The sequence below is a fragment of the Embleya sp. NBC_00896 genome (genome assembly GCF_045207785.1).
GTDB lineage: Bacteria > Actinomycetota > Actinomycetes > Streptomycetales > Streptomycetaceae > Embleya.
In genome coordinates, this window is record NZ_CP108776.1 from 3,726,197 (window position 1) to 3,783,867 (window position 57,671).

At 69.6% G+C, this 57,671-nt stretch carries 52 protein-coding genes (2 of these 52 running past the window's edge); 25 read left to right on the forward strand and 27 right to left on the reverse strand.

From position 1 onward, the window contains the following. The 10 genes from OG928_RS16865 to rpsF form a co-directional block, all read right to left on the reverse strand. On the reverse strand, positions 1–661 hold the beginning of the coding sequence (locus OG928_RS16865; protein WP_406284460.1) for a heavy metal translocating P-type ATPase. It extends 1,679 nt beyond the left edge of the window; the window shows 661 of its 2,340 coding nt (coding positions 1–661); the start codon lies at positions 659–661; its stop codon lies off the left edge, out of view. A gap of 113 nt (positions 662–774) precedes the next feature. Next, positions 775–984, reverse strand: coding sequence for a heavy-metal-associated domain-containing protein (locus OG928_RS16870; protein WP_406284462.1), 210 nt, complete (start codon positions 982–984; stop codon positions 775–777). A 148-nt stretch (positions 985–1,132) separates the two neighbouring features. Continuing rightward, complete coding sequence (locus OG928_RS16875) at positions 1,133–2,095, reverse strand: hypothetical protein (RefSeq protein WP_406284464.1); 963 nt, start codon at positions 2,093–2,095, stop codon at positions 1,133–1,135. Next, on the reverse strand, positions 2,092–3,204 hold the full coding sequence (locus OG928_RS16880; protein WP_406284466.1) for a hypothetical protein: 1,113 nt from the start codon (positions 3,202–3,204) through the stop codon (positions 2,092–2,094). Before OG928_RS16880 ends, OG928_RS16875 begins: the two co-directional genes overlap by 4 nt. Beyond that, a complete protein-coding gene (locus OG928_RS16885) occupies positions 3,201–3,656 on the reverse strand; it encodes a DUF4188 domain-containing protein (RefSeq protein WP_406284468.1) in 456 nt (151 codons plus the stop codon). The genes OG928_RS16880 and OG928_RS16885 overlap by 4 nt, the downstream gene beginning before the upstream one ends. Then, entirely contained in the window at positions 3,653–5,197 is a 1,545-nt protein-coding gene (locus OG928_RS16890) for a phenylacetate--CoA ligase family protein (protein ID WP_406284470.1), read from the reverse strand. The genes OG928_RS16885 and OG928_RS16890 overlap by 4 nt, the downstream gene beginning before the upstream one ends. Before the next feature lie 162 nt (positions 5,198–5,359). Further along, positions 5,360–5,806, reverse strand: a complete 447-nt coding sequence (rplI, locus tag OG928_RS16895) for a 50S ribosomal protein L9 (protein WP_406284471.1) — start codon at positions 5,804–5,806, stop codon at positions 5,360–5,362. Between the two features lie 17 nt (positions 5,807–5,823). Continuing rightward, positions 5,824–6,060 carry a 30S ribosomal protein S18 gene (gene rpsR, locus OG928_RS16900; protein ID WP_020557174.1) on the reverse strand — a complete coding sequence of 79 codons (237 nt, stop codon included), beginning with the start codon at positions 6,058–6,060 and terminating at the stop codon, positions 5,824–5,826. Between the two features lie 65 nt (positions 6,061–6,125). Next, complete coding sequence (locus tag OG928_RS16905) at positions 6,126–6,734, reverse strand: single-stranded DNA-binding protein (protein WP_406284474.1); 609 nt, start codon at positions 6,732–6,734, stop codon at positions 6,126–6,128. 76 nt (positions 6,735–6,810) lie between these two features. Continuing rightward, a complete protein-coding gene (gene rpsF, locus OG928_RS16910) occupies positions 6,811–7,101 on the reverse strand; it encodes a 30S ribosomal protein S6 (protein ID WP_020557172.1) in 291 nt (96 codons plus the stop codon). A 244-nt stretch (positions 7,102–7,345) separates the two neighbouring features. Between rpsF and OG928_RS16915 the strand changes: the two genes are divergently transcribed. After that, positions 7,346–7,672, forward strand: a complete 327-nt coding sequence (locus OG928_RS16915) for a hypothetical protein (RefSeq protein WP_406284476.1) — start codon at positions 7,346–7,348, stop codon at positions 7,670–7,672. Positions 7,673–7,696: 24 nt separating this feature from the next. Here OG928_RS16915 and urtE read toward each other — a convergent pair whose 3' ends face one another. The 5 genes from urtE to urtA form a co-directional block, all read right to left on the reverse strand. Then, the gene (urtE, locus tag OG928_RS16920) at positions 7,697–8,392 is read right to left on the reverse strand and encodes an urea ABC transporter ATP-binding subunit UrtE (RefSeq protein ID WP_406291030.1); all 696 of its coding nucleotides are present in this window, start codon (positions 8,390–8,392) and stop codon (positions 7,697–7,699) included. Positions 8,393–8,400: 8 nt separating this feature from the next. Beyond that, the gene (gene urtD, locus OG928_RS16925) at positions 8,401–9,171 is read right to left on the reverse strand and encodes an urea ABC transporter ATP-binding protein UrtD (protein WP_406284477.1); all 771 of its coding nucleotides are present in this window, start codon (positions 9,169–9,171) and stop codon (positions 8,401–8,403) included. Further along, positions 9,168–10,271 (reverse strand): urea ABC transporter permease subunit UrtC, encoded by a 1,104-nt coding sequence (gene urtC / locus OG928_RS16930; protein ID WP_406284478.1) that lies wholly within the window; start codon positions 10,269–10,271, stop codon positions 9,168–9,170. Before urtC ends, urtD begins: the two co-directional genes overlap by 4 nt. A gap of 41 nt (positions 10,272–10,312) precedes the next feature. Further along, positions 10,313–11,206 carry an urea ABC transporter permease subunit UrtB gene (gene urtB, locus OG928_RS16935; RefSeq protein WP_406284480.1) on the reverse strand — a complete coding sequence of 298 codons (894 nt, stop codon included), beginning with the start codon at positions 11,204–11,206 and terminating at the stop codon, positions 10,313–10,315. A 70-nt stretch (positions 11,207–11,276) separates the two neighbouring features. Further along, a complete protein-coding gene (gene urtA / locus OG928_RS16940; RefSeq protein WP_406291032.1) occupies positions 11,277–12,494 on the reverse strand; it encodes an urea ABC transporter substrate-binding protein in 1,218 nt (405 codons plus the stop codon). A gap of 269 nt (positions 12,495–12,763) precedes the next feature. Here urtA and OG928_RS16945 point away from each other — a divergent pair, with 269 nt between their 5' ends. Together OG928_RS16945 and OG928_RS16950 are read left to right on the forward strand one after the other, a co-directional pair. Then, a complete protein-coding gene (locus OG928_RS16945) occupies positions 12,764–13,882 on the forward strand; it encodes a lipid II:glycine glycyltransferase FemX (RefSeq protein WP_406284482.1) in 1,119 nt (372 codons plus the stop codon). A gap of 125 nt (positions 13,883–14,007) precedes the next feature. Next, on the forward strand, positions 14,008–15,039 hold the full coding sequence (locus tag OG928_RS16950) for an alanine racemase (RefSeq protein ID WP_406284484.1): 1,032 nt from the start codon (positions 14,008–14,010) through the stop codon (positions 15,037–15,039). A 96-nt stretch (positions 15,040–15,135) separates the two neighbouring features. On the opposite strand, the gene OG928_RS16955 is transcribed toward OG928_RS16950, so the two are convergent. Further along, complete coding sequence (locus OG928_RS16955) at positions 15,136–16,575, reverse strand: glycosyltransferase family 87 protein (protein WP_406284485.1); 1,440 nt, start codon at positions 16,573–16,575, stop codon at positions 15,136–15,138. 106 nt (positions 16,576–16,681) lie between these two features. Continuing rightward, on the reverse strand, positions 16,682–19,228 hold the full coding sequence (locus OG928_RS16960) for a transglycosylase domain-containing protein (protein WP_406284487.1): 2,547 nt from the start codon (positions 19,226–19,228) through the stop codon (positions 16,682–16,684). Positions 19,229–19,603: 375 nt separating this feature from the next. On the opposite strand from OG928_RS16960, the gene OG928_RS16965 reads away from it, so the two are divergent. The 5 genes from OG928_RS16965 (at position 19,604) to OG928_RS16985 (ending at position 24,296) form a co-directional block, all read left to right on the forward strand. Beyond that, complete coding sequence (locus tag OG928_RS16965; RefSeq protein WP_406284489.1) at positions 19,604–20,263, forward strand: PadR family transcriptional regulator; 660 nt, start codon at positions 19,604–19,606, stop codon at positions 20,261–20,263. 48 nt (positions 20,264–20,311) lie between these two features. Next, positions 20,312–21,391 carry an inositol-3-phosphate synthase gene (locus OG928_RS16970; RefSeq protein WP_406284491.1) on the forward strand — a complete coding sequence of 360 codons (1,080 nt, stop codon included), beginning with the start codon at positions 20,312–20,314 and terminating at the stop codon, positions 21,389–21,391. A gap of 124 nt (positions 21,392–21,515) precedes the next feature. Then, entirely contained in the window at positions 21,516–22,835 is a 1,320-nt protein-coding gene (locus tag OG928_RS16975; protein WP_406284493.1) for an MFS transporter, read from the forward strand. Between the two features lie 218 nt (positions 22,836–23,053). Further along, positions 23,054–23,461 (forward strand): hypothetical protein, encoded by a 408-nt coding sequence (locus OG928_RS16980; RefSeq protein WP_406284494.1) that lies wholly within the window; start codon positions 23,054–23,056, stop codon positions 23,459–23,461. A 145-nt stretch (positions 23,462–23,606) separates the two neighbouring features. Further along, entirely contained in the window at positions 23,607–24,296 is a 690-nt protein-coding gene (locus tag OG928_RS16985; protein ID WP_406284496.1) for a hypothetical protein, read from the forward strand. 30 nt (positions 24,297–24,326) lie between these two features. Here OG928_RS16985 and OG928_RS16990 read toward each other — a convergent pair whose 3' ends face one another. Next, positions 24,327–25,814, reverse strand: coding sequence for a CCA tRNA nucleotidyltransferase (locus tag OG928_RS16990; protein WP_406284498.1), 1,488 nt, complete (start codon positions 25,812–25,814; stop codon positions 24,327–24,329). Between the two features lie 139 nt (positions 25,815–25,953). Here OG928_RS16990 and OG928_RS16995 point away from each other — a divergent pair, with 139 nt between their 5' ends. The 9 genes from OG928_RS16995 (at position 25,954) to OG928_RS17035 (ending at position 38,622) form a co-directional block, all read left to right on the forward strand. Continuing rightward, the gene (locus OG928_RS16995; RefSeq protein ID WP_406284500.1) at positions 25,954–26,415 is read left to right on the forward strand and encodes an NUDIX hydrolase; all 462 of its coding nucleotides are present in this window, start codon (positions 25,954–25,956) and stop codon (positions 26,413–26,415) included. A 35-nt stretch (positions 26,416–26,450) separates the two neighbouring features. Further along, a complete protein-coding gene (locus tag OG928_RS17000) occupies positions 26,451–28,850 on the forward strand; it encodes a DUF6049 family protein (protein ID WP_406284502.1) in 2,400 nt (799 codons plus the stop codon). A 52-nt stretch (positions 28,851–28,902) separates the two neighbouring features. Continuing rightward, positions 28,903–31,611: a murein biosynthesis integral membrane protein MurJ gene (gene murJ, locus OG928_RS17005; protein WP_406284504.1), complete on the forward strand. Its 2,709-nt coding sequence runs from the start codon at positions 28,903–28,905 to the stop codon at positions 31,609–31,611. Positions 31,612–31,965: 354 nt separating this feature from the next. Beyond that, positions 31,966–33,942 (forward strand): protein kinase family protein, encoded by a 1,977-nt coding sequence (locus OG928_RS17010; RefSeq protein WP_406284506.1) that lies wholly within the window; start codon positions 31,966–31,968, stop codon positions 33,940–33,942. A 115-nt stretch (positions 33,943–34,057) separates the two neighbouring features. After that, positions 34,058–34,771 (forward strand): RNA polymerase sigma factor SigM, encoded by a 714-nt coding sequence (gene sigM / locus OG928_RS17015; RefSeq protein WP_406284508.1) that lies wholly within the window; start codon positions 34,058–34,060, stop codon positions 34,769–34,771. After that, positions 34,768–35,709 carry an anti-sigma factor family protein gene (locus OG928_RS17020; RefSeq protein ID WP_406284510.1) on the forward strand — a complete coding sequence of 314 codons (942 nt, stop codon included), beginning with the start codon at positions 34,768–34,770 and terminating at the stop codon, positions 35,707–35,709. The genes sigM and OG928_RS17020 overlap by 4 nt, the downstream gene beginning before the upstream one ends. 165 nt (positions 35,710–35,874) lie before the next feature. Further along, positions 35,875–36,822: a thioredoxin-disulfide reductase gene (trxB, locus tag OG928_RS17025; RefSeq protein WP_406284512.1), complete on the forward strand. Its 948-nt coding sequence runs from the start codon at positions 35,875–35,877 to the stop codon at positions 36,820–36,822. Positions 36,823–36,874: 52 nt separating this feature from the next. Continuing rightward, positions 36,875–37,201, forward strand: a complete 327-nt coding sequence (gene trxA / locus OG928_RS17030) for a thioredoxin (RefSeq protein ID WP_406284514.1) — start codon at positions 36,875–36,877, stop codon at positions 37,199–37,201. A 230-nt stretch (positions 37,202–37,431) separates the two neighbouring features. Then, positions 37,432–38,622 (forward strand): N-acetylmuramoyl-L-alanine amidase, encoded by a 1,191-nt coding sequence (locus tag OG928_RS17035; RefSeq protein ID WP_406284517.1) that lies wholly within the window; start codon positions 37,432–37,434, stop codon positions 38,620–38,622. 66 nt (positions 38,623–38,688) lie between these two features. Here OG928_RS17035 and OG928_RS17040 read toward each other — a convergent pair whose 3' ends face one another. From OG928_RS17040 to rpmH, 9 genes are all read right to left on the reverse strand, one after another. After that, positions 38,689–38,919 (reverse strand): hypothetical protein, encoded by a 231-nt coding sequence (locus OG928_RS17040; protein ID WP_406284519.1) that lies wholly within the window; start codon positions 38,917–38,919, stop codon positions 38,689–38,691. A gap of 138 nt (positions 38,920–39,057) precedes the next feature. Next, positions 39,058–40,134 (reverse strand): ParB/RepB/Spo0J family partition protein, encoded by a 1,077-nt coding sequence (locus OG928_RS17045; RefSeq protein WP_406284522.1) that lies wholly within the window; start codon positions 40,132–40,134, stop codon positions 39,058–39,060. Further along, a complete protein-coding gene (locus OG928_RS17050; protein WP_406284524.1) occupies positions 40,131–41,063 on the reverse strand; it encodes a ParA family protein in 933 nt (310 codons plus the stop codon). The genes OG928_RS17045 and OG928_RS17050 overlap by 4 nt, the downstream gene beginning before the upstream one ends. A 267-nt stretch (positions 41,064–41,330) precedes the next feature. Next, positions 41,331–42,083: a 16S rRNA (guanine(527)-N(7))-methyltransferase RsmG gene (gene rsmG, locus OG928_RS17055; protein ID WP_406291035.1), complete on the reverse strand. Its 753-nt coding sequence runs from the start codon at positions 42,081–42,083 to the stop codon at positions 41,331–41,333. A gap of 85 nt (positions 42,084–42,168) precedes the next feature. Then, complete coding sequence (locus tag OG928_RS17060; protein WP_406291038.1) at positions 42,169–42,708, reverse strand: protein jag; 540 nt, start codon at positions 42,706–42,708, stop codon at positions 42,169–42,171. 80 nt (positions 42,709–42,788) lie between these two features. Then, positions 42,789–43,961 carry a membrane protein insertase YidC gene (gene yidC, locus OG928_RS17065; protein WP_406284527.1) on the reverse strand — a complete coding sequence of 391 codons (1,173 nt, stop codon included), beginning with the start codon at positions 43,959–43,961 and terminating at the stop codon, positions 42,789–42,791. Between the two features lie 2 nt (positions 43,962–43,963). Further along, a complete protein-coding gene (gene yidD / locus OG928_RS17070) occupies positions 43,964–44,308 on the reverse strand; it encodes a membrane protein insertion efficiency factor YidD (RefSeq protein WP_406284530.1) in 345 nt (114 codons plus the stop codon). Then, on the reverse strand, positions 44,305–44,808 hold the full coding sequence (gene rnpA / locus OG928_RS17075; RefSeq protein WP_406284533.1) for a ribonuclease P protein component: 504 nt from the start codon (positions 44,806–44,808) through the stop codon (positions 44,305–44,307). Before rnpA ends, yidD begins: the two co-directional genes overlap by 4 nt. Positions 44,809–44,824: 16 nt before the next feature. After that, complete coding sequence (gene rpmH, locus OG928_RS17080; protein ID WP_010849920.1) at positions 44,825–44,962, reverse strand: 50S ribosomal protein L34; 138 nt, start codon at positions 44,960–44,962, stop codon at positions 44,825–44,827. A 351-nt stretch (positions 44,963–45,313) separates the two neighbouring features. Between rpmH and dnaA the strand changes: the two genes are divergently transcribed. From dnaA to OG928_RS17120, 8 genes are all read left to right on the forward strand, one after another. Continuing rightward, positions 45,314–47,281 (forward strand): chromosomal replication initiator protein DnaA, encoded by a 1,968-nt coding sequence (gene dnaA, locus OG928_RS17085; protein ID WP_406284536.1) that lies wholly within the window; start codon positions 45,314–45,316, stop codon positions 47,279–47,281. Between the two features lie 836 nt (positions 47,282–48,117). Then, positions 48,118–49,251 (forward strand): DNA polymerase III subunit beta, encoded by a 1,134-nt coding sequence (gene dnaN / locus OG928_RS17090; RefSeq protein WP_406284539.1) that lies wholly within the window; start codon positions 48,118–48,120, stop codon positions 49,249–49,251. 163 nt (positions 49,252–49,414) lie between these two features. After that, positions 49,415–50,356 (forward strand): phosphogluconate dehydrogenase (NAD(+)-dependent, decarboxylating), encoded by a 942-nt coding sequence (gnd, locus tag OG928_RS17095; protein ID WP_406284540.1) that lies wholly within the window; start codon positions 49,415–49,417, stop codon positions 50,354–50,356. An 18-nt stretch (positions 50,357–50,374) separates the two neighbouring features. Further along, positions 50,375–51,511 carry a DNA replication/repair protein RecF gene (recF, locus tag OG928_RS17100; RefSeq protein WP_406284543.1) on the forward strand — a complete coding sequence of 379 codons (1,137 nt, stop codon included), beginning with the start codon at positions 50,375–50,377 and terminating at the stop codon, positions 51,509–51,511. Continuing rightward, on the forward strand, positions 51,508–52,035 hold the full coding sequence (locus tag OG928_RS17105) for a DUF721 domain-containing protein (RefSeq protein ID WP_406284546.1): 528 nt from the start codon (positions 51,508–51,510) through the stop codon (positions 52,033–52,035). Before recF ends, OG928_RS17105 begins: the two co-directional genes overlap by 4 nt. A 392-nt stretch (positions 52,036–52,427) precedes the next feature. Further along, on the forward strand, positions 52,428–54,464 hold the full coding sequence (gyrB, locus tag OG928_RS17110) for a DNA topoisomerase (ATP-hydrolyzing) subunit B (RefSeq protein WP_406284548.1): 2,037 nt from the start codon (positions 52,428–52,430) through the stop codon (positions 54,462–54,464). 80 nt (positions 54,465–54,544) lie between these two features. Further along, the gene (gene gyrA, locus OG928_RS17115) at positions 54,545–57,169 is read left to right on the forward strand and encodes a DNA gyrase subunit A (RefSeq protein ID WP_406284550.1); all 2,625 of its coding nucleotides are present in this window, start codon (positions 54,545–54,547) and stop codon (positions 57,167–57,169) included. Between the two features lie 249 nt (positions 57,170–57,418). Continuing rightward, positions 57,419–57,671, forward strand: the 5' portion of a protein-coding gene (locus tag OG928_RS17120) for a DUF3566 domain-containing protein (RefSeq protein WP_406284553.1). The gene runs 323 nt beyond the window's last position; only the first 253 of its 576 coding nucleotides appear in the window; it begins with the start codon at positions 57,419–57,421; its stop codon lies beyond the right edge, outside the window.

Below are 57,671 nucleotides of genomic sequence, written 5' to 3' on the forward strand. Positions count from 1 at the left end.
CGGACGCGGCCTCGAGGTAGATCTCCGCGTGCCCGCCGGTGCCGGCGGTGAGGGAGAACTCCATCTTCATCCCGGGTTCGCCCGCACCGGCGACGAACAGCGCGTACAGCGACCAGCCGAACGCGGCGAGCGTGCCCAGCGACACCAGCGTGTCCATCGTGGCCGTGCCGTGCCGGACGTTCTTCGCGGCGACCTGGTGGAAGGGCCAACCGCCCCACACCACGACCGGGGCCGCGAGCATCAGCACGGCCCACTGCCAGAACCGGAACTGCAACGCGGGGATCATCGACAGCGCGATGACCGGGATCGCCAGCGCCGTGCTGATCACGAGCCGCTCCCGCAGCGAACGCAGCGCGCTCGCGTGTTCGTCCGGTGGCTCGTCGGCCGGATCGGCTCCGGCGGCGGGCTCGTCCCGGATCGGCTTCGCCGTGTACCCGGCGGCCTCCACCGCCGCGACCAGGTCGTCGCTGCCGACCCCGGCCCGGTAGTGCACGGTCGCCTTCTCCAGCGCGAAGTTCACCGTCGCCCGCACACCGTCGATCCGGTTGAGCTTGCGCTCGATGCGGTTGGCGCACGAGGAGCACGTCATGCCGCCGAGTTCGAGTTCGATCCGGGCCGACGGGTCGTCGGTCTCGACGATCTTCGGGGTTTCGGTGCTCATGTCCGCTCCTCGGGTCCACTATAAGTATCCCTACCGGGTAGGGGTACCTCGTCTGCAGGGATGTGCGGGGGAGGCGGCCGCCCCGTCGGGCGCGCCGACGGGACGGCGAAGGCTCACGCCCCGACGACCTCGTAGCCCGCCTCGGTGACGGCCGCGCGCACCGCGTCGGCGTCCACGGGCCGCTCCGACGTCACGGTCACCAGGCCCGAGGCCAGCTCGACCTTGACATCGGTCACGCCCGACACCTCGGAGACCTCCTCGGTGACGGACGACACGCAGTGGCCGCAGGTCATCCCGCTGACGGTGAAGGTGGCGGTGCTCATGACGGTGATCCTTTCGTCGGCATGGGGACCACTCTCGGCCCCACAACGACGACGATATACCCCCCTAGGGTATCCAGGCAACCGCCGAGCCCACGCGTTCGAGGGAATTCGAGGGAATCGGACCGTGCTCGACCGACCGTCGTGACAATCAGTCCGTGTTTCGCACGGAACGTACCGGTTCATCCACCGGCCGGCCGACCCGGAACACCGCCAGCGGCCGTGCCCCGACCATCCCCGCCAACCGCTCGGCGGTCCGCCCGCAGTCGATCAGCTGGCTCAGCGGATGCGTCGCGTAGCCGTGCCGGGCGAGGCGAAGCCAGCACCGGAACAACCTCCGCCCCTGCTCGAGCAACTCCATCGGCGTCGACCCGGCCGGCGCCGTCACCACCAGCACGCTCCCGTCGTAGCGCAGCAGCCCCCGCGAGGACGCGGCCAGCACCCGCGGCAGCCCGACCGGCCGCAACACCCCGTAGGCGATGGGCCGCAACGCCTCGTGCAACACCCGCTCCTCGACCCGGGACAGCGCCAGTGCCCGCCCCGTCAACCCGTCCAGCGCCTGCGGACGCCCGGCCGGCACCGGCCGCAGCCGCAACCAGCGCCGCAACTCGGCGACCAGCGCCCGGTCCCCGAACAACCACCGGTCCGCCTCCTCCAGCAGCGGCGCGAGCGCCCGCGTCCCACCCCGCCACAGGCCCGCCGTCCCCGCGAGCTCCGCCTCCGCCTCGGCGAGCACCGCGTCCGGCAGCACCCCCGGTATGTAGGCCCCGCGCGCACTGCGCCGCCCACGCAGATCCGCGGCCGTGAACGGGGTCGCGTAGCACTCGTCCGCGCGCACGAACCGCGCCACCCGGGTCTGCCCCGGCTCCAGGGTCCACTCCACCCGCAGCGGCACCCCCGCCGCACCGGACGCGATCAGGAACGCCTCCACGAACGCCCCGAGCGCCAGGAACAGGTCCCGCCGCGTGGGGTCGCCGACCGGCAGTTCACGATCCGGATCCCAGGACAACGCGTAGCCCAGAGCGCCGCTCGGCGACACCGTCCACGGCTGCGTGTTGTGCGCGCTCGGCGCCCGGCCGGCCAACCGCAGCAGCTCCGTCAACTCCGAACTCACGCCGCGCTCCCCACCGTTCGTGCGTAGAAGGTGTGTCCGTGCAGTTCCCGCCCACCGATCCGGCGGTACTGCGCCGACGACGCCTTGTTGTCGTCCTCGACCCACGTGCTGCGCAACGCGTCGTAGCCGCCGGCCCGCAGGGCCCGGTACTGCTCGCGCGCCAGCAGCGTGAGGTAGCCGCGCCCCTGGGCCTCCGGCACGGTCCCCTTGATGATCAGCACGGCTTCGCGCCGATACCGGCCCCGGGTCGCGAGCAGCCGCAGCTGATTGCCCGGGTGCAGATCTCCGCCGATCCGGCTCAGGAACGCGGAGATGTCCGGCACCGCCAGCGTGAACGCGACCGGCTCGCCCGCCCGTTCCAGCCACAGCAGCAGCGACTCGTCCAACAGGTACGCGAGACCGTCCGTCTGGGCGCGCAGTTCGTCGAGCGCGATCGGCGTGTAGTAGCCGAGCTGCGCGAAGCTCGCGTTCAGCATCCGGTGCAGGATCGGCAGCTGCTCGGCCAACCGCCGCCGCGACCCGCGGTGGATCACCAGGTTCTCGGCGGCGATCCGCGCGTCGTCGAAGACGTACGTCGCCCCCGGGTCGTCGGTGCGCGCCCGCAGGTCCGGACAGATCCAGGTGGCCGCCGGGAACCGCCGCCCGAACCCCGCGCGTTCGTAGCTCTCCGGGTATCGCGCGGGGTTCCAGGCCGAGTCCACGAAGCCGCGCTCGGTGAACCCGGACGTGATCACCCCGCCGGTCTGGTTCGGCAGCAACGCGACCGGCCCGAAGAGCGTCTCGCGGCCGCCCTGCCGCGCTCGACGCTCCATCAGGTCCACGAGGCCGGCGAACACCTCCGGGTCGTCGGTGAACTCGGTGAGGCCGAACAGCTGGTGCCGCCCGCCGAGCTTCGCGTCGAACCGCTCGTCGGTGTGCAGGCAGGTCCGGCCCACCGCGCGCCCGGCGCGATCACGCACGACGTACAGCTCGATCCCGGCCCGCTGCCACTGCCGGACCTGCCCGCGCAGCACCGGCACGTAGCGGTCCCTCGGGTGCAGCCGCACCGGCAGTTCACAGAAGTCGCGCAGCCCGCGCCGGGACGCCACGCGCTCCACGGTGACCGTCACGACTTCGCCTTCCGGTGCACCGGCGGACCGTCGCTCTCGCGGCCGATCGGGGTGAACTCGTCGATGTGCGCCATCGTGCCGTCCTCGGCCCGCCACGCGCCGTTGCTGTAGCCGCCGGGCTGCGCGTCGAAGAGCCGGATGAACCCGGCCGTACCGTTGCGGTCGCCTCGATCGGTCATCCAGCACATCAGGTCGCGGTGCGCCTTCGAGCGGGCGAAGCGCAGCAGCGCGTCGCGGTCCGCGAACACCGCGATCGTGCCGAGTGTGAACGGCCCCTGCAGGTACACCTTGTGCCAGCGGTAGCCCTCCATCCGCTTCATGGTCCGCACCATCCGCAGCCACGGCCGCGCGAGCGAGAACAGCGAGCGCACCCCGCTGTAGTGCGTGGCCCCGATGAACATCGCCTCGCCTTGCGCCTGTGGCGGCGCCGCCGAGAAGTCGGTGGTCCTCATCGCTGCTCACCCTCCACGAGGTAGACGTTCTTGATCTTCGTGGTGCCCCGCAGGAACGGCCCGGTCCGGAAGTCGTGCACCAGGACGCGCACATCGGCGGCGGTCGGGTCCTCCACGAGCGACTGCGCGAAGTCCCGGCTGGCCCGCGCGAGGTGCCGCACGACGCCCTCGCGGCACACCCGGGCGAGCTTCTCCCGGTCCGCCTCCGACAGCGAAGTCCCCTCGCGCAGCTGAAGGTTGACCACGGGTCGGCTCTCCAGGTCGGCGTACTCGTCCACCGTCAGGCAGAACCCTTCGAGGTCCGCCGCCATCGGGTTGTCCTGGTAGAGGCCGTACTCGACGTCCTGCGGATAGATGTGCGCGCCCATGTACGAGATCGTGCTGTCCTTGCGTCCGAACAGCAGCAGCAGCGGCAGCCGCATCCGCTCGGTGCGCGTCGCCCGCTGCCAGCCGGCCCACGCGTCCGGGTCCTGCCGGATCATGTCCTCGACCTCGGGGAAGGTCAGCAGCCGCCCCTCGTCGCCGATGTTGTAGCGCAGCTTGGGGCTCATCACCGCGGTCGAGTTGATCGTGCAGATCACCTCGTCCTCGGCGTTGGTCTCCAGGTAGGTCTCCAGCGGGTTGTACTGGAACACCATCGGCACCCGGCCCTCGGCCGGCCCGAGCACCATCGCGCGCAGCCGCTCGTCGGTCAGCAGCCGCTTGCGCAGCCACACCGTCGCGTCGCTCTCGCCGGCCATCCCGATGGTCAGGTCCGAGGCCCCGTAGCCGGAGCGCACCTTCACGAAGCGCTCCTCCAGGTAGTCGCGCAGCGCCTCGGTCATCCCCTCGCCGCCGACGAAGCCGTACATCGGGTGCCGGTCCCAGTCGAAACCCTCGGCGTCGAGCCGGTCGCGCAGGTGCTTGAGGAACGGCGGGTACGCGGTCACCAGGTAGGTGAAGCGCGGGCCGAAGTGCCGCAGCGTGTCCACGATCTTGTCGATGTCGGGGCCGGTGTTCTTGACCATCGCGACCCGGGCCATCGCGATCCCGGTGTTGGTGCCGGTGGCCCACGCGCCCATCGAGTAGGCGTTGATCACGAACAGCTTCCGGCGCGGGAACACCATGGACGTGTAGCCGGCGACGTTGCGGTGCACAGACTTGAGCTCGCGCCGCGATCGCAGCCAGTTGTGCGGGGTCCCGGAGGATCCGGACGACTCGTCCACGACCGTGCCCGCCACCTCCAGCTCGCCGAGCCAACAGCGGGTGTCCTCGGCGTACGCCTTGACGTAGTTCTCCTTGGACGTCTCCGGGTAGGACGTGAGGTCGAACCACCGGAAGCGCCAACGGTGCCGGCGCAGGAAGTCGCGGTAGGCGGGTACGTCGAGGGCCGCGAACTGGCATGTCATCCACGCGTGTCGACGCGCGAACTTCTGCATCCACGGCTGGTAGTGCGTCGCGGTCCAGCGCCAGACGGCCGGATGGACGCGGTAGAGCTGGTACAGGCCCGTCAGCATGAAGCTGACGACGCGCAGCAACCACTGTCGGATGAATCTCGCCATGACCGTCTGCCCCTTTGTCCCGCCGGACCGCCCGGCGCGTGAGTCCAGAATGCGGCCGAGGGGGTGCGCGGGACATGGGTGCCGCTACTCAATCGGGTACTCAGAAACGCCGAACGGCCCGGCACCCCACGAGGGGATGCCGGGCCGTTGTGGTGCTTCGGATCAGGCGGGCACGACGTCGAGGTCGAGCGCGGCCGAAACCTCCTGGTGGAGGCGAACCGTGATGCGGTGCGACCCGACGGTCTTGATCGGCGTGCCGATCTCGACGCGACGCTTGTCGATGTCCGGACCGCCGGCGGCCTTGATGGCCGACACGACGTCCGCGACGGTGACGGAGCCGAAGAGCCGGCCCGTGTCGCCGGCGCGCGTCTGGAGCGTCACCTTGAGACCCGCGAGCTGACCCTTGACCTCGGCGGCCTGGTCGAGCGTGCGGATCTCGCGAACCTTGCGGGCGCGCCGGATGGCCGCCACGTCCTTCTCGCCGCCGCGGCTCCAGCGAATCGCGTAGCCGCGCGGGATGAGGTAGTTCCGGCCGTAGCCGTCCTTGACCTCGATGATGTCGCCGGGCTCACCGAGACCGGTCACCTCGTGGGTGAGGATGAGCTTCATTACAAGATCACCCTTTCTCAGCGAGCAGTGCTGGTGTACGGCAGCAGCGCCATCTCGCGGCTGTTCTTGACAGCCACGGCGACGTCACGCTGGTGCTGCGTGCAGTTACCGGTCACGCGACGAGCGCGGATCTTCCCGCGGTCGGAAATGAACTTCCGCAGCAGGTTGGTGTCCTTGTAGTCCACATAGGAGATCTTCTCCTTGCAGAACACGCAGACCTTCTTCTTAGGCTTGCGCGCAGGCGCCTTCGCCATTGTGCTCTCCAGATCGTTTCAGAAGTCTTCAGCTCGGGTTGCGAACCGGACCCTCGGCCGTGGGCCTAGAAGGGGGGTTCGTCCGAGTAGCCGCCCGGCGGGGGACCCCAGCCCCCCGCGCCGCCGCCGCCCTGCTGCTGGCCGCCCCCACCGGGAGTGGCCCACGGGTCGTCGGCGGGTGCGCCACCGCCCTGCTGGGGACGGCCGCCGTAGCCACCGCCACCCTGCTGTCCGCCGCCCTGCTGTCCGCCGTAACCGCCGCCGCCCTGCTGCTGACCGCCGCCGTAACCACCCTGACCGCCGCCTCCGCGGCTGGTCTTGGTGATCTTCGCGGTGGCCCACTTCAGGGTCGGGCCGATCTCGTCGACCTCGAGCTCCACGACGGTGCGCTTCTCGCCCTCTTTGGTCTCGTAGGACCGCTGCTTCAGCCGGCCCTGGACGATGACGCCAGTGCCACGCTGGAGGGATTCCGCGACGTTCTCGGCCAGCTGCTTCCAGGCCGAACAGCGGAGGAACAGCGCTTCGCCGTCCTTCCACTCGTTCGTCTGGCGGTCGAACGTGCGCGGCGTGGAAGCCACGGTGAAGTTCGCGACGGCGGCACCGCTGGGCGTGAAGCGCAGTTCCGGGTCGGCAGTCAGGTTTCCGACAACAGTGATGATGGTCTCGCCTGCCATGCTGACCCCTTCGCTGATTTCAGCGCAGTGCTGCGTTTCGACGTGCGGTGCGTTTGGTGGTGCGCGCGAGCTCGGACTAGCGCTGGTCGGGGCGCAGGACCTTGGTCCGCAGAACCGACTCGTTGAGGTTCATCTGACGGTCGAGTTCCTTGACGGTCGCGGGCTCCGCGGCCAGGTCCACGACGGCGTAGATGCCCTCGGACTTCTTCTTGATCTCGTACGAGAGCCGGCGACGGCCCCACGTGTCGATCTTCTCGACCTTGCCACCGTCGTTGCGGATGACATTGAGGAACTGCTCGAGCAGCGGCGTGACCGCGCGCTCTTCGAGGTCCGCGTCGAGGATGACCATGAGTTCGTAGCTACGCATGTGAACACCCACCTCCTGTGGACTGATCGGCCACGGAATCTCCGTGGCAGGAGGGCTTGCGTAATGTCGCCGCGCCAAGGCGGCCCCGCGAACATGACGAACGGGGGTGCCGAGAGTGCAGCGGACGGTACAGCGTACCCGTCCTGGGACGGACTCTTGAAATCCGAGCATGACGACCGGCACCCTGGGGGATGGATATACGGACAAAAGGTTCCGTCCCGCAGTCACTCACCGGAGGTGCGTGATGGCACATACGATCCGCCGCACGGGAACCGCAGCGACCGCCGAGGGGCATCGGCCCCGCCTGACCCTGAACTCCGACGGCCGTGCCCATCCCCGCGAGAACGCGCTGGTGGCGGCGTCCGTGTTGTTCGCCCTGGTGGCGGGCATCTGCGCGATGTTCGACGAGATGCACATCCTCGGCGCGTGGACCGCGCTCGCGGGTGTGGTGACCGCTCTGGTCAGTCAGATGTTCTCCGCGACCACGGCCGAGCGGGCCGTCACGGTGCTCGCGCTGGGCGTGTCCGCCGTGTCCCTGTTCATGAACATGTTCCACGGCGGACTGTACTGACCCGCCCCACCGGATCCACCCGACTCACACGGCCAGCAGCCGCCGCACGTCCGGTTCGGCGAGGTCGCTGCCGGCGCCCTCGCGGACCACGACCCCCGCGTCCAGGACGGTGAAGCGGTCGGCGAGGCGCATCGCGAAGTCCAGATACTGCTCGACCAGCAGCACCGCGAGCCCGCGCTCGCGGTGCAGCGCCTCGATCGCGTCCTCGATCTCGGTCACGATCGACGGCTGGATGCCCTCGGTGGGCTCGTCCAGGATCAGCATCCGGGGTCGGGTGACCAGCGCCCGCGCGATCGCGAGCTGCTGCTGTTGGCCGCCGGAGAGGAATCCGGCCGGCCGACCCAGGAGGGGTCGAAGCCGCGGGAAGACGTCGAGCACCTCGTCCAGGACGCCGCGGTCACGGCCGGCGCTCGCCTCCAGGGTGACCTTCAGGTTCTCCAGCACGGTGAGCTGCCCGAACGTCTCGTGGCCCTGCGGCACGTAGCCCATCCCGAGCCCGACCCGCCGATGCGTCGCCAGGTGGGTGATGTCGCGACCCTCGAACACGACCCGTCCCCCGCGCACCGGCAGCACGCCCATCACGGCGTCGAGCAGCGTGGTCTTGCCGACGCCGTTGCGGCCCATGACGCACACCAGCGAGCCGGCGCCGACCGTGAGGTCCACGCCGAACAGCACCCTGGCCCGGCCGTACGCGACCTCCAGGCCGGTCACCTCCAGCATGGCGTCCATCAGGCCACCGCCTCCTTTTCCTGGGCCCGCGCGTCGCGCGAGCGGCCGAGGTAGACCTCCTGCACGGTCGGGTCGGCCTGGACCGAGGCCATGTCGCCCTCGGTCAGCACCCTGCCCTCGTGCAGCACCGTCACGGTGGACGCGTACCTGCGGACGAACTCCATGTCGTGCTCGACCACGATCACCGTGCGATCCCGCGCGATCTCGGTGAGCAGCTCGCCGGTGCGCTCGCGCTCCTCGCGGGACATGCCGGCGACCGGTTCGTCCAGCAGCAGCAGGCGCGGCTCCTGGGCGAGCAGCATGGCGATCTCCAGCCACTGCCGCTGTCCGTGCGACAGCACGCCGGCGGGCCGGCCGGCGAGGTCGCTCAGCCCTGCGCTCGCCAGGGCCGCGCCGACCGCGGTGGTCCGGCCGCGGCGCCGGCGCAACATGCGGTGCAGGCCCATCCGGAACGAGCCCGCGAGGTCGACGTTCTCCTCGACGGTCAGCTCCTCGAAGACCACCGCGGTCTGGAAGGTGCGGCCGATCCCGAGTCGGACCACCTGGTGCTCGCGCCGCCCCACCAACTCGGTGCCGGCGAACCGCACGCTGCCCTCGGTGGGCCTGGTCAGCCCGGTGACGATGTCGATCAGCGTGGTCTTGCCGGCGCCGTTCGGGCCGATCAGGAAGCGCAGCTCACCCTCCTCGACGCTCAGGTCGACGTCGTCGATCGCCCGGAACCCGCCGAACACCACGCCCAGGCCCCGGACGCTCAGCAGCGGCTCGTTCACGCGACACCCTCCTCGGCGGTGCGGGCGGCGACCGGCACGTTCGTGCGGGGCGCCTTGCGTCGGACCGCGATCGCGTCGCGGATCTGGCGGGTGAGGCCGAGCACGCCCCTGGGGGCGAAGGCCATCACGGCGATGAACAGGGCGCCCTGGAGATAGAGCCAGCCGTCCGCGTAGCTCTCCGAGAACGTGGTCTTGGCGTAGTTGAGCAGTACGGCGCCCAGGATCGCGCCGCCGAGCGCGTACCGGCCGCCGACCGCGACCGCGAAGACCAGTTCGAGCGAGGGCACGACGCCGAGCAGGGCGGGCGAGATGATCCCGACCACGGGCACGAACAGCGCGCCGGCGATGCCCGCCGAGATCGCGGACAGCGTGAACGCGGCGGTCTTGACGAGCGCGGGGTCGTAGCCGAGGAACCGGACCCGGTCCTCGCCGTCGCGCACCGCGACCAGGAGCCGGCCGAACCGGCTCGCGACGATCTGCCGGAAGCCGAGGTAGAGCAGGCCGAGCACGATCGCGACGACGAAGTACAGGATCCGCTGGTCCTGTTCGGCGGCCAGGTCGAGGCCGAAGAAGGTGCTGAAGTCGGTCAGCCCGTTGGAGCCCCCGGTCAGCGCCTGCTGACCCACCAGCCAGATCACGAATGCGGCGGCGAGCGCCTGGGTGAGGATCGCGAAGTAGGCGCCGCGCACGCGGCGGCCGAACACCAGCAGACCCAGCAGCGTTGCGGTGACACCGGGCAGCACGACCACCATCGACAGCGCGAACCATGGTTGGCGGAACGGCTCCCACACCATGGGCAGTTCCTCGACCCCGCTCCAGAGCATGAAGTCGGGCAGCTTGCCGGGGCCCGCCTCGGCGAGCTTGAGGTGCATCGCCATGGCGTAGCCGCCCAGGCCGAAGAACACGCCCTGGCCGAGGGTCAGCATCCCGCCCTTGCCCCATGCCAGCCCGATCCCCAGCGCCGCGATCGCGAAGCACAGGTATTTCGCGAGCAGTTCGAGCCGGAAGGGGCTCAGCGTCGCGGGGGCGACCGCGAACACGAGCACCGCCACCGCCACCAACCCGACGGCCTTGCGCCAATCCTTGGTGAGCCGGTTCATCGGACCGCCCCTCACGACGCCGCCCCGCACCTTCGGGCCGCTCATGTCAGCGCCCGCGAGCGCAGTACGAACATCCCCTGTGGACGCACCTGGAGGAAGCCGATGATCACCGCGAAGACGAGCACCTTGGCGAGCGACGCGTCCGACCAGAACTCCAGATAGCTGTTGATCAGGCCGAGCGCGAAGGCCGCGATCACCGCGCCCTTGAGCTGCCCGAGCCCACCGGCGACGACCACCAGGAACGCGTCGACGATGTAGTACGTGCCGATCGAGGGACCGACCGGGCCGACCAGGGTCAGCGCGACCCCGGCGACGCCCGCCAGCCCCGACCCGATGAAGAAGGTCCGCTGGTCCACCCGGCCGGTGTCGATCCCGCTGCACGCGGCCAGTCGGCGGTTCTGCATGACCGCCTGCATCCGGCGACCCTGGCGCATGTGGTGGAGATAGGCCCAGATCGCCACGACGCACACGATCGCCAGGGCCAGGATGAACACCCGGGCGTACTGGATCCGGATGCCGAACACCTCGTCGCCGCCCACCAGCCAACCGGGCGCCTTCACCTGCACGTTGGGGGCACCGAACAGATCCCGCGCGACCTGCTGGAGCACCAGCGACACGCCCCACGTCAGCAGCAGCGTGTCCAGGGGTCGGCCGTAGAAGCGCCGGATCAGCACGCGCTCCAGGATCAGCCCCATGGTGCCCGCGACCGCGAACGCCACCGGGAGCGCGACGAGTACGGCCTGACCCTCCAGGCCGAACGACGCGACCGGCGTCTGCAGCATGTACGCGGTGTACGCGCCGGCCATGATGAACTCGCCGTGGGCCATGTTGATCACGCCCATCTGGCCGAAGGTGAACGTCAGCCCGAGCGCGATCAGCAGCAGGACGGCACCGATCGCGAGGCCGATCGGCAGTTGGTTCACAAATGCGTTCACTGTGCGATGCCCCCTTCCCGTGTTGCCCGTCTTTCCCGTCTTTCCGCTTCCCGTCAGGTGGTGTCGCGGGTCAGGACAGGCCCGAGGCCCACGGGTAGGCCTTCAGGTAGGGGTCGGGCTTGACCGGCGCCCCGGAGTTCCAGACCTCCTTGATCAGGCCGTCCGGCTGGACCACGCCGATCCGCGCGGTCTTGTACACGTGCTGGGTCGCGCCGTCGATGGTGACCTTGCCTTCGGGCGCGTCGATCGAGACACCGTCGGAGGCCTTCCGGACCGCCTCGGGGTCGAAGCTCTGCGCCTTCTCGACGGCGGCCTTCCACAGGTAGACCGAGTTGTAGCCGGCCTCCATCGGGTCGGAGGTCACCTTGTCCGCGCCGTACTTCGCCTTGTAGGCGGCGACGAACTCGGTGTTCCTGGCGTTGTCGGTGGTCTGGTAGTAGTTCCAGGCGACCGGCTGGCCGGCGATGTTGCCCGGGCCGATGCCGCGGACCTCCTCCTCGGCGACGCTGACCGAGAGCACGGGCATGCCGGCCGCGGTGATGCCGTTGCCGCGCAGCTGCTTGAAGAAGGCCACGTTGCTGTCGCCGTTGAGGGTGTTGAACACCGCGTCGGGCTTGGCCGCCTGGACCTTGTTGATCAGCGTGCTGTACTCCGTGTGGCCCAGCGGGGTGTACTCCTCGCCGACGACTTCCATGCCGTTTTCCTTGGCGTACGCCTTGATGATCTTGTTGGCGGTGCGCGGGAAGACGTAGTCGCTGCCGACCAGGAAGATCTTCTTCTTGCCCTGGCTCTTGAGGTAGTCCAGGCCCGGCACGATCTGCTGGTTGGTGGTCGCCCCGGTGTAGAAGATGTACGGCGAACTCTCCAGGCCCTCGTACTGCACAGGGTAGAAGAGCAGCTGCTTGTTCTTCTCGAACACCGGCAGCATCGCCTTGCGACTCGCGGAGGTCCAGCCGCCGAAGGTGACCGCGACCCTGTCCTTGGAGATCAGCTTCTGCGCCTTCTCGGCGAACGTCGGCCAGTCGGAGGCGCCGTCCTCGGTGACCGGCGAGATCTTCTTGCCGAGCACTCCGCCCTTGGCGTTGATCTCGTCGATCGCGAGCAGGACCGAGTTCTTGACGGTTACCTCGGAGATGGCCATGGTCCCGCTGAGCGAGTGCAGGACGCCGACCTTGACGCCGTCGCCGCTGACATCCGGCCCGGAGGCGCCCTTCTTGGCGGTGCTTTCCTCGGCGGCGCAGGAGGTGACGAGCAGCGCGGCCAGCGACATGGCCGCTATTCGAGCCATGTGGCCGTAAGCCGTAATTTTCCGCACGATGCCGGGACTCCTTCGGTTCCGGGGGATGACGTCCCAGAGTCTGGCGAGGTGCGGTTTCCCGGCCGAGTCGTGATTGTTAAGCGCTCATTGCTGATTCCCGACACAGTCAAGCGCCCGGTTTGAGAGGTATGGTCCGTCCTATCCCCGTACAGTCCTGAGTGAGCCGCCCGGCACGATCCATAGCGCCCAAAGGCGCAGTAACCTCTGTCACGGCCGCACCGATCTCTAGGAGCTCTTACATGTCTTTGCGCCTGAGGACGCTCACCGCCGAGGAGCACCTCGCCTTCATCAAGGGCAGGCCCTCCGTGAGCTTTCTTCAGTGCCCCTCCTGGGGCGCGGTGAAGAGTGAGTGGCGATCCGAGAGCATCGGTTGGATCGACGAGTCGGGCGCCGTCGTGGGCGCGGCGCTGGTGCTCTACCGGCAGCTGCCGAAGATAAAGCGTTACCTGGCGTACATGCCGGAGGGACCGGTCATCGACTGGTTCGACGGCGACCTGCGCAAGTGGCTCGACCCGATGCTCGCGCACCTCAAGAGCCGCGGCTCGTTCTCGGTCAAGATGGGCCCGCCGGTGGTGATCGCCCGCTGGGAGGCGGACACGATCAAGAAGGCGATCGCGGCCAAGTCGGCGAACCGGCTGCGCGATCTGCCCCCCGACTGGACCGACGACCGCGGCGCGGAGTTGGAGCGGCAACTGCGCGGCCTGGGCTGGCAGCAGGACGCCACGGGCGGCGCCGGCTTCGGCGACGTGCAGCCGCGCTACGTCTTCCAGGTACCGCTCGTTCGGCGCAGTCTCGACGACGTGCACGCCGGCTTCAACCAGCTGTGGCGGCGCAACATCAAGAAGGCCACGAAGGCCGGCGTCGACGTGGTCCAGGGCGGCTACGACGACCTGCCCGTGTTCCACGAGGTGTACAAGGTCACCGCGGTGCGCGACCACTTCACGCCGCGCCCGCTGGCCTACTTCCAAGGCATGTGGAAGGCGCTCAACGCCGAGGACCCCGAGCGCATGCGGCTGTACCTGGCCAAGCACGAGGGCGAGGTGCTCGCCTCCACGACGATGGTCACCGTCGGCGACCACGTCTGGTACTCGTACGGCGCGTCGGCCAACCACAAGCGCGAGGTGCGCCCCTCGAACGCGATCCAGTGGCGGATGCTGCGGGACGCGTACGCGCTCGGCGCCTCCGCGTACGACCTGCGCGGGATCAGCGACACGCTGGACGAGAACGATCACCTGTTCGGGCTCATCCAGTTCAAGCTCGGCACCGGCGGCCAGGCCGTCGAGTACCTCGGTGAGTGGGACTTCCCGCTCAACAAGATGCTGCACAAGGCACTCGACATGTACATGTCACGCCGCTGACGCAACGCCGACGACCCCGGTCGTCGGCTGTACGTGATCGCCGCGGCGCAGCCGACGCCGCGTGTTCCGCCTCCGCCCTGCGTTCCCAAGGGCACGTCCCGCACACGGAAGGCCCCGAAACGCCCATGTCGCTCACGCTCTACGTCGACGCCGCCCGCTGGCGCAAGCACCAGGACGAGGTACGCGACACGTTCCCCGGTCTCGTGCCGGTGATGAAGGGCAACGGGTACGGGTTCACGAACCCGCGGCTGGCCGAGGAGGCCGCCCGCATGTGCGTGGACACCGTCGCCGTGGGCACCACGTACGAGGCCGCCGTGGTCAAGGACCACTTCGACGGCAAGGTCATGGTGCTCACGCCCTACCTGCGCGGCGAGGAGGCCGTCCCGCTGCCGGACCGCACCATCCGCACGGTCTCCTCGGTCCAGGCCGCGCGCGACCTCGTGGGCTGTCGGATCGTCGTCGCGTGCATGACCACGATGAAGCGGGACGGGGTCACCGAGGAGGAGCTGGTCAAGCTCCGCACCGGGATGGACGACGTGCGCCTGGAGGGCTTCTCGCTGCACCTGCCGCTGGATCACCCGGACGGGTACGACCCGGTCGCCGAGGTGGAGGCCTGGGTCGAGCGGCTGCGCGCCGCGCGGTTGCCCGTGCGGTCGATGTACGTCAGCCACCTGACCGCGGCCGAGCTCCAGGTGCTGCGCGAGCGGCACCCGAACACCGAGTTCCGGCCGCGGATCGGCACCGACCTGTGGCTCGGCGACCACGACGCGCTCGCGAGCCGCGGCACCGTGCTCGACGTGGTGCGGATCGCCCGGGGCGAGCGGTTCGGCTACCGCCAGCGCAAGGCGCCCAGCGACGGCCACCTGATCGTGGTCAGCGGCGGCACCGCACAGGGCGTGGGCCTGGAGGCCCCCAAGACCGTGCGCGGCGTCATGCCGCGGGCCAAGGGCGTCGCGCGCGCGGGCCTGGCCACGGTCAACCGCTCGCTGTCCCCGTTCACGTGGGCCGGCAAGCAGCGCTGGTTCGCCGAGCCGCCGCACATGCAGGTGAGCCTGCTCTTCCTGGCGAACGACGTGGCCCCGCCGAAGCCGGGCGACGAGCTGGAGGCCGCGCTGCGGCACACCACGACGCACTTCGACCGGATCGCGATCCGCTGACCCGATCCACCGAACCACTCCGAAGCGGCCTCGGGGCCGGCGGCACCCGCCCGCCGACCCCGAGGCCGTTCGCCGTCCCGCCGTCCCCGCGGTCCCTCAGCCGCCGACGCGGACCGGGGGCGAAGCCAACACGAGCACGTCCGGCGCCCGGTCGAGCACGCCCCCCGAGGGGTCGTCGCTCCCGTCCGCACGCACCGGGTCCCGCTCCGGCCGCAGGATGTCGCGCACCACCACGAGGCAGATGTACGCGGTGCCCAGCAGGTGCAGCAGGATCACCACGTGGTACGCGTTCTGCGACAGGCCCTTGCCGGAGAACGACGCGATGTACATCCACACGCCGATGAAGTAGGTCACCTCGCACGCCTGCCAGATCAGGAAGTCGCGCCAGCGCGGCCGGGCCAGCACCACGAGCGGGATCATCCACAGCACGTACTGCGGCGAGTAGACCTTGTTGGTCAGGATGAACGCCGCCACCACCAGGAACGCCAGCTGGGCGAAGCGCGGCCGGCGCGGCGCGCACATCGCCAGCGCGGCGATCCCCAGACAGCACAACACCAGGGTCGCGGTGACGAGTTCGTTGAGGTACTCCAGCGGTTGGCCGTCACCGCGCTGCTGGATGATCAACCAGATCGACCCGTAGTCGGCGGGGCGGTCCTGGCTGAACGTGTAGAAGAGCTTCCAGCCCTCGCGGATGTACCAGTCGCGCCGCTCGTACCAATGGCCGTCGTAGACCAGCATCACCGGCAGGTTCACCACCAGCCAGGACACGATCGCCGCCGCCGCGGTCTTGGCGAACGGGACCAGCCGGCCCGAGCGCAGACACAGCAGGAACAGCGGCGCCAGCAACAGCACCGGATACAGCTTCGCCGCCGTCGCCAGCCCGATCATCACGCCGGCCACGACCACGTGGCTCCGCGCCCACGTCCACATCGCGACCGCCGTCAACGCGACCGCGACCATGTCCCAGTTGATGATCCCGTTGAGCGCCAACGCCGGCGCGCACGCGAACATCGCGGCGTCCCAGGGCCTTCGCCCGGAGGTCCCCTTGACCGCGATCACGGTCACCACCGTGCAGGCCATCATGATCATCGCGTTGATCATCACGAACCACAGCTGCTCGTCCTGGATGTCACCGCCGATCGCCCGCGCGATCGTACCGGCGAACGCCATCACCCCGCCGGTGATGACCGGGTACTCCAGGAACTTCATGTCCTTGTCGCCGGTCTCGTCGAAGTACGGGATCTTCCCGTCCGCGAAACCGCGAGTGGTGTACAGGTGCGGCATGTCGCTGTAGCACGCGTGCGAGTACTGGGTGGTACCCGAGAACCAACCACCGTCGTAGCAGGGCTTCTTCTGCATGATCCCGAGCGCGAAGCACACCACGGCGAGCAGGATCAGCACCCGGACCGGACTCCACCACCGGTCGGCCACGAAACGGATCCGGCGCCCCGCCGGTCCGCCCACGAGCTCACTGCCCGTCCGCAGCACCGGATCGTCGTGCGTGGGCAGGACGGGTTCGGTCGATGTCGGCGTCATGGCGCCCATCCTCTCGCGCTCCCCGAGGAGGCTGCCCTCGCCGGCCGGATACGACAACGCGTGCCCCATCGCCAGTGCGATGGGGCACGCGTAAGGCTAAAGCCTCTCAGCGACCACGGCCGCCGAGAATGAACCCATTCGAACCATTCCCGCGGGTCGTACCCTGGGATCCGCCCTGGGGATCACCCCCCGGGTCCGTGGTGGACGGTGGGCGGGAAGAGCTCGGCGGTCGGGTGGTGTTTCCACCGGGACCTCCGCTGTTGCCCTGCGAACCCCCCGTGGCGGGCGCCGTCGACGAGGCCGGCGGACTGGTCGGCGGAGCCGTCGACGAAGCCGGCGGGGTGCTCGGCGTCCGGGACGTCGGCGGCGGGGACGTCGGCGGCAGGGTCGCGCTGTCCTGCTTGCCGAACTTCTCTCCGGGCGTGGCGAAGTCCGACGAAGGAGTGCCTTCCAGCGCCTTCTTCATGTAGTCGGTCCACACCAGCGTCGGCACCGCGCCACCGTGCACCGATCCGCCGCCGCCCATGCCCTCGAGCGACAAACGGACGTGAGTGTTGGGGTCCTCGCGGAACAACGCCACCGAGGTGGCGAGGTTGGGCGTGTAGCCCACGAACCACGCCGACTTGTTCTCGTCGGTGGTACCGGTCTTGCCGGCCACCGGGCGATTGAGCGCCTTGGCGGCCCGACCGGTGCCGTCGCCCTTCTCGTTGTCGACGACCTTGGTCATCACCTGGTTGACGGTGTCCGCGACGTTCTTGGGGAACAGCTGCTTGGTCTCGCGCTTGGGCAGTTCGACCTTGGATCCGTCGTGCGTGACTTCCTTGATGTAGTACGGGTCCGCGTGCAGGCCGCGGGCCGCGAACGTCGCGTACGCCTCGGCCATGTCCAGCGCGCTGGGCGGCGCGACACCGAGCGCTATCACCGGGTCCGCGGCGAAGTCGGAGAGGTTCTCCGGCAGCCCCGCGTCGATCGCGACCTTCTTGACCTTGTCCGCCCCGACGTCGGCGGCGAGTTGGAGGAAGACGGTGTTGACCGACTTCTCCATGGCCCTGGTGATGGTGACCGGACCGTAGTTCGTGCCGCCCTCGTTCGGCGCCAGGTATTCCTTGCCGGACTTGCTGTCCTTGTAGATCTGACCGTTCGGCAGCTTGATCGGGATCTTGCTGTCGCCGTTGTAGATGCTCTCCGGACCGATCGGCCCGTCCTTGCCGCCCTCGCGCAACGCCGCCGCGAGGACGAACAGCTTGAACGTCGAGCCGGCCTGGATGTCCCGTCTGACCGCGTCGTTGAACTCCTGCTGGACGAAGTCCTTGCCGCCGTACAGCGCGACCACCGCCCCGTCGCCCGGGACCACCGACGCGAGACCCGTTCGGACGTACCGGTCCGCGTCGTTCTTCTCGGGCTTGAGCGTGTCCGTCACCTGCGCCTGGACCGCGGCCACCGCCGCGTCCTGCTTGGCCTTCTCGAACGTGGTGACGATCTTGTAGCCGCCGCGCGCGAGATCGGCCTCGGGGATGACGTTGTTGCTCTTGAGGTACTGGTCGGTCACCTTCATCAGGTAACCGGCCTGACCGGCCTTGTTCGCGGCGGGCTTGGGCTTGTTCGGCATCGGGAACTGGAGGCCGTCGCGCTCCGCCTTGGGCAGCCAGCCCTCCTTGACCATGCCGTCGAGGGCGTAGGACCAGCGGCCCTTGACCTTCTCGAGCTGGCTGGGGAACTCGATGACGTCGTAGATGCCCGGCGCGTTCAGCACGGTCGCCAGATAGGCGCCCTCGGCGACGTTCAGCTCGCCGACGCTCTTGCCGTAGTACGCCTGCGCCGCGGCCTGTATGCCGTAGGCGTTGCGGCCGTAGTAGGCGGTGTTGAGGTAGCCGACCAGGATGTCGTCCTTGCGCATCTGCCGGTCGACCTTCAGCGCGATGAAGATCTCGCTGAACTTGCGCTTGAAGGTGCGCTCCTGGGTCAGGTAGGTGTTCTTGACGTACTGCTGGGTGATGGTCGAACCACCCTGCGTCGCACCACCCTTGACCATGGTGACCCCGGCCCGCAGCAGGCCCTTGGGCGAGACGCCGGAGTCGGTGTAGAACGACCGGTTCTCGGCGGCGATCACCGCGTGCTGCACGTGCTTGGGAATCTGGTCCACCGTCACGTTCTGCCGGTTGACCTGCCCCGTACGGCCGATCTCGGTCTTGCCGTCGGCGTAGTAGTAGATGTTGGACTGATAGGTCGTGTTCGCGTTCGGGTCCGGGACCTCCACCATCGCGTACGCGAGAGCCGCCAGGCCCATGAGCGACGCGAAGAAGAACAGGATCATCGCCAGGATCTGCTTGAAGGACGGCAACCAGCGGCGCACGCCGGTCTTGCCGAACCTCGGGTAGTCGATGAACCGCTTCTTCCTGCCCGGCGCGGGAGTGCCCCGGGACCGGGATCGTCCGCCGGACGCGCTGCCATTGGCCGCGCGTCGGCCGCCGCGGGCGGCCTGACGGGCCTCCACGCGCGAGAGCGGGCGCTCTTCGTCGCCCCCTCCGGACTCGGCGGGCAGCGAGGAACCACCGGGTGGCGTGCCGCCCCCGGCCCCGCTCGCACCCCCGGAATGCGAGTCACCGCGCCCCTCGGGACGCGGCTGCTGTGATCTACGGCGATGTTCACTCATGCGTTCGCTACTCCTCGGCCGTACGACGCGGAGGTCGGACGCACGGGTCGTGGCTCTCCGCTCCCCAGGACGCACACGCGAGGGGGGCGGTTCCGCAGGAAGCGGGGCTTGAGGTACCACACGGCGGAACAGACTACGCGGATCCGCATTCGCGACCCCACCGTGACCTGCCTGTGACCCGGGTCACCGGGCGCCGTCTTGCCGGCACACGGCAAGAAGACCTATCGTCTCGATGTATCGGTTCGATACATCGAGCCGGTATATCGAGCCGGGGGCGCAGGAGCCCCGGCCGGACATGAGGCCGACTGCGACCGTATCCCACGGTCTCGGGCGGACCCGCGTGCGGTCCGGTGACGCAGTGGATGGAGGAAGGCGATGAGCAGGCGCGGTGGCGTCCTCGAATTCGCGATCCTCGGTCTCCTGCACGACTCCCCCATGCACGGCTACGAGTTGCGCAAGCGGCTCAACACCGTGCTCGGCTCGTTCCGTGCCATCGCCTACGGCACCCTCTATCCGTGCCTCAAGTCCCTGTTGGAACGGGGCTGGCTCGCGGAAGAGGTTCCGGAGGCGCCGGCACTCGCCGGAAGCAAGCGATCGCGCATCGTGTACCAGCTGACGGCACAGGGCAAGGAGCACTTCCAAGAACTGCTGTCCGAGTCCGGGCCCTCGGCCTGGGAGGACGAGAACTTCGGCGTGCACTTCGCCTTCTTCGGTCGAACCGACCACGAGGTGCGCATGCGTATCCTCGAAGGTCGGCGCAGCCGGCTCGAGGAGCGCCTCGACCGGGTGCGCGGGTCGCTGACCCGGACACGGGAGAAGCTCGACGGTTACACCCTCGAGTTGCAGCGACACGGCTTGGAGTCGGTCGAGCGCGAGGTGCGCTGGCTGAACGAGCTCATCACCGCCGAGCGGCACTCCGGAGCGACTCCGGGCGCCGCAGGCACCGAAGGCACGGTCGATCCGTCCGCGGACGACGACCGACCTCGGACCCCCACCCAGGACGTGGCCTCGGACCCGTCCGCATCCAACAACTGAGGTCGCCGGTTCATGGCGACTTCGTCGAGACCACAGGGAGCAACCGGAATGGGTTCGGTTCGCGTAGCCATCGTCGGCGTAGGCAACTGCGCCGCTTCGCTGGTGCAGGGCGTCGAGTACTACAAGGACGCCGACCCGAACAGCCGCGTCCCCGGCCTGATGCACGTGCAGTTCGGCGAGTATCACGTGCGTGACGTCGAGTTCGTGGCCGCCTTCGACGTGGACGCCAAGAAGGTCGGCTTCGACCTCTCGGACGCCATCGGTGCCAGCGAGAACAACACGATCAAGATCTGCGACGTGCCGCCGTCGGGCGTCAACGTCCAGCGTGGTCACACCCTGGACGGTCTCGGCAAGTACTACCGCGAGACCATCGAGGAGTCGACCGAGGCCCCGGTCGACGTCGTCAAGGTCCTCAAGGACCAGGCCGTCGACGTCCTCGTCTGCTACCTCCCGGTGGGCTCCGAGGACGCGGCGAAGTTCTACGCCCAGTGCGCCATCGACGCCAAGGTCGCGTTCGTCAACGCTCTTCCGGTCTTCATCGCCGGTACCAAGGAGTGGGCGGACAAGTTCACCGAGGCCGGCGTGCCGATCGTCGGTGACGACATCAAGTCGCAGGTGGGCGCCACGATCACGCACCGCGTGATGGCGAAGCTCTTCGAGGACCGCGGTGTCCTCCTCGAGCGCACCATGCAGCTGAACGTCGGCGGCAACATGGACTTCAAGAACATGCTCGAGCGCGAGCGCCTGGAGTCGAAGAAGATCTCCAAGACGCAGTCCGTCACCTCGCAGGTCGACCGTGACCTCGGCGCGGACAACGTGCACATCGGTCCGTCGGACTACGTCGCCTGGCTCGACGACCGCAAGTGGGCGTACGTGCGCCTCGAGGGTCGCGCCTTCGGTGACGTCCCGCTGAACCTCGAGTACAAGCTCGAGGTCTGGGACTCGCCGAACTCGGCCGGTGTCATCATCGACGCCGTGCGTGCCGCGAAGATCGCCAAGGACCGCGGCGTCGGTGGCCCGATCCTGTCGGCGTCCTCGTACTTCATGAAGTCGCCGCCGGTGCAGTACTTCGACGACGAGGCCCGCAACTCGGTCGAGGCCTTCATCAAGGGCGACATCGAGCGCTGACCCGCTCCTCGCACGCGTAAGACCGTGTGACCGAATGCCCGGCTCCCTTCGTGGAGCCGGGCATTCGGCGTTCGCCCGGAGCCGGCCGGTTCCCCACCCGAACGGGCCGGCTACGGTGGGCGGCGTGGCCCTCATCCGTGATCTGCGCTCGCTGCTCGGGCTGCGCGACTTCCGTCGGCTGTTCGCCACCCGGCTGACCTCACAGCTGTCCGACGGCGCCTTCCAGGTCGCGATCGCGGGGCAGGCGTTCTTCTCGCCGGAGAAGCAGACCTCGGCGGCGGACATCGCGACCGCGTTCGCGGTGCTGTTGCTGCCGTATTCGCTGGTCGGGCCGTTCACCGGCGTGCTGCTCGACCGGTGGCGGCGGCGTCAGGTGCTGGTGCGCTGCAACCTGCTGCGAGCCGTACTCGTCGCGGTGACCGCGGGACTCGTCCTGGTCGGGGTGCCCGACACGGTGTTCTACGGGGCCGCGCTCGTGGTCCTGTCGGTGAACCGGTTCGTCCTCGCGGGGCTGTCCGCCTCGCTGCCGCGTGTGGTGCCCGCGGAGCGACTGGTGACCGCGAACTCGGTGTCGCCCACGGCCGGGACGGTCGCGGCGGCGATCGGCGGCGGGTCGGCGGTGCTCGTGCACGCGTTCATGTCCGAGGGGTCGGGCGCCACCGCGCTGGTGATCCTGGTGTCGGGGCTGCTGTACCTGGGTTCGGCGGCGGTCGCGGCCACCATGGCGGTGGATCTGCTCGGCCCCGATCCCGACCGGATCCTGCCCGGTGTGCGGGACGCGGTGCGCTCGGTGGCGCGCGGGCTCGCGGAGGGCGCCGTGCACGTGTGGAAACGGCGGGCCCCCGCGCACGCGCTGGCCGCGGTCACCGCGATGCGCTTTTGCTACGGCGTGCTGACCGTGATGACGGTGCTGCTGTGCCGCAACACGTTCAACGATCCGGCCGACACCGACGGCGGTCTCGCGACGTTCGGGATCACGGTGAGCGTGTCCGCGCTCGGCTTCTTCGCCGCGGCCGTGGGCACCCCGGCGGTCACCGCGCGGATCGGGGTGCCGGCCTGGATCGGCACCTGCGCGCTCGCGGCCGCGGTGTGCCAGGCGGCGCTCGGTCTGCCCTTCGCGTTTGCCCCGATGGTCGTGGGCGCCTTCCTGCTCGGGGTCACCTCGCAGGGCGCCAAGATCGGCGTGGACACCATCGTGCAGACCACCGTCGACGACGCGTACCGCGGCCGGGTCTTCTCGGTGTACGACGTCCTGTTCAACGTCGCGTTCGTCGGCGCCGCCGCCGTGGCGGCGCTCGGGCTGCCCGACGACGGTCGCTCGCCGACCGTCCTGCTCGGGGTCGCCGGGGTCTACGCGCTGACCGGTGTCCTGTACACGATGGCGTCACGTCGGCACCCTCCGTTGCCGGTCGGAGGCACTCAAGTCGACAGTCGCCGGCTGTAATATCCCTTTCGCGGGGATATTCGGCTTATTTTGTGCGTCTCCATGGCCAGGAAATTACCTCTGGGTAGTGCATTGGCGAGGCCGAAGTTCTAACCTGCACATCCAGCGACTTTCGGCTCCTCTGGAGATACTCCGTGCCCAACAATGCCGATTCGGGTGAAAACGATCCATTGCCGTACATACCGGCGTGGACCGAGAACACTCCGCCACATGGATACGTGATCCCCCCGGAGCCGGTCGGCCCGCACGTGCCGGCCGTCCGACAGGCGCCGGTCGAGGGGCGCGCGTCCCGCCGGGCGGCGGCGCCGGCCAAGCGGTCCCGGCGCGGTTCGCTGATCGTGCTGATCGTCGTGCTGCTGCTCGGCGGGGTCGCCGGCGGCGCGTGGTGGTACGTGGGCAAGGAAGCCGAGCCGAGGATCCACGAGGGCGACTGCCTGGCCGACAGCGCCGACATCGACCAGAGCCCGGTGAAGTGCGAGGACCAGGCGGCCCGGTTCATCGTCGTCGAGCGCGTGCAGGGCACGACGTTCTCCGGGGTCTGCGACTCGGTGCCCGGCAACACCGTCGCCCTGCCCTCGGATCCGACCGTGGAGAGCTACGTGCTGTGCCTGGCGGCCAGAAAGTAACGCGTTCGGAACCGGAATAGCTCCCGTATGTCCGTTATTTCGCTCACAATCGTCGCGGACAAGGGTAATCCCCGCTGCGCGTGTCCGGCTGGGCCCCTAGTGTTCGGGACTGTCTCACCAGTCCCCTGCAACGGAGATAGCCCCCATGTCCAATCCCTTCCCGCCCGGCCCCAGTGACCCCCAGCAGCCGAACCAGGGTTGGAACCAGCAGCCGCAGCAGCCGGGCCAGCCCCAGCAGGGTTGGGGTCAGCAGCCGGGCCAGCCGCAGGGCATGCCGGGTCAGCCCGGTCAGCCGCAGGGCGGGTTCCCGCCGGGCGGCTACCCCCCGCAGGGCGGCCAGCCGGGCTTCTACGGTGGCCCGCCGCCGCCCGCGCCCAAGAGCAAGGCCAAGAAGATCGTCCTGATCGTCGTCGCCGTCGTCGTCTTGGGCGTCGTCGCCCTGTTCGCGATCGGGAAGCTCGGCGGGGACACCGTCGACAAGGCGAAGGTCGGCGACTGCGTCACGGGCACCAAGAACAAGAGCCCGAAGGTCGTCAAGTGCTCCAGCAACGACGCCGCCTTCAAGGTCGTCGCGAAGTTCACGGACTCCTCCGACACCGAGAAGTGCAACGCGGACGACATCGCCCGTAAGGGCTCGGTCCTCGGTCTCTACCGCAAGGGCTCGGACAAGGGCCTGCTCTGCGTCACGGTGACCGAGCACACCACCCCCGCGGCGTTCGACGGCGTCCCCGGGGCGAGCCAGTTCACCCCCGAGGTCATCGCCAAGCTGCAGAAGGTCGTCGCCGACGGCAAGGTGACCGACGAAGAGCTCGCCTCGCTGGGCGACGAGGAGTAGCAGCCCCCTCGCCGCACCCTGGCGGTCCGCTCACGCGTCCCCGTGGGCGGACCACCACTCGCGCAGTGCCGCGACCGCCGTGTCGTGGTCCATCGGCCCGTGTTCGAGGCGCATCTCCAGCATGTGCCGGTACGCCCGGCCGACCAGCGGCCCCGGCGGTACCTCCAGCAGCTTCATGATCTCGTTGCCGTCCAGGTCGGGGCGGATCGAGTCCAGCTCCTCCTGGTCGGCGAGCTGCGCGATCCGCTCCTCCAGGGAGTCGTAGGCGCGCGCGAGCATGACCGCCTTGCGCTTGTTGCGCGTCGTGCAGTCCGACCGGGTCAGCTTGTGCAGCCGGTCCAGCAGCGGGCCCGCGTCGCGGACGTACCGGCGCACCGCCGAGTCGGTCCACTCGCCCGTGCCGTAGCCGTGGAAGCGCAGGTGCAGTTCCACCAGGCGCGTGATGTCGTCGGTGACGTCCTTCGGGTACTTCAGCGCCTTGAGCCGCTTGCGCGTCATGTGCGCGCCGACCATCTCGTGGTGGTGGAACGAGACCCGGCCGTCCGGCTCGAACCGCCGCGTGCGCGGCTTCCCGATGTCGTGCAGCAGCGCGGCCAGGCGCAGGATCAGGTCCGGCTCACCCGGCGTCTCCAGGGCCATGGCCTGTTCCAGCACGATCAGCGTGTGCTCGTACACGTCCTTGTGCCGGTGGTGCTCGTCCACCTCGAGCCGCAGCGTCGGCAGCTCCGGCAGCACGTGCCCGGCGAGCCCGGTCGAGACCAGGAGTTCCAGGCCCTTGCGCGGGTGGTCGGACACGATCAGCTTGTTGAGCTCGTCCCGGACCCGCTCGGCGGAGACGATGTCGATCCGCTCGGCCATGTCCCGCATCGCCGCGACGACCTCGGGAGCGACCTCGAAGTCCAGCTGCGCGGCGAACCGCGCGGCCCGCATCATCCGCAGCGGATCGTCGCCGAACGACGCCTCCGGCGTGCCCGGCGTACGCAGCACGCGCGCCGCGAGGTCCTCGAGCCCGCCGTGCGGGTCGACGAAGGTGATCCCCGGCAGCGCGACCGCCATCGCGTTGACCGTGAAGTCGCGGCGGACCAGGTCGTCGTCGATCGAGTCGCCGTAGGAGACCTCCGGCTTGCGCGACGTGCGGTCGTACGCCTCGGAGCGGTACGTCGTGATCTCGATCTGGTAGTCGGGCGAATCCGCGAGCTTCTTGCGGCAGCCGACCGTGCCGAACGCGATCCCCACGTCCCACACCGAGTCCGCCCACGGGCGAACGATCGCCAGCACCTGTTCGGGGCGCGCGTCGGTGGTGAAGTCGAGGTCGTTGCCGAGCCGGCCGAGCAGGGCGTCCCGCACCGAGCCGCCGACCAGCGCGAGCGCGTGTCCGGCCGCCTGGAAGCGGCGGGCGAGGTCGTCGGCGACAGGCGCGACGCGCAACAGTTCGGTGACGGCGCGGCGCTGTACGGCGCTCAGTTCGCCGGTGGCCGGCGGATCGTCCGGGAGGGGTGTGTTCTTGGCGTTCGGCACGGGAGACAAGGTTACGGGTCGTTGCCGCGCGTCTCGCGCGGTTTATCTTCGCGACGGCGTCCGCGAGCGCCCACACGCCGGGACGCGATGGGGTGATCATGGCGTTCTGGCGTGGCGTGTGGCGCACTAAGCTTGGCGGATGCCTTCCGAGACCACGCCGCCGCGCCGTCGGCTGCAGGTGGTCGAGGAGACGTCGGCGGGTGGTCTGGTGGTCGATCGACTCACGTTGCGCGCGGCGCTGATCGCGCGCCGGGATCGGCGCGGCCGACTGCTGTGGTCGCTGCCCAAGGGTCACATCGAGGACGGCGAGAGCGCGGTCGAGGCCGCGCTGCGCGAGGTCGAGGAGGAGACCGGCATCGTGGGTCGAGTCCTGGCACCGCTCGGGGTGATCGACTATTGGTTCACCGCGCCGGATCGGCGGGTGCACAAGACCGTCCACCACTACCTCATGGAGGCGGCGGGCGGGGATCTGTCGGACGACGACATCGAGGTCGAAGCGGTGGCTTGGGTTCCGCTCGGCGCGCTCTCCGCGCGCCTCGCCTACCCCGACGAGCGGCGGTTGGTGACGCTCGCCCCGGAGTTGTTGGCGGACAGCGCGTGAGAGGCCGCCGATCCCGGTCCGGGGCAAGGATGATCATGGTGCGCGGACGCGCCCTGGGGGTGCTCGTCCTGGCCCTGGTGCTCGCGGCCGGCCTGCTGGGGATGGTGCCGCCGCTGCGCGCGCACACCGCGGCGGCGGCCGACGGCCAGGCGGTCCAGATCCTGATCACCAGGATGACCCCCGTGGTGAAGGCCGGGGGCACCATCGCCATCGAGGGCCAGGTGGTCAACACCGGCACCAAGCCCGTCGACCAGGTCGAGGTCGCCGTGCGGCTGCGCACCTCGGAGCCGCTCTTCCGCAGCGGCATCGCCTCCGCGCAGGACGCCCAGTCCAGCGGCTCCCTGCTGCACGATCCCAAGCCCGTCGTCGTGCGCAACCTGGCCCCCGGGCCCGGCGCGGCACAGCCGTGGTCGTTCAGCTTCCGGGCCGACCCGCTGGGCCTGGGCGAAGCCGGCGCGTACCCGCTCGCGATCGAGGCACGGACCGGCGGCAAGACGAGCGGCTCGGCCCGTACCTTCCTGCCGTGGATCCCGAAGAACGGGCTCAAGGACGTCAAGAGCGTGCGGGTCGGGATGCTCTGGCCGCTGGTGGATCGCCCGCACCGGGACGGCACCACACTCGGCGACGAGTTCCAGACGCCGGTGTTCCGCGACGACGACCTCGCCGGACTGCTCGCCGACAAGGGGCGGCTGTCCGACCTGGTGAACATCGGCACGGGGATGAAGGTCGACTGGGCGATCGACCCCGACCTGCTCGACTCCGTCGCCGCGATGGCCGGCGGGTACCGCGTCGCGCCGCCCGGCAGTCTGGACCCGGACGAGCCGAAGAAGTCCCGCGACGGCAAGACCGCGAACGCCGAGGACGCGGCCAAGGCGACCCCGAACCAGATCGCCGACACGGTGGCCGGTGCCGGCGGTCCGCTCGCCGCCTCGTGGCTGGATCGGCTCAAGGCCGCGCTCGGCGGCGGATCCGTGCTCGGGCTGCCCTACGGCGACACCGACCTCGCCGCCGTGGCGCACGCGCTCGACGCCGGGAAGATCGACCTGCGCCCCCAGCTGACCCAGGCCCGGCAAAAGTCCACCGACGTCATGCAGCGGACCCTGAACCGGCCCGTACGCACCGACGTCGCCTGGCCCGCCGGGGGCGCGCTCGACCAGTCGATCATCAACCTCGCGGTCGGCAGCGGCGCGACCACCGTGCTCGCGTCGGGGGCGAGCCTGCCGCCGACCCGGGATCTCAACGTCACGCCCCTGGCCACGGCGACGCTGCCCGGCACCGACGGCAAGGGCACCGCGCTCGTCACCGACCCGGCGATCGACCGGATCCTGGCCGCCGACGCCAAGGCACCGGGCCAGCAGGTCCTGGCCACCCAACAACTCGTCGCCGAGCTGCTGACGATCGCGCTGCAGGAACCGACGCTCAAGGCCTCACGCAGCCTGTTGATCACGCCGCCGCGCACGATGGACGCGGCGCTCGCCACCGTGCTCAAGAACGTCATGACGGCCTCGGCCGACTGGACCGACAGCGTGACCCTGGCCGAGCTGGCCACCGAGCCCGCTCCGCTCCCCGCGCGCAAGCTCGCCGGCTACCCCAAGGACGTCAGGGCGAGCGAACCGTCCACGCCCTACCTCACCGAGACCCACAACCTCGCCCGCTCGACCGGAACCTTCGCCTCGATCCTGAGCAAGCCGGAGCGGGTGACCGGCCCGTTCGACCCGGCGGTGCTGCGCCTGCTCTCCACGCAGTGGCGCGGCGACCCCAAGGCCGCCGACCACTATCGGCTCGGCGTCACCCGCAGCCTGCGCGAGCTCGAATCGCTGGTCTACATCATCCGAAGAACCGGTGTGACGCTGTCCGGTGACGAGGGCAACATTCCGGTCACCGTGGTGAACAACCTCCAGCAGCCGATCACCCTCCGGATCGCGGTGACGTCGCACCAGCCCAACCGGCTCGAACTCGGTGAGCCGATGACCGTGACCGTGCCCGACGGGCACCGGCGGGAGTTTCGGATCCCGGCCAAGTCCGCCGCGAACGGCAAGGTCATGGTGGACGTGCGAATGCTTTCGCCGGATGGGGAACAGTTCAAGACCCCAGAGTCGTTCTTCGTGAACACCACCACCATCGACGGCCTGACCCGCTGGATCATCGGCGGGCTCGCCTTCCTCCTCGCGCTGTTCTCGCTCCGGGCGTTCCTGCGCCGGCGCCGGGAAGCGGCTCTTGCCGAGGAGTCGAACGGCGAGGATGGTGAGGACCCCGACGATCCGCCGTCGGGTCCCGACGCCTCGGGCGGTTCGCCCGCGGATCGGACATATCCGCCATCCGGGTGGCCGCCACAGCACCCCGTGGCGGCTCACGGTGGCGGAAACGGACCGTCCGATCCGGCCGACCCGCGAGGACACACACCGTCACGATCCACGACCGACCGCCCCGAATGAGAAAGTGGGCACCGGACACTCAACCTGACCGAGAAGACGAGGGCCCGCCCGCATGAGCGACCGGAGCGACGAACGTCAGCCGTACACCGGCGGCTCCGCCGAGCCGGACGACGGCGCGCACGACGATCCCTACCGGGGTCGCCCGCCCGCCGATCCCTACCTACAGCAGTACGTCGACCCGTACGGGCAGCCGGTCGATCCCTACGCCGAGCAACCCCCGGACCCGTACGCGCAGCCGGGCGATCAGGGTTATCCCGACCCGAACGCGCCGCAGCCGGGCTACGGCGCGCCGGAATACCCGCAGCCCTCGTACCCCCAGTCGGAGTACGGGCAGCAGGAGTACCAGCAGCCGGAGTACCCGCAGCAGCAGGGCGGCTACCAGGGCCAGGGCGGCTACGGATCGGGCCCCGATCAGGGGTACGTCGATCCCTACGGTTCCGGCTCGGGCGCGGGTGTCTACGACGCGTACGGTCAGCAGCAGTCCCAGCAGCAGTCCCAGCCGTCCGGGCAGGACGGCGGCGCGTGGTTCCGGGACGAGCTGAGCGACCCGCCGGCGAACGACCCGTACGTCGGCGTGGACGAGCTCTTCACACCCGAGCCGCCGCAGCAGTACGACCCGAACGCGCAATACGACCCGAACGCGCAGTACGGCGGCGGCGGATACGGCTCGGGCGACCCGTACGGCGAGCAGCAACACCAACAGCACCAACAACAACACCAACAGCCACACCAGCAGCAGCCGCCCGCGCCGCCGCAGAACTACGCGCAGCAGGCGCACCAGCAGCAGGCGTACGTCCCGCAGCAGCCGACCCCGCAGCAGGGTCAGGGCGGCTGGGGCGACTACGACCGCCCCGGTGGCTGGCTGATGGACCAGACGCTGACCGGGATCAACCTCGGCCTCGCCGGCGACATCGCGGGCATGCCCTCCTACACCGAGGCGTACCAGCGCTACGAGACCCAGCACCGAGCCGAGGCCGCCGCCGCGTCGATGTCCGCGAGCGCGGTCCTGGACGCCCCGCCGGTCCCGCTGAACCCCTCCACGTCGCCCGTCTACCGGATGCCGGGTTCCGGCGCCGAGGAGCGGATGGCCGGGATCCCGGTCGGCGGCGAGGGCAGGAAGGGCAGCAAGCTCGGCGGGATAATGCGGTCCTCCGCCGTGATGGCGGCGGGCACGATCGTGTCCCGCATGACGGGCTTCGTCCGCAACCTGGTCGCGGCCGCGGCCCTGGGCACCGCGATCCTGGCGAACACGTACAACGTCGCCAACACGATGCCGACGCTGCTCTACATCCTGGTCGGCGGCGGCGCGCTGAACGCGGTCTTCGTCCCGCAGCTCGTGCGCGCGATGCGCCAGGACGACGACGGCGGCGAGGCGTACGCGAACCGCCTGCTCACGCTGGTCATGACGGTCCTGGCGGGACTGGTGGTGATCGCCTGGCTCGGCGCCCCGCTGCTGATCCGGGCGTTCGCGAACTCGCTCGCCAAGCACCACCAGGACTACGAACTCGCGATCACGTTCGCGCGCTACTGCCTGCCCATCATCTTCTTCATGGGCCTGCACGTGCTGTTCGGCCAGATCCTCAACGCGCGCGAACGCTACGGCCCGATGATGTGGACCCCGGTCCTGAACAACATCATCATCATCGCCACGTTCGGGCTGTACATCTGGGTGGCCGGCACCGCGCAGAACACCGGTCAGAACTCGGACACCATCACGCCGGACGAGATCCGCCTGCTCGGTCTGGGCACGCTGCTCGGCATGATCGTGCAGTCGATGGCGATGATCCCGTACCTCAGGTCGGCCCGGTTCCGCTTCCGACCGCGCTTCGACTGGCGCGGGTCCGGCATGGGCAAGGCGCTCGGGCTCGCGAAGTGGACGTTCCTGTTCGTGCTCGCGAACCAGGCCGGCTACCTCGTGGTGACCCAGCTCGCGACCGCGATCGACGTCAACGCGCGGGACGAGAACATCCAGTTCGGCGTCGGCTTCACCGCGTACAGCAGCGCACTGCTGATCTGGCAGCTGCCGCAGGCCGTGATCACCGTGTCGGTGATGACCGCGATGCTGCCGAGGATGAGCCGTGCCGCGGCCGACGGCGATCTCGCGAGCGTGCGCGGGGACATCTCGTCCGGCCTGCGTCTGTCGGCGGTCGCGATGATTCCGTGCGCGGCGATCTTCGTGGCGCTCGGGCGGGACATCGGCGGCTTCATCTTCGCGCCGACGGGCGTGGAGAGCGCGCATTGGATCGGCTACATGCTGATGGCGCTCGGCCTGGGACTGATCCCATACTCGGCGCAATACGTGCTGCTGCGCGGGTTCTACGTCTACGAGGACACCCGAACACCCTTCCTCAACACGGTGTGGATCGCGGGCGCCCAGGCGGCGTTCGCGGGTCTGGCCTTCATCGCGCTGCCGACCAAGTGGGCCGGTGTCGGCATCGCCGGCGGCTACAGCCTCGCCTATCTGGTGGGCGTGGCACTGGCCGCGCAGCGGCTCAAGAAGCGGCTCGGCGATCTGGACGGCCGCCGGGTGACCCGGACCTACACCCGACTGCTGATCGCCGCGGCGTTCGGCGGAGTCGCGGCGTTCTTCGTGGCGCGCGTGTGCACGGGCCACTTCGGCTCCGGCATGGGCGGCTCGGGGATCGCGGTGGGCGCGGGCATCGTGACGATGTTCGTGGTGTTCTTCATCGCGGCCAACCGCATGCGGGTCGAGGAGATGAGCGCGATGACCGGGATGATCAAGGGCCGACTCGGCCGCTGACCGCCGGCGCCCGCGCCGGGCGCGGCTCCCGGCGCACATCCCCGGGAGCGCGCCCGCACGAGGAATTCGGCGGGCGGAACACGGTGGGATGTACCACCATGGGCGAGTGAAGGGTGTGCCATGTGGTCGATGCGGGGTAATGCTCCCGATACGCCCGGGCCGGGTCGCACTTCTTTCGCACCGCAAGGCAACCCGGGATGGGGTTGAGGAGTCTCAAGTTGCGTGCGGGTCGTCCCTGGCCGACGGCACGAGATGGCTCACCTCTACGATGAGCATGCCGACGAGGAGGATGAGGCCGAGGTGACGGACCGAACCGCAGGATCCGTCAACCTAGCGACGGGCGACCCGACTCCCGTGGCGGACAAGGCTTCTGACGCATCGTCGGACAATCCGGTCGGTTCGGGCGGCAAGGTCTCCGGCAACACCACCACGGTTCTGCCCGTCGGCACCGAGCCTGAACCCGTCGAGATCGCGCGAGTCGAGCGCGACGCCCCCGAGAGCACCGATTCCGTCGAGTCCGCACCCGAGACCGACGCCGGCTCCGCCGCGGAGACGGAGTCGGCGGACGCGTCCGAACCGGAGTTCGAAACCGAGCCCGAACCGGAGTTCGAGCCGAAACCCCGGCCCGAACGTGAGCCCGACGCCGCACGCGTCGAGGCGAAGCCGGCCGCGAAGGACGACGTCGTCGAGTCCGCTCCGGCGAAGCCGCGCGAGCCCGAAGCGGAACCGGAACCGTCGCCTCCCCGGGTCGCCGTCAGCCGCGGCACCCGCCTCGCCGAGCGCTACCGGCTCGAACACCGCCTGTCGCAGAACGGCCGCAGCGAGACCTGGCGCGCCGTCGACGAGAAGCTCCGGCGCGCCGTGGGCGTGCACATCGTCCCCGCCGGGGGTGAGCACGGCCGCGCCGTGATCGCGGCCGCGCGCGCCGCCGCGCTGATGGGCGATCCACGCTTCGTCCAAGTCCTGGACTGCGCCGAACAGGACGGCCTGATCTACGTGGTGAAGGAGTGGCTGCCCGACGCGGACAACCTCACCAAGGTCTTCGAGAGCGCGCCACTGCCACCGCACGAGGTGTACGAACTCTCGCGCGCGCTCGCGCAGGCGATGTCCGTCGCGCACCGGGCCGGCCTGTCGCACCTGCGACTGACGCCGGAGAACGTGCTGCGCATGCACACCGGCCAGTACAAGATCGTCGGCCTCGCGGTCGAGGCGGCCCTGTACGGACACGACACCACCGACGCGGCCCGCGACGACACGCGCGCGGTCGGCGCGCTGATGTACGCGGCGCTGACCCGCCGTTGGGTGAACGGGACCGAGTACGGCCTCCAGGCCGCCCCGCACACCGGCGGGAAGCTGTGCACGCCCGGCCAGATCCGGGCCGGCATCGACGACACCCTCGCGGCGCTGGCGATGCGGGCCCTCGGCCACGAGGTCAAGCACGACACGGCGTTCGAGACGCCCGGCGAACTGGCCGCGGCGATCGGGGCGATGCCGCAGGTGCTGCCGCCCGAGCCGGACCAGATCATCGGCGGCCCGGAGTCGGACGAGTACCCCGTCTACACGCCGACGCCGACCCGGACCGTCTACCCGACGGGGCACTTCTCCGGCGGCTCGAACAGCTCGGCCCGCCCGCCGATCGCACCGCCGCCGCCGCTGAGCGGACGCTTCGGCGCGACGGTCAAGAGCGTGGTCGCGGTCTTGGTGGTGCTCGCCATCGTGCTCGTGACGTGGCAGATCGCGAGCCACATGAACGACAAGGGCGAGCCGAAGGGCGGTGCCTTGGAGACGGGTTCGTCGCCGGCCAAGTCGGCCGAGCCGTCCGAGCCGCCGGTCATTCCGGATTTCCGGCCGAAGAAAGGCAAGGAGATCCCGATCGGCGGCGCGCCCACCGACGCGAACGGGGTGTCGAAAACCTACGACGGCAAGCGCGACACCTATTGGCACACGAACATGATGAAAGACGGGCCGACGATCAACTACAACGGCCGCACGGGGTACGGAATCGTCTACGACCTCGGCAAGCCGATGGACGTGCGCGGCACGAAGATCCTGCTCGGCGCGGGTGGGGACATCACCACCATCACGCTCAAGGCCGCGCCCGGCGCCGATTCGATGCCGTCGAGCCAGGAGGCGTTCGACGTCACGATCGGCTCCGCGTCGACCACCGACACCACGCTGACCGTCCAGGGTGACACGCCGGTCAAGAGTCAGTACGTGCTCGTCCTGATGACCGCGATGCCCCAGGTCCCCCAAGACGTCGACGGCTACGACATCTTCACCCCGGGCCGCCAGAACGCCTGGCGCGAAGTCACCTTCAGCGTCGCCGGCTGACCGCGAACACCGGCCGCGACCGCTCGGGGAATCGGATGCGCACGATAGAGGCGAGCCCCTCTCCACCCGGTGTGGCAGCCATGCCAGGATGGCCGGCAACAGGGGGAGGTAGGCGGTGAGTACGGAGCAGGCGGGGACGGCGTACACGGACGTGTCCGACGCCGATCTGCTCGCCCGGCACGCCGGCGGCGACCCGCACGCGTTCGGCGAACTGGTCCGCCGGCACCGCGACCGACTGTGGGCGGTGGCGCTGCGGACGCTGGGCGACCGCGAGGAAGCCGCTGACGCCCTCCAGGACGCGCTCGTTTCCGCCTACCGTGCCGCGGGTAGGTTCGAGGGCCGTTCGGCCGTCACGACGTGGCTGCACCGCATCGTGGTGAACGCCTGCCTGGACCGGGCCCGGCGCAAGGCCGCCCGGCCGGCCGTACCGCTGCCCGAGGATCTCGACCAACGGCTGCCCGCGCCCGTCCAGGAGGACCCCGCGATCCGTGGCGAGACTCGTGAGACCGTGCTCGCGGCGCTGGCCACGCTGTCCGCGGACCAGCGGGCCGCGCTGGTTCTCGTGGACATGGAGGGATACCCGGTCGACGAGGCCGCGCAGATCCTCCAGGTCGCGTCGGGCACGATCAAGAGTCGCTGCGCGCGCGGCCGGGCCAAGCTGTTGCCGCTCGTGCGGCACCTGCGGGAGCCGGGACCGGGGCGACCGCCCGGGGCGAATGGGAACCCCGAAGCGGGACGATCCGTCCCATCGACGGACGACCGCCCGCGGGCCGGGGAGCCGACCCCCGACGCCGGCGGCACGAGCATGGAGGGAGGTGGCACGCGATGAGCGAACACATCGACGTCGAGGTGCTCTCCGACCTCGTCGAAGGACTGCTCGCACCGGAGCGCGAGGCCGAACTCGCCGCGCACCTCGCCGAGTGCGACGAGTGCCGGGACACCCGGGACTCGCTGGCCGAGATCCGCGAGCTGCTCGGCGACCTCCCCGTCGAACCGATGCCCGCCGACGTCGCCGCGCGCATCGACGGCGCGCTCGCGCTCGCCGCGCTGCCGCCGCCCAGGCCCGCCGAGGCACCGTCCCCCACACCGGCCCGTCCGACCGATCCGCCGCGCTCCGCCGAGCACACCGAGCACACCGTCGTGTCGCTCGACGCCGCGCGCAAGCGCCGGCGGCGTGGCCCCCTCCTGCTCGCGGCCGCCGCCGTGGCCGCGGTGACCCTCGGCATCACCGTGATCGTCGGCTCCGACGGCGACAGCAGGCACTCGGGCGGCAGCTCCTCCGACGCCAAGGCGAACGCACCCGCCGCGGCCCCGGCGCCCAGCGCCGCGAGCCGCCCCTCCGGCTCCGGTGAGAAGCCGAACTCGGACACGAAGGAACAGACGCCCAAGCCGCCGTCCGCGGTCGACTTCCGGGTGTACACGGACGACGGCCTGCCCGAGCAGGTCTCCCGGCTCCTGAGTCGCAGCACACCGGCCCCGAAGCAGTCGCTGCCCGCGTGTGTGGCCGCCGCGGTCGGCCCGGGCGCGGACAAGCCGCTCGCCACGGACACCGGGATCTACCGGAACACGCGGGTCTGGGTCGTGGTCCTCGACGGCAAGGCCGACACCCGGGTCCGGGTGACGATCGTGGACGCGTCGTGCGGCGCACCCGCCTCCACCCGTCCGTCCACGCCTCGGTCCACCGGCCTGTCCGCGAGCCCGTCCGCGGGCGCCTCGAACGAGTTCGCCGGCGCCGTGCTCCTGAACACCGAGGTCGCTCGCGGGTGATCCCCGGCACGCCGCCGGTCCGCCGTTGTGAACCGGGAATGGTGCGCACCTAGGATCCGTTGTCGAACGAGACACCGCATCTCATCGGGGCGCGGGACTCGCAGACCCGCACAGCCGCGGCCGGCCACCGGCACGAGGCTCGACAGGAACCAGGAAAGGCTCAGCGTGAGCGACGTCCGCAACGTGATCATCATCGGATCGGGTCCGACCGGGTACACGGCCGCCGTCTACGCAGCACGCGCGGACCTGAAGCCGCTGGTCTTCGAAGGCGCCGTCACTGCGGGCGGCGCGCTGATGAACACCACCGAGGTCGAGAACTTCCCCGGCTGGCCGGACGGCATCATGGGTCCGGACCTGATGGACAACATGCGCAAGCAGGCCGAGCGCTTCGGCGCCGAACTGATCCCCGACGATGTCGTCGCCGTCGACCTCAAGGGCGACGTCAAGACCGTCACGGACAGCGCCGGCACCGTGCACAAGGCACGCACCGTGATCCTGGCGACCGGCTCGGCGTACCGCAAGCTCGACCTCCCCAACGAGGACGCGCTGTCCGGCCGCGGTGTCTCGTGGTGTGCCACCTGCGACGGCTTCTTCTTCCGCGACCAGGACATCGCCGTCGTCGGCGGCGGTGACTCCGCGATCGAGGAGGCCACCTTCCTGTCCCGCTTCGCGCGTTCGGTGACGGTCATCCACCGCCGGGACGCGCTGCGCGCCAGCAAGGCGATGCAGCACCGCGCGTTCGCCGACGAGAAGATCTCGTTCGCGTGGAACAGCGAGGTCGCCGAGATCCAGGGCGACGGCAAGCTCAGCGGCGTCAAGCTGCGGGACACCGTCACGGGCGAGCTGCGCGACCTGGCCGTCACCGGCCTGTTCATCGCGGTCGGCCACGACCCGCGCACCGAGCTGCTGCAGGACCAGATCGAGCTCGACGCCGAGGGCTACATCAAGGTCGACGCGCCGACCACGCACACCAACCTCCCCGGTGTCTTCGCGGCGGGCGACGTCGTGGACCACACCTACCGTCAGGCCATCACCGCGGCCGGCACGGGTTGCGCGGCGGCTCTCGACGCCGAGCGCTACCTCGCCTCGCTCGCCGACGGCGCGACCGCCTGATCCCGTAACTCGTCCTGCACCCCTTTTCACCCGCGCACACCGAGGAGCCACCATGGCCGGGGCCACCACCAAAGTCACCGACAAGACCTTCGACAGCGACGTCCTGATGAGCGACAAGGCGGTGCTCGTCGACTTCTGGGCCGAGTGGTGCGGCCCGTGCCGCCAGATCGCCCCGGCGCTCGAGCAGATCGCGGCGGAGAACGGCGACAAGCTCACCGTCGCCAAGCTCAACATCGACGAGAACCCGGAGATCACGACCCGCTACGGCGTGATGTCGATCCCGACCCTGCACGTCTTCAAGGGCGGCGAGATCGTCAAGACGATCGTCGGTGCGAAGCCGAAGTCGATGCTCCTCAAGGAGCTCGCCGAGTACGTCTGAGCCGACCGGCTCGACCTCGGCGTCCCGCACGAGAACGGAGGGCGCTCCCCGGAACCGGGGGGCGCCCTCCGCGCGTGTCAGGGCGTGGCAGCGGCCGCCGAGCACCTCGTGCCGCAGGCCGCCGGGTCGGGTGTGGAACCCGACCGCGAGGCCCCCCGCTCCGGTACGGGAGCGACCCGACGCGCGCGTACGATCGAGTGTTGCGTCAAATCTCGGGAGGACTTCCATCCATGACCATGCAGCGGCGGTACCGACGCGGTGACACCGGCCCCGCAGTGGCCGAGATCAGGTCCAAACTGGTACTGCTCGGCCTCCTGCCCGCCGGTGCCCAGGCGGTCGGGACCACGGCCGGCGGTACCGACGGCCTCGGCGGATACGCGGACGCGGTGTTCGACGGGTCCGTAGACCTCGCCGTCCGGCATTTCCAGCAGCAGCGCGCGATGACCGTGGACGGCATCGTCGGCCCGGAGACCTACCGCCATCTCGACGAGGCACGGTGGCGACTCGGCGACCGCATGTTGTCCTACTCGGCCGGTCACATGACGGTCGGGGACGACGTGGCGACGCTCCAGCAGCGACTGCTCGACATGGGCTTCGACTGCGGCCGCGTCGACGGCATTCTCGGCCCGGCCACCGAACTCGCACTGCGCGAATTCCAGCGCAACTACGGACTCGGCGCGGACGGCACATGCGGACCGGCCACGTTCCGAGCCCTCGACCGGCTCGCGCGCACGGTCGTCGGCGGCCAGCCGCACGCCATGCGCGAATCCGAACTGCTGCACCGCTCGGGCCCCTCGCTCGCCGGCAAGACCGTGGTGATCGACCCCGGGCACGGCGGCGCCGACCACGGCGTCGTGGCACACGGGCTGTCGGAGGCCGAGGTCGTATGGGACCTCGCCCGGCGGCTCGAAGGGCGCCTGTCCGCGCTCGGCGTGCAGGCCTACCTCACCCGCGGCGTGGACGTCGAAGGCATCGAGGGGATCAACGAGGAGGAGCGCGCGGCCTTCGCCAACGCCACCGACGCCGACCTCGTCATATCCCTGCACGTGGACCGCAACGACAGCCCCCGGGCCGGGGGCGTCTCGTCCTACTACTACGGCAGCGGAAGCGACCGGTACGGGCGACGCTCGCCGACCGGAGAGCACTTCGCGAGCCTGGTCCAGCGCGAACTCGTGGCGCGTACCGGCATGGTCGACGGCCGGACCCACGGCAAGGCGTGGACTCTGCTGCGGCGCACCCGGATGCCCGCCGTGCGGATCGAGCTCGGCTACCTCACGAACGCGGACGACGCGGCCCGACTGGCCGGCTCGGAGTTCCGCGACCACGCCGCCGAATCGGTGGTCGTGGCGCTCCAGCGGCTCTACCTGCCGCCGGACGAGGACGTCCCCACGGGGATGCTGCGGCTGCCCGTGTTCACCTGAGCGACCGATACCCGAGCAACCACTGACCGGGCGACCGGTCGCCGAGCGACCGGCACCCGACCGGCGCTATACCCGACCCGCCTGCTCCCGACCGAGCTCCGACTCGTCGAGCACGACCCGATCCTCCGGCCAGCGTGAGCCCTGCGGCAGCGCATGGACCGGGATCGCGGGTCCATCGGGCGTCCACGGCACCGGCCCCGGCACCCGGGAGCGGGGCGACCCACCGAGCAGCCCACCGACGAATCCGCCGACGGCTCCCACTCCGAGACCCGCGACGACCCAGCGCATCGATCTCATGACCCCTCCGGGGTTGATGGCACGTTGCGCGTTTCACGTGAAACGCGAGCGGTACGGCGGCACGTTTCACGTGAAACACAAGCAAGGAAGGGGCCCGCGGTCAACGACCACGGGCCCCTTCCTTGGTTCCTTTGCCGACTACGGGACAAGCGCCGAGGATTCCGCGCTGCCCGCCTGAGCCGGCACCTCGGGCTCGGTGAGCCGCTTCGCGAAATGGTCTCCCTCGCCGGGCGCCATCGAGGCGAGGATGCGTTCGAGGTCCTCGATCGACGCGAACTCGACGACGATCTTGCCCTTCTTCTGCCCGAGGACGACCTTCACCTCGGTCTCGAACCGGTTCTTGAGCCGGTCCGCGAGATGGTTCAGGGCGGGCGCGACGATCCGTCCGGCGCGCGGTTTCCGGGACTTCGTCGACTTGGGCGGGCCCTCGTTGCAGATCTGCCGCGCGATCTCCTCGACGGTGCGAACCGTCATGCCCTCACGGATGATGCGATCCGCGAGCTTGAGCAGCTCGTCCGGATACTCCTCCAGCGAGAGCAACGCGCGCGCGTGTCCCGCGAGCAACGTGCCCGCCGCGACCTTCGACCGCACCTCCACCGGCAGCTTCAACAGCCGCATGGTGTTGGTCAGATGCGGACGCGAGCGACCGATCCGATCCGCGAGCTCCTCCTGCTTGCAGTCGAACTCCTCCAGCAACTGCTGGTAGGCCAGGGCCTCTTCCAGCGGGTTGAGTTCGGAGCGGTGCAGGTTCTCCAGGAGCGCGTCGAGCAGCAGCTTGTCGTCGTTGGTCACCCGGACGATCGCCGGGATGTGGGTCAGCCCGGCCTTGCGGGAGGCCCGCCAGCGCCGCTCGCCCATGACCAGTTCGTACGTGCCGTCGCCGGTCGAGCGCACGACGACCGGCTGGAGGACACCCACTTCCCTGATCGACTGGACGAGTTCGGCCATCGCCTCCTCGTTGAACACCTCGCGCGGCTGACGAGGGTTCGGCGCGATCACGTCGATGAGCAACTCGGCGTACAGCGCGGCCGGGGGAGTCGGTGCGGTCTTGGGCGCGTCCTGCATCGGCACCGAGGTCGGCGACAGGGCCGACTCGTCCGTCGCTATTTCCGCCATCTTGCGCAAGGTCGCCGCCGCGGGGGACGACGGCTTCAACGGCCTGGGCGGGATGAGCGAGTCGAGCCCCTTGCCCAGTCCCCTGCGTTGCCCGCTCACACTTCCTCCTTCGCCTTCGCCACACTGCGCAGCGCCATCTCCCGAGCCGCTTCAAGATATGACAACGCTCCGGTGGAACCCGGGTCGTAGGTCATCACGGTCTGGCCGTAGCTCGGCGCCTCGGAGATCCGGACCGACCGCGGGATGGCCGTCGGCAGCACCTCGTCGGGGAAGTGGTCGCGCACCTCCTGGGCGACCTGGGCCGCGAGGCGGGTACGCGCGTCGTACATCGTGAGCAGGATCGTCGAGACGACCAGGTCCGGGTTCAGGTGTGCGCGGACCAGTTCGACGTTGCGCAGGAGCTGGCCCAGCCCTTCCAGCGCGTAGTACTCGCACTGGATCGGGATGACCACCTCGGCACCGGCGACGAGCGCGTTGACGGTCAACAGGCCGAGCGACGGCGGGCAGTCGATGAGGATGTAGTCCAAGGGCTGTTCGTACGCGGCGATCGCGCGCTGCAGCCGGCTCTCCCGGGCGACCAGCGAGACCAACTCGATCTCGGCGCCGGCGAGGTCGATCGTGGCCGGGGCACAAAACAGGCCCTCCACGTCGCGCACCGGCTGGACCACCTCGGCGAGGTCGCGACCCTCGACCAGCACCTCGTAGATCGACGGTGTGCCGGCGTGGTGGTCCACGCCGAGCGCGGTGGAGGCGTTGCCCTGCGGGTCGAGGTCTATCACGAGCACACGAGCGCCGTGCATGGCGAGCGCCGCCGCCAGGTTCACGGTCGACGTGGTCTTGCCGACGCCGCCCTTCTGGTTCGCGACCACCATGACGCGGGTGCGCTCCGGGCGCGGAAGCCCCTCGGAAGCGCGGCCCATCGTCTCGACGGCCTGCTTGGCCGCTCTGGCGATGGGCGTGTCATCGATACCGGGCGCCTCTGTTTCACGTGAAACGTCGACGGCAGCACCCACACGGGGCGCCGGCATCGAGGCTGTCGGGTACTCGGACGGCAACTGTCCACTCTCCTCTCCTGCCGCGGCGACATGGGAATCAGGGCCGACGGAATGGCCACGCACTGCGGCGGCACCTTCAGAGGGTGCCACGTTCCGGTGGACCTCAGGTGAGTAGAAGCGTTTCCACGGCAGGCGTTTCACGTGAAACACGATCGCCGGTGAGGAGATGCAACGGCGTTCACGACACACCCCGAGGGGGCAGGAACGGCGTTTCAGCCGTCCGGCCCAACCCCGGAGCGACTACTTGCCGGGACGACGCCTGGTCGCCTTCGCGCCTCGGCGAGCCTTCGTCGACTTGGCATTCTTGGACACGACGGTGCCGATGCGGACCCGGACGACCGTGGTCAGCGGATCCACGATCCCCTCGCCCGCGTGCGCGACCGTCCACGAGATCGCGCCGAGCTTGCGCAGATCCGCCTCCGACTCGAGGAGTTCCTCGGCGGCCGAGTCGCCCTTGAGCGCGAGCATCTCGCCGCCCGAACCGAGCAGCGGCAGTCCCCACCCGGCCAGCTTGGCCAGCGGGGCGACCGCGCGTGCGGTGACCACGTCGGCGGAGGTACGGCCGCGCAGCTCCTCGGCCCGCCCGCGCAGCACCTCGACGTTGTCGAGGCCGAGCTCGGCGACGACCTCGTCGAGGAACGTCGTCCGACGGAGCAACGGCTCGACGAGCGTGATCCGAAGGTCCGGCCGGACGAGGGCGAGCGGGATGCCCGGAAGGCCACCCCCCGAACCCACGTCGTGCACGATCGCGTTCTCGGCGATCAGTTCGGCGACCACCCCGCAATTGAGCAGGTGCCGCTCCCAGAGCCGGCCGACTTCACGCGGGCCGACCATGCCCCGGCGTACACCGGGGCCGGCCAACAGATCGGCATAGCGGATCGCCCGCTCCAGGTTGTCACCGAAGAGGCGGCCGGCCGCCTCCGGCGCCTCGGGCGCGCGTTCGTCCGCCGGCGGGTCGGGGGTCGTGTCGTCCTGACGTTTCACGTGGAACATCATCCCAGGAACGGCGCCGGCCCCACCTGCGACTCAGGTGGGGCCGGCGCGACGGCTTGCGGAAACGGGTCCGGGAGGGACCCGATCAGGCAGGAAGGACGACGACGCAGCGATTGGGCTCCTCGCCCTCCGACTCGCTGCGCAGTCCGGCCTCCGCGACGGTGTCGTGCACGACCTTGCGCTCGAACGGGGTCATCGGCTTCAGCTTGAGTGAGGTACCCGCTGCCTTGACCTCCTCCACCGCCTCGCCGGCGATCTCGGCAAGGTTCGCCCGCTTGGCGGCACGGAAGCCGGCGACGTCCAGCATCAGCCGGCTGCGCTCGCCGGTCTCCCGGTGCACCGCGAGCCGGGTCAGCTCCTGGAGAGCCTCCAGGACCTCACCGTCGCGGCCGACGAGCCGCTTGAGGTCGGTTCCCGAGGTCTCGCTCTCGTCACCGGCGATCACCGAGACCGACGCGCGACCGCCTTCGACGTCCATGTCGATGTCGCCGTCGAGGTCGGCGATGTCGAGCAGGGCCTCCAGGTAGTCCGCGGCGATCTCCCCCTCCTGCTCCAGCCGGCCGATCTCCTCCGCGGTGAGCGTGATCCGTCGCGGTGCGGCGGGCGAGTCGACGGCGGGGGTCATGCCTTCCGTCACAGGGGAACTCCTTTGTGGGCGAGTGAGCGAGTCGTCGGGGTGCGCGGCGGCCGCGCCGTCGAGGGCGGTCACTTCTTCCTCGGCTGGTTCTTCCGGCTCTGGGTCTGCTTGCGCGGGCCGGCGTTCCGCGCACCGGAGTGCGGTGTGCGCGCGGTCGAGCCCTTGACCGAACCGTTCGACTTCGCGGCGGTGCCACCGGAGCCGTTGTCGGCCGCGGGCTCGGCGTCCGCGGTCCCCGCTGCGGTGCCACCGGCCCCCTCGGCCTCCTCGCGGGCGCGGGCCTTGCGCTGCGACTTGGTGAGCCTGGTGGGCTGCTGGCGCCTGGCGGCCTGGGCCTTCTGCTCGGCCTGCTGGGCCTCGTACTCGGCGGCATCCATGAGCTTGCCGTCGGGGAGCAGCACCTTGCCCTGCTTGCGCGCCTTCTCCGCGAGCTTCTCCTGCCGCACCTTGAACGCCGGGCTGCCGGGAGTGGGGTTGCGGTTGATCACGAACAGCTGCTGACCCATCGTCCACACGTTGGTGGTGAGCCAGTAGATGAGCACGCCGACCGGGAAGTTGATGCCGAAGACCGCGAACATGATCGGGAACGCGTACATCATCAGCTTCTGCTGCTTCGCGAACGGGTTGCCCACGAGCGAAGCAGGGTCGGTGTTCTTCGTCATCAGCTGACGCTGGGTGAAGAACTGCGACGCCGACATCAGGATGATCATGACGACGGTGACGATCCGCACCGTGGTCAGATCGGCGCCGAGGCTGGCGATCTTGGCCGCCCCGTCGGTGAACTTCGCGGCGAGCGGGGCACCGAAGATGTGCGCCTTCTGCGCGCTGTCCACCAATTCGCGGTCGATCACGCCGACCGTGCGGTCCTGGGCGACGCGGTTGAGCACGTGGAAGAGCGCGAAGAAGAACGGCGACTGGACCAGGATCGGAAGGCAGCTCGAAAGCGGGTTGGTACCCGTCTCCTTGTAGAGCTTCATCATTTCCTGGGACTGACGCTCACGGTCGTCCTTGTACCGCTTCTGCACCTCTTTGATGCGAGGCTGCAATGCCTGGAGTCCACGGGTCGCCTTGATCTGCTTCACGAAGAGCGGGATCAGGCAGATCCGGATGACGACCACGAGGCAGACGATGGACAGTCCCCAAGCCGCACCGCTGTCCTTGCCGAAGATCGGGCTGAACAACGAGTGGAATTGGACGATGATCCACGAGACGGCGGTATACAGGGGGTCAAGAATCCCCACGGTCAAGCTCCTCGGGCGGTGGTGTTCGCACCGGGCGCGGGCTCGGTACGGCCGGTGCTGGACGTCTGCTGTCGCTCGTGCGGCTCCGACTCCGAGCGCGTCTTCCGCTCGGGGAGCCGCCACGGTCGGCGTGTGCGCGGCGGCACAGGATCGACACCGCCAGAGTTCCAGGGGTTGCAGCGCAGGATGCGCCACACGGTGAGGTAGGTGCCCTTGATCGCGCCATGGACGGACATCGCCTCATACCCATAATGCGAGCACGACGGGTAGAAGCGACACACCGGCCCGAGCAACGGGCTGATCGTCCACTGATAGACCCGTATGAGCCCCATGAACAGGTACTTCACGCCGACGCTCCCGGCTTGGCCGTGGGTCGGTCCGCGCGATCCGGAACGGAGCGCCCGGTCCGGCCCAGCAGCCGGTCGAACGCGGCGTCCAGGTCGCGCGCCAAGGCGGAATGGTCCGCCTGGGCAGCGGGTGGCAAAGCCCGTACCACGACCAGGCTACCTGCCGGGAGCAGGGCCATCCGATCGTGTATGAGGTGGCGAAGCCGACGCTTGACGACGTTGCGGACAACTGCGGGGCCGACAGCCTTGCTCACGACGAAACCCGCACGCGGTGGTGGAGCGTGCTCCACTTCCGCGTGCGGGTCCTCTGCCACAGGTTGGCGCAGGGTGTCCGGCTCGGACGGCTGCGCGGTCACCGGGGTGCGTTCCGGCGCCACGAGCCCGGACGTCTCCTGACGATGCAGGTGGACGACCAGGTTCGGACGGCCGGCTCGACGCCCGCGGCGGACCGCGATCGCGAAGTCCTCGCGCCGCCTCAGCCGGTTATCGGCAGGCAGCACGGAGAGATCCGCGAACTCAGGCGGAAAGCTCCGCGCGGCCCTTGCGGCGACGGGCAGCAAGGATGGCGCGACCGGCACGGGTGCGCATGCGCAGCCGGAACCCGTGGGTCTTCGCCCGGCGACGGTTGTTCGGCTGGAAGGTGCGCTTGCTCACTCGGGGGCTCCAGGATTTGAATCGTGGGCCGGCAGAAAAGACCGCCGGCCACCACCGTACGTCCGCATCGACATGATCTCGGACATGCGGCAGCGGTCGTCAGACAACTAGACCGGCCCACGGTACGTACCAACAGGCGACGGGGTCAAATGGGGGATCCGGGGCACGTCGCCCACCTGCGAAAACACCATCTCGCGCGGCCTGTACACAGGCTGTGGACAACGGCTTGAGCGGGATACCGGGCGCCACTACCGTGAACAGGTGGAGTCGGACCGGAGCGCTCGCTCCCGGGGTCCGGGACACTGGGAGTCCTCCCGAGACCTGTGTCGATGCAATGAAAGAGCGTGCACTGTGGCTGACATCACCAGCGACCTCGCCGCAGTCTGGGCACGGTTCCTGGAACGACTGGCCACCGACGACTCGGTCACGGCCAAGGACAAGGGCTGGCTCCAGCGGACACAGCCGCTGACCCTCTTCTCCGACACGGCTCTGCTCGCGGTCCCCAACGAGTTTGCCAAGGAAGTCCTGGAGACCCGGCTCCGCCAAGTGGTGACGGACGCGTTGAGCCACGGTTTCGGGCGGCCGATCCGCTTCGCGGTCAGCGTGGAGCCGGGAGCGGGCGAGCCGGAGCCGGTGCCCGAGCGGCACGATCGTTCGCCGCGGCACGACGACTACAACCCCGGCCCGTACGGACGCCCCTCCTATGGCGGCGACCGCTACGGCCGCGACGGCTACCAGCCGGAGCCCTACGGCCAGCAGCCGTACCGGCAGGACCGCGACCCCTACGGCGAGCCGCAGTACCAGCAGGACTACCCGCACGACCGCTACGCGCCGGGCCCGTATCGGGACCAGCGCGATCCCCGCGAGCAGCGGGATCCGCGGGAGTCCCGCGAGCAGCGCGACCTTCGGGATCCACGAGAGCCGCGGGACCCCCGCGATGCACGTGACGCGCGCGATGCGCGTGATCAATACGGATACGGCGGAAATCCGAACGGTCCATCCGATCATCCGGGAATTCCACCGTCCGACGGAACTCTCTTCGCCGATCGCGAAGACCTGTTCGGACCCCCCGGGTTTTCCACACCGCCCGCCCACAGCTTTGTGGATAATTCGACACACGGATCCGGCGACAGGGAGCAGCCACCGGGCCCGCCGCAGGCACCTCAGCAGCCCCAATCACCACACCAGCCCCACCAGCCTCCGGCCGCCCCACCGGCGGACGTGCCCGGCAACCGCCCGCTGCGGCTGGCGCGACCGGGCACCGGGCGCGAGCACGGTGTGGCCGAACACGAGCCGGCCGCGCGGCTGAACCCCAAGTACCTGTTCGAGACCTTCGTCATCGGGTCGAGCAACCGGTTCGCGCACGCGGCCGCCGTGGCGGTGGCCGAGGCCCCCGCGAAGGCGTACAACCCATTGTTCATCTACGGCGAGTCGGGCCTGGGCAAGACCCACCTGCTGCACGCGATCGGGCATTACGCGAAGAGTCTGTATCCGGGCACGCGCGTTCGATATGTGAGTTCGGAGGAGTTCACCAACGAATTCATCAACTCGATCCGGGACGGCAAGGCGGACGGCTTTCGGCGACGGTATCGAGATGTCGATGTTCTGCTCGTGGACGACATCCAGTTCCTGGAGACCAAGGAGCAGACGCAGGAGGAGTTCTTCCACACCTTCAACACGCTGCACAACGCGAACAAGCAGATCGTCATCTCCTCCGACCGGCCGCCGAAGCAGCTGGTGACCCTCGAGGACCGGCTGCGCAACCGGTTCGAGTGGGGGCTGTTGACCGACGTCCAGCCGCCCGAGTTGGAGACCCGGATCGCGATCCTGCGCAAGAAGGCCATCCAGGAGGGGCTCAACGCGCCGCCGGACGTCCTGGAGTACATCGCCAGCAAGATCTCGCGGAACATCCGCGAGCTGGAGGGCGCGCTGATCCGGGTCACCGCGTTCGCGAGCCTCAATCGCCAGCCGGTGGACCTGCAGCTGACCGAGATCGTGCTCAAGGACCTCATTCCGGACAGCGCGGGCCCGGAGATCACGGCGACCACGATCATGGCGCACACCGCCGCCTACTTCGGCCTGTCCGTCGAGGACCTGTGCGGCACCTCCCGCAGCCGCGTGCTGGTCACCGCGCGTCAGATCGCGATGTACCTGTGCCGTGAGCTGACCGACCTGTCGCTGCCGAAGATCGGCGCCCAGTTCGGCGGCCGGGACCACACGACGGTCATGCACGCCGACCGCAAGATCCGCTCGCTGATGGCCGAGCGGCGGTCGATCTACAACCAGGTGACCGAGTTGACGAACCGCATCAAGAGCTGATTCGACACCCGTGTCACCCACTCGGGCCGGCCGGCGCTCCCTTTCGGAGTCGCCGGCCTTGTCATGTGCGGTGTGACCTTCATCTCATCCGGCCGGCAGAGGCCGAGTTATCCACCGATCGGCGCCGACTTCGGCGTCCACACCATGGGGATGACGCGTTTGCCCTCGGGTTCCCCACAATGGCTCCGGGAACCTGGGGAAAACGCCGGCGAGCCGGCAGGTCAGGTTCCTGTGGTGATGTGGAACGAATTCCTCCACAGACTGTGGATAACTTTTCCTTCGCTCGCCGTCCACCGTCGCATCATCCGGTTGTCCACGGCTCGTCCACCGAATTCCGGGCCTTGTCCCCAGGTTGTCCACGGATCTGTCCACAGTCGGGCCGGTTTCACCCCTTACGGTGAATCCCGTGCCGACCGGCGTCCGCAGAGGGTGGGGACAAGTGGCCCTCAACCTGGGGATTGACTGGGGACAAGTGGGGGTAGCGCTGGGGACGGCCTGTGGAGCCATTTCGGGCATCCACAGACACAGGGGGTTTATCCACTGGTCCACCCACACCTCGAAGTGGACAAAAAAGCGGCCTTGACCTGCGCGTATACCGGTTATCCACGGTATCCACACCCCCTACTACTACGACCACACGTAGTTCAAGGGAGATCAAGGGAAAATGGTCGGGTCGGCCCGAATCTGTGGACTGCGGGTTTGCCGGGGCCTGCGCGGGCTGTCGGCGCGGTGCGTCAGACTGTGTGCCGGTGGCAGACCCCGACGGCCTGGCACCGCTGACGAACAAGCAGCGAACAGATGACAGACGGCCGGCAACGGCAGGAGGCGGTGAACCGGTGAAGTTCCGGGTCGAGCGTGACGTTCTCGCTGATGCGGTGGCGTGGACCGCGCGGAGTCTCCCGGCGCGGCCGGCGGTTCCCGTCCTCGCCGGATTGCTCCTCGAGGCGGCCGAACAGCGGCTGACACTGTCGAGCTTCGACTACGAGGTCTCCGCCCGCGGCGGCGTCGAGGCCGAGGTGGACGAGCCGGGCCGGGTGCTGGTGTCCGGGCGACTGCTCGCCGACATCTCCAAGAGCCTGCCGAACCGCCCCGTCGAGTTCTCCACCGACGGCGCCAAGGTGACCGTGGTCTGCGGCAGCGCGCGATTCACACTCCCCACCCTGCCTGTGGAGGACTACCCGGCCCTGCCGGACATGCCCACCGCCGCGGGGTCGGTCCCCGGTGACATCTTCGCCGCCGCGGTCGCCCAGGTCGCGATCGCCGCCGGCCGCGACGACACCCTGCCGATGCTCACTGGCGTCCGGGTCGAGATCGAGGGCGACACCGTCACCCTCGCCGCGACCGACCGATACCGGCTCGCGGTCCGCCAGTTCCTGTGGAAGCCCGAGGCCGACGGCCTGTCCTCGGCGATCGCCCTGGTCCCGGCGAAGACCCTCAACGACACCGCCAAGTCGCTGACCCACGGCGACAGCGTCCAGATCGCGCTCTCCGGGGACAAGATCGGCGAGGGCATGATCGGCTTCGAGGGCGCCGGGCGGCGCACCACGACCCGGCTGCTCGAAGGTGAATTCCCCAAGTACCGCGCGCTGTTCCCGGAGCAGTCCGAGACCGTCGCCACGGTGGAGACCGCGCCGTTCGTGGACGCCGTCAAGCGCGTGTCCCTGGTCGCCGAGCGGAACACCCCGGTACGACTGTCCTTCTCCGACGGTCGACTCGTGCTCGAAGCCGGTTCCGGCGACGAGGCGCAGGCGTCCGAGGCGATCGACGCGACGCTGGTGGGCGAGGAGATCTCGATCGCCTTCAACCCGACGTTCCTGCTCGACGGGCTCGGCGCGATCGACTCCCCGGTCGCGCAGATCTCGTTCACCACGTCCACGAAGCCGGCCGTGATGACCGGCAAGCCGGACGTCGAGGCCGAGGCCACCGACGAGTACCGCTACCTGATCATGCCGGTGCGACTCTCGGGCTGAATCCGCCCCGGACCGGTCGTGCCGACCGTGCATGACCCCGCAGCGGCACGGGCAACCGCCATCCGCGTACCGTCGACGCGGTGAAAAAGCCCCCACAAGGGGTGTGGAAGCGGCCTCGGTGGTGCCCCACCCGGCATCGCAGCAGCGAACGAAGGATTTCAGGATGCAGCTCGGACTCGTCGGCCTCGGCAAGATGGGTGGCAACATGCGCGAGCGTCTGCGCCGCGCGGGCCACACGGTGGTGGGCTACGACCGCAACGCGGACGTCGCGGATGTCCACAGCCTCAAGGAACTTGTGGACACCCTCGCCGCCCCGCGGGTCGTGTGGGTCATGGTTCCGGCGGGGGCCCCGACCCAGGCCACGGTCGACGAGCTCGGCGAACTGCTGTCCCCCGGTGACGTGGTCGTCGACGGCGGCAACTCGCGCTGGACGGACGACATCAAGCACGCCGAGGCGCTCGCCGAGAAGAACATCGGCTTCATCGACTGCGGTGTCTCCGGTGGCGTCTGGGGCCGGGACAACGGCTACGCGCTGATGTGCGGCGGCGACGTCGAGAACGTCGAGCGGGTCCAGCCGATCTTCGACGCGCTCAAGCCCGAGGGTCCGGCCGGTTTCGTGCACGCCGGCAAGGTCGGCGCGGGGCACTTCGCGAAGATGGTCCACAACGGCATCGAGTACGCGCTCATGCAGGCGTACGCCGAGGGCTGGGAGTTGCTCGAGGCCGCCGACGTGGTCACCGACGTGCGCGAGGTCTACCGCAGTTGGCAGGAGGGCACCGTCATCCGCTCGTGGCTGCTCGACCTGGCCGTGCGCGCGATGGACGACGACGAGCACCTGGAGGGCCTGCGCGGCTACGCGGAGGACTCCGGCGAGGGCCGCTGGACCGTCGAGGCGGCCATCGACCACGCCGTTCCGCTGCCCGCGATCACCGCGTCGCTGTTCGCGCGGTTCGCGTCCCGCCAGGACGACTCCCCGCAGATGAAGATGATCGCCGCGCTGCGCAACCAGTTCGGCGGGCACGCGGTCACCGCCGCGCCCGGCCACAAGGGAGCCGACGCCCCCGGCGCCGACACCACGCCGCCGAAGGAGGCCGACGCGGGCTGACCGGCAGCCCGTTCGCCCATGCATGTAGCGCATCTCTCGCTCGTCGACTACCGGTCGTACGCCCGGGTCGAGGTTCCCCTCGAACCGGGCGTGACCGCGTTCGTGGGACCCAACGGCCAGGGCAAGACCAACCTCGTCGAGGCGATCGGCTACCTGGCCACGCTCGGCAGCCACCGGGTCGCCTCCGACGCGCCCCTGGTCCGGCTCGGAGCCGAGCGCGCGTACATCAGGGCGAGCATCGTCCGCGAGGACGGCCGCAGCGCGCTCGCCGAGCTGGAGATCAACCCCGGCAAGGCCAACCGCGCGCGGATCAACCGCTCCGCGGCGACCCGCCCGCGCGACCTGCTCGGCCTGCTGCGCACCGTGCTGTTCGCGCCCGAGGACCTCGCCCTGGTCAAGGGCGACCCGGGCGAACGCCGCCGGTTCCTCGACGAGTTGCTGACCGCGCGCACCCCCCGCCTGCTCGGGGTGCGCCAGGACTACGACCGGGTGCTCAAGCAGCGCAACACGCTGCTGCGGACCGCCGCGCTGGCCCGCCGGGCCGGCGGCGGCCGCAGCGGCGCGCTGAGCACGCTGGACGTCTGGGACGAGCACCTGGCCGCGACCGGCGCCGAGCTGACCGCGGCCCGGCTCGACCTGGTCGCCGCGTTGCAACCGCTCGTGGACAAGGCCTACGACGCGTTGTCCACAGGCGGTGGACCGATCGTGCTGGACTACCGCAGTTCGATGTCGGAGGACCCGCTGCCGACCGATCGGGCCGGCATCCACGCCGTGCTCACCGCGGCGATCGCGGCCGGCCGGGCGGCCGAGGTCGAGCGCGGCCAGACCCTGATCGGCCCGCACCGCGACGACCTCGTGCTGCGCCTGGGCCCGCTGCCCGCCAAGGGCTACGCGAGCCACGGCGAGTCGTGGTCGTACGCGCTGGCGCTGCGGCTGGGCTCGTACGAACTCCTGCGCGCGGACGGCGGCGAGCCGGTCCTGGTGCTCGACGACGTGTTCGCCGAGCTCGACGCCAAGCGCCGCGAGCGGCTCGCGGAGATGGTCGCCGACGGCGAACAGGTGCTCGTCACGGCCGCGGTGGCCGAGGACGTGCCGTCCGTCCTGGCGGGCACCCGCTACGACGTCGCCGCGGGCGAGGTCCGGAGGCCCGAGTGAGTGACGAGTCCCACACTCCGCCCGCGAGCGGGCCGCCCGCCGGCGGCGACCCGGCGGCCGAGCCGCCGCGCGGCATCGACCTCGCCCGCGCCGCGCTGACCCAGGCCCGTGCCCAGGCGCGCACTCGGCACGACCACCGGCAGGACCAGGCACAGGCCAGGCGTGGCTTGAAACGCAGTGGTTCCGGGCCCGACGATCGCGACCCCCAGCCGCTGCGTCAGATCATGGGGCGACTGGTCTCCGAGCGCGGTTGGCAGACCCCCGCGGCGGTGCACGGCGTCCTGCAGCGCTGGCCGGAACTCGTCGGCCCGGCGATGGCGGCGAACTGTCGGCCGGAGCGGTTCGAGGACGGTGAACTGGTTGTTCGCGCCGAGTCCGACAACTACGCCACCCACGTGCGCTGGCTCGCGCCGAAACTGCTCGCTCGACTCAACCAGGAGCTCGGTGACGGCACCGTCACCTTCATCCGCGTGCTCGGTCCGGCGCAGGAGCGCCGTCGGGGCCAGTGGCGGGCCCAGCCGTAGGCGCTTTTCGGCCAATGGCGGCTCGGCCCGCGCGCGTGCCCCGATGATCGTCGGGATCGATCGCGGGCTCCGTCGGGGACGATGTGTCCGGTGTCATACCGGTCTGACACGCTGTCACCATCCGAGTCGGCCGCACCGCGTGGACAGGCATGAGAGCGATTCGGGACCCGGGGGCAAGTAGGGGGACATGCGACAGGGCACATCAGGGCGCCACACGCGGACACAGGGGCCTTGGGAACCCATCTTTGTGTCGCCCCGACCGGTAGACTGAACAAGCTATACCGCTGATGCGGATCCTGTTTCGACTTCCGCGGCTCCGTGCCCGGGGGCGCGTCGGGCCGGCTGCTTGCCGTCCGACGCACCCTGCCGATCCTGCTCCCGGGCAGGGAGCCGTGCTGTGCCAGAAAGGGCGCTTCGTGGCCGATTCCGGCAACCCCAAGGAGAATCACGTGGCCGGTTCGCCGGAAACTCCCGCCGCGATCAACTCGCAGTCGTACGGCGCGAGCGACATCCAGGTGCTCGAAGGCCTCGACGCGGTCCGGAAGCGCCCGGGCATGTACATCGGCTCCACCGGTGAGCGGGGCCTGCACCACCTCGTCTACGAGGTTGTCGACAACTCGGTCGACGAGGCGCTCGCCGGGCACGCGACGCACATCGAGGCGACGATCCTCGCCGACGGCGGGGTGCGGGTGGTCGACAACGGCCGCGGCATCCCCGTCGACATGCACCCGATCGAGAAGAAGCCCGCGGTCGAGGTCGTCCTGACCATCCTGCACGCGGGCGGCAAGTTCGGCGGCGGCGGCTACTCCGTCTCCGGTGGTCTGCACGGCGTCGGCGTCTCCGTGGTCAACGCGCTGTCCTCGCGGCTCGCGGTGGACATCCGCCGCGACGGTTACCGCTGGACCCAGGACTACAAGCTGGGCACCCCCACCGCGCCGCTGGAGCGGCACGCGGCGACCACCGAGACCGGCACCCAGGTCACCTTCTGGGCCGACCCGGACATCTTCGAGACGACGGTCTACTCGTTCGAGACACTGTCGCGCCGCTTCCAGGAGATGGCCTTCCTGAACAAGGGCCTGACCATCTCGCTGACGGACGAGCGCCCCGACCACGTGGACGACAAGGGCGAGCAGCTCACCGTCTCGTACCACTACGAGGGCGGCATCGCCGACTTCGTGCGCTACCTCAACTCGCGCAAGGGCGAGCTGGTCCACCCGTCGGTGATCGACATCGAGGCCGAGGACAAGTCCCGGACCATCTCGGTGGAAGTCGCGATGCAGTGGAACTCGCAGTACACCGAGGGCGTGCACAGCTTCGCGAACACGATCCACACGCACGGCGGCGGCACCCACGAGGAGGGCTTCCGGTCCGCGCTCACGGGTCTGATCAACCGCTACGCGCGCGAGAAGAAGCTGCTCAAGGAGAAGGACGAGAACCTCGCCGGCGAGGACATCCGCGAGGGTCTGACCGCGATCATCTCGGTCAAGCTCGGTGATCCGCAGTTCGAGGGCCAGACCAAGGACAAGCTCGGCAACACGGAGGCGAAGACCTTCGTGCAGAAGGTCGTGCACGAGCACCTCACCGACTGGCTGGACCGCAACCCCAGCGAGGCCGCGGACATCATCCGCAAGTCGATCCAGGCCGCGACCGCGCGGATGGCCGCGCGCAAGGCGCGCGACCTGACCCGGCGCAAGGGCCTCCTGGAGACCGCGTCACTGCCGGGCAAGCTCAGCGACTGCCAGAGCAACGACCCGTCCAAGTGCGAGATCTTCATCGTCGAGGGCGACTCGGCCGGCGGCTCGGCCAAGTCCGGCCGCGACCCGATGTACCAGGCGATCCTGCCCATTCGCGGCAAGATCCTGAACGTCGAGAAGGCCAGGATCGACAAGATCCTGCAGAACACCGAGGTCCAGGCGCTGATCTCGGCGTTCGGCACCGGTGTGCACGAGGACTTCGACATCGAGAAGCTCCGCTATCACAAGATCATTCTGATGGCGGACGCCGACGTCGACGGCCAGCACATCAACACGTTGCTGCTGACCTTCCTGTTCCGCTTCATGCGTCCGCTGGTCGAGGCCGGCCACGTGTACCTGTCCCGTCCGCCGCTCTACAAGATCAAGTGGAGCCGGGACGACTTCCAGTACGCGTACTCCGACCGTGAGCGCGACGCGCTGCTCGAACACGGCCGGCAGGCCGGCAAGCGCGCCAAGGACGACTCGATCCAGCGCTTCAAGGGCCTCGGCGAGATGAACGCCGAGGAGCTCCGGGTGACCACGATGGACATCGACCACCGGGTCCTCGGCCGGGTCACGCTCGACGACGCGGCCCAGGCCGACGAACTGTTCTCCGTGCTCATGGGCGAGGACGTCGAGGCACGCCGTTCCTTCATCCAGCGCAACGCCAAGGACGTCAGGTTCCTGGACATCTGACCGGCCGGGGATCCGCCGCAGCGCGGATGTCCACATCTGAGTCGGCCCCACGCCACAGCTCGAAAGGACTTTGACCAGCAATGGCCGAAGAGAACACCCCGGCGCCCGAAGGCGATCCGATGGATGCGGTGAACAGCACCGGCGGCCTGCGGATCGAGCCCGTCGGGCTCGAGACCGAGATGCAGCGCAGCTACCTCGACTACGCGATGAGCGTCATCGTCTCGCGGGCCCTGCCCGACGTGCGCGACGGCCTCAAGCCGGTGCACCGGCGCGTGTTGTACGCGATGTACGACGGCGGCTACCGGCCCGAGAAGGGCTTCTACAAGTGCGCCCGCGTCGTCGGTGACGTCATGGGTACCTACCACCCGCACGGCGACACCTCGATCTACGACGCGCTGGTCCGGCTGGCCCAGCCGTGGTCGATGCGCATGCCGCTGGTGGACAGCAACGGCAACTTCGGCTCGCCGGGCAACGACCCGGCCGCGGCCATGCGGTACACCGAGTGCAAGCTCAAGTGGCTGTCCATGGAGATGCTCCGGGACATCGACGAGGACACCGTCGATCTCCAGGACAACTACGACGGCCGCAACCAGGAGCCGACGGTCCTGCCGGCGCGCTTCCCGAACCTGCTCGTCAACGGGTCCGCGGGCATCGCGGTCGGCATGGCGACCAACATCCCGCCGCACAACCTGCGCGAGGTCGCCTCGGGCGCGCAGTGGTTCCTGCAGAACCCGGACGTCTCGGCGGAAGAGCTCCAGGACGCCCTGATCGAGCGGATCAAGGGCCCGGACTTCCCCAGCGGCGCGCTCGTGGTCGGCCGGCGCGGGATCGAGGACGCGTACCGCACCGGTCGCGGCTCGATCACCATGCGCGCGGTCGTCGAGGTCGAGGAGATCCAGAACCGGCAGTGCCTGGTCGTCACCGAGCTGCCGTACCAGGTCAACCCCGACAACCTCGCGCAGAAGATCGCCGACCTGGTCAAGGACGGCAAGATCGGCGGCATCGCCGACGTCCGCGACGAGACCTCCTCGCGTACCGGCCAGCGCCTGGTGATCGTGCTCAAGCGCGACGCCGTGGCCAAGGTCGTGCTGAACAACCTGTACAAGCACACCCAGCTGCAGGACACCTTCGGCGCGAACATGCTCGCGCTGGTGGACGGCGTCCCGCGCACGCTCTCGATCGACCTGTTCATCCGTAACTGGGTGGAGCACCAGATCGAGGTCATCGTCCGGCGGACCCGCTTCCGGCTGCGCAAGGCCGAGGAGCGCGCGCACATCCTGCGTGGCCTGCTCAAGGCCCTCGACGCGATCGAGGAGGTCATCGCGCTGATCCGGGCCTCGAACACGGTCGACGAGGCGCGTACGGGCCTGATCGGGCTGCTGGAGATCGACGAGATCCAGGCCAACGCGATCCTGGAGATGCAGCTCCGTCGCCTCGCGGCCCTGGAGCACCAGAAGATCACCGCCGAGCACGACGAGCTGATGGCGAAGATCACCGACTACCAGGCGATCCTCGCGTCGCCCGACCGGCAGCGGACCATCATCAGCGAGGAACTGGCCGCGATCGTCGACAAGTTCGGCGACGACCGGCGCAGCGCGCTGGTGCCCTTCGACGGCGACATGTCCATCGAGGACCTGATCGCCGAAGAGGACATCGTCATCACGATCACGCGTGGCGGCTACGTCAAGCGCACGCGTACCGACCTTTACCGCTCGCAGAAGCGCGGCGGCAAGGGCGTGCGTGGCGCGCAGTTGAAGCAGGACGACATCGTCGACCACTTCTTCGTGACCACGACCCACCACTGGATCCTGTTCTTCACGAACAAGGGCCGGGTCTATCGCGCGAAGGCGTACGAGCTGCCGGACACCGGTCGCGACGCGCGTGGGCAGCACGTGGCGAACCTGCTGGCGTTCCAGCCGGACGAGAAGATCGCCCAGGTGCTCGACCTGCGCGACTACGAGGTCGCGCCGTACCTGGTGTTGGCGACCAAGGCGGGTCTGGTCAAGAAGACCTCGCTCAAGGAGTACGACACCAACCGCGCCGCGGGTGTCATCGCGATCAACCTGCGCTCGGACGAGGCCGGTGACGACGACGAGGTGATCGGCGCCGAACTGGTCTCGGCGGACGACGACCTGCTCCTGGTGAGCAAGAAGGCGCAGTCCATCCGCTTCACCGCCACGGACGAGACGCTGCGGCCGATGGGCCGGGCGACATCCGGGGTGAAGGGGATGAGTTTCCGCGAAGGCGACGAACTGCTGTCGATGAACGTCGTGCGCGAGGGCACCTATGTGTTCACCGCGACGGATGGCGGCTTCGCGAAGCGAACCAGTGTGGACGAGTATCGCGTCCAAGGTCGTGGGGGCCTCGGTATCAAGGCCGCCAAGATCGTCGAGGATCGCGGTTCACTCGTCGGAGCACTCGTTGTGGACGACACGGATGAAATTCTCGCGATCACCCTCGGCGGTGGAGTGATCCGCACCCGCGCCGCGGGTGTCCGGCACACCGGACGTGACACGATGGGCGTGCAGCTGATCAACCTGGGTAAGGGCGACGCCGTTGTCGGCATCGCACGAAACGCCGAACCTGAGCCCGAGGCCGAGATCGACCCTGAGGTCGACGGGGCCGAAGCCGGTGCGGCCGAGGGCACGCACGAGCCGACCTCCACCGACGAAGGGGAGGTCGTGCCCGACGGGCAGGAAGGGTGACGCGTGAGCACAGACCGGAAGTCGGCCGGCGGGAGAGGCGAGGGCGCCGACCGGGGTCGAGCCGGCGGGCGCGCAGACAGCACCAGCCGCAGCGAGGCGGCGCCGCCCCCCACGGGGCCGGTGCCGCCGAAGCCGGCCGTTCCACCACCTCCCGCGACCGGGACCGGACCCAAGAAGGACGCGGCGGCTCGCCCGCCGCGTCCCGCGGGTCCGACTCCCCTCGCGTCCCCCTTCCCTCCCGCGGGTGCGGTGGGCGAGGGTGTGGAGCGGCCGCCGGCCGCGGTCAACGGCAAGAAGACCGCCGCCCGCCCGACGGGCCGCGGCACGATCACCACGCCGCGCCCGATCAGGGAGACCGTGGGCGAGGCTCAGTCGACCGGTCTCTCCTTGGGGCAGCCCATGGCGCAGCAACCGGTGCGGTCCGGGGCGGAGCCACCGGCTCGACCGAGCGCGCGCACTCGGCGGGCCAGGCTGCGCGCCGCACGCGTCGACCCGTGGTCGG

Bases quoted from the DNA above. Each gene is read 5' to 3' on its own strand.
- OG928_RS16870 (WP_406284462.1), bottom strand. From the start codon at position 984: ATGAGCACCGCCACCTTCACCGTCAGCGGGATGACCTGCGGCCACTGC.
- OG928_RS16885 (WP_406284468.1), bottom strand. From the start codon at position 3,656: ATGAGGACCACCGACTTCTCGGCGGCGCCGCCACAGGCGCAAGGCGAG.
- OG928_RS16890 (WP_406284470.1), bottom strand. From the start codon at position 5,197: ATGGCGAGATTCATCCGACAGTGGTTGCTGCGCGTCGTCAGCTTCATG.
- rplI (WP_406284471.1), bottom strand. From the start codon at position 5,806: ATGAAGCTCATCCTCACCCACGAGGTGACCGGTCTCGGTGAGCCCGGC.
- rpsR (WP_020557174.1), bottom strand. From the start codon at position 6,060: ATGGCGAAGGCGCCTGCGCGCAAGCCTAAGAAGAAGGTCTGCGTGTTC.
- OG928_RS16905 (WP_406284474.1), bottom strand. From the start codon at position 6,734: ATGGCAGGCGAGACCATCATCACTGTTGTCGGAAACCTGACTGCCGAC.
- rpsF (WP_020557172.1), bottom strand. From the start codon at position 7,101: ATGCGTAGCTACGAACTCATGGTCATCCTCGACGCGGACCTCGAAGAG.
- OG928_RS16915 (WP_406284476.1), top strand. From the start codon at position 7,346: ATGGCACATACGATCCGCCGCACGGGAACCGCAGCGACCGCCGAGGGG.
- urtE (WP_406291030.1), bottom strand. From the start codon at position 8,392: ATGCTGGAGGTGACCGGCCTGGAGGTCGCGTACGGCCGGGCCAGGGTG.
- urtC (WP_406284478.1), bottom strand. From the start codon at position 10,271: ATGAACCGGCTCACCAAGGATTGGCGCAAGGCCGTCGGGTTGGTGGCG.
- urtA (WP_406291032.1), bottom strand. From the start codon at position 12,494: ATGGCTCGAATAGCGGCCATGTCGCTGGCCGCGCTGCTCGTCACCTCC.
- OG928_RS16945 (WP_406284482.1), top strand. From the start codon at position 12,764: ATGTCTTTGCGCCTGAGGACGCTCACCGCCGAGGAGCACCTCGCCTTC.
- OG928_RS16950 (WP_406284484.1), top strand. From the start codon at position 14,008: ATGTCGCTCACGCTCTACGTCGACGCCGCCCGCTGGCGCAAGCACCAG.
- OG928_RS16955 (WP_406284485.1), bottom strand. From the start codon at position 16,575: ATGACGCCGACATCGACCGAACCCGTCCTGCCCACGCACGACGATCCG.
- OG928_RS16960 (WP_406284487.1), bottom strand. From the start codon at position 19,228: ATGAGTGAACATCGCCGTAGATCACAGCAGCCGCGTCCCGAGGGGCGC.
- OG928_RS16965 (WP_406284489.1), top strand. From the start codon at position 19,604: ATGAGCAGGCGCGGTGGCGTCCTCGAATTCGCGATCCTCGGTCTCCTG.
- OG928_RS16970 (WP_406284491.1), top strand. From the start codon at position 20,312: ATGGGTTCGGTTCGCGTAGCCATCGTCGGCGTAGGCAACTGCGCCGCT.
- OG928_RS16985 (WP_406284496.1), top strand. From the start codon at position 23,607: ATGTCCAATCCCTTCCCGCCCGGCCCCAGTGACCCCCAGCAGCCGAAC.
- OG928_RS16995 (WP_406284500.1), top strand. From the start codon at position 25,954: ATGCCTTCCGAGACCACGCCGCCGCGCCGTCGGCTGCAGGTGGTCGAG.
- OG928_RS17000 (WP_406284502.1), top strand. From the start codon at position 26,451: ATGGTGCGCGGACGCGCCCTGGGGGTGCTCGTCCTGGCCCTGGTGCTC.
- murJ (WP_406284504.1), top strand. From the start codon at position 28,903: ATGAGCGACCGGAGCGACGAACGTCAGCCGTACACCGGCGGCTCCGCC.
- OG928_RS17020 (WP_406284510.1), top strand. From the start codon at position 34,768: ATGAGCGAACACATCGACGTCGAGGTGCTCTCCGACCTCGTCGAAGGA.
- trxA (WP_406284514.1), top strand. From the start codon at position 36,875: ATGGCCGGGGCCACCACCAAAGTCACCGACAAGACCTTCGACAGCGAC.
- OG928_RS17035 (WP_406284517.1), top strand. From the start codon at position 37,432: ATGACCATGCAGCGGCGGTACCGACGCGGTGACACCGGCCCCGCAGTG.
- OG928_RS17040 (WP_406284519.1), bottom strand. From the start codon at position 38,919: ATGAGATCGATGCGCTGGGTCGTCGCGGGTCTCGGAGTGGGAGCCGTC.
- OG928_RS17050 (WP_406284524.1), bottom strand. From the start codon at position 41,063: ATGCCGGCGCCCCGTGTGGGTGCTGCCGTCGACGTTTCACGTGAAACA.
- rsmG (WP_406291035.1), bottom strand. From the start codon at position 42,083: ATGTTCCACGTGAAACGTCAGGACGACACGACCCCCGACCCGCCGGCG.
- OG928_RS17060 (WP_406291038.1), bottom strand. From the start codon at position 42,708: ATGACCCCCGCCGTCGACTCGCCCGCCGCACCGCGACGGATCACGCTC.
- gnd (WP_406284540.1), top strand. From the start codon at position 49,415: ATGCAGCTCGGACTCGTCGGCCTCGGCAAGATGGGTGGCAACATGCGC.
- recF (WP_406284543.1), top strand. From the start codon at position 50,375: ATGCATGTAGCGCATCTCTCGCTCGTCGACTACCGGTCGTACGCCCGG.
- gyrA (WP_406284550.1), top strand. From the start codon at position 54,545: ATGGCCGAAGAGAACACCCCGGCGCCCGAAGGCGATCCGATGGATGCG.